The organism is Streptomyces sp. NPDC006314, from assembly GCF_040613075.1.
In the GTDB taxonomy this organism is placed as follows: domain Bacteria; phylum Actinomycetota; class Actinomycetes; order Streptomycetales; family Streptomycetaceae; genus Streptomyces.
This window is the reverse complement of the sequence record NZ_JBEXRL010000009.1, coordinates 284,402-336,687: the sequence shown is the minus strand read 5'-3', so window position 1 is coordinate 336,687 and position 52,286 is coordinate 284,402. Positions and strand designations below refer to the sequence as shown.

Annotated in this window: 51 protein-coding genes, 2 pseudogenes and 2 riboswitches (1 of these 55 cut by a window edge); of the genes and pseudogenes, 36 read left to right on the top strand and 17 right to left on the bottom strand. The window is 71.3% G+C overall.

Annotated elements, in window-relative coordinates; translation table 11 throughout:
- From ABZ079_RS19500 to ABZ079_RS19490, 3 genes are all read left to right on the top strand, one after another.
- The coding region (locus ABZ079_RS19500; RefSeq protein WP_356940661.1) for a cbb3-type cytochrome c oxidase subunit I at window positions 1–445 on the top strand (445 nt) is incomplete at its 5' end.
- A complete protein-coding gene (locus tag ABZ079_RS19495) occupies window positions 442–840 on the top strand; it encodes a cytochrome c oxidase subunit 4 (protein ID WP_356940660.1) in 399 nt (132 codons plus the stop codon). The genes ABZ079_RS19500 and ABZ079_RS19495, both read left to right, overlap by 4 nt.
- 165 nt (window positions 841–1,005) lie before the next feature.
- The gene (locus ABZ079_RS19490) at window positions 1,006–2,268 is read left to right on the top strand and encodes an Ig-like domain-containing protein (protein WP_356940659.1); all 1,263 of its coding nucleotides are present in this window, start codon (window positions 1,006–1,008) and stop codon (window positions 2,266–2,268) included.
- A gap of 80 nt (window positions 2,269–2,348) precedes the next feature.
- Here the strand turns inward: ABZ079_RS19490 and ABZ079_RS19485 are convergent, their stop codons facing one another.
- Entirely contained in the window at window positions 2,349–2,750 is a 402-nt protein-coding gene (locus ABZ079_RS19485) for a hypothetical protein (RefSeq protein ID WP_356940658.1), read from the bottom strand.
- Between the two features lie 154 nt (window positions 2,751–2,904).
- Between ABZ079_RS19485 and ABZ079_RS19480 the strand changes: the two genes are divergently transcribed.
- From ABZ079_RS19480 to ABZ079_RS19455, 6 genes are all read left to right on the top strand, one after another.
- Window positions 2,905–3,525, top strand: a complete 621-nt coding sequence (locus ABZ079_RS19480) for a heme-copper oxidase subunit III (protein ID WP_356940657.1) — start codon at window positions 2,905–2,907, stop codon at window positions 3,523–3,525.
- 62 nt (window positions 3,526–3,587) lie between these two features.
- Window positions 3,588–4,400 carry a c-type cytochrome gene (locus ABZ079_RS19475; RefSeq protein WP_356940656.1) on the top strand — a complete coding sequence of 271 codons (813 nt, stop codon included), beginning with the start codon at window positions 3,588–3,590 and terminating at the stop codon, window positions 4,398–4,400.
- Window positions 4,397–5,455, top strand: coding sequence for a Rieske 2Fe-2S domain-containing protein (locus tag ABZ079_RS19470; protein ID WP_356940655.1), 1,059 nt, complete (start codon window positions 4,397–4,399; stop codon window positions 5,453–5,455). The genes ABZ079_RS19475 and ABZ079_RS19470 overlap by 4 nt, the downstream gene beginning before the upstream one ends.
- Entirely contained in the window at window positions 5,452–7,089 is a 1,638-nt protein-coding gene (locus ABZ079_RS19465; protein ID WP_356940654.1) for a cytochrome bc complex cytochrome b subunit, read from the top strand. Before ABZ079_RS19470 ends, ABZ079_RS19465 begins: the two co-directional genes overlap by 4 nt.
- A gap of 121 nt (window positions 7,090–7,210) precedes the next feature.
- Entirely contained in the window at window positions 7,211–8,275 is a 1,065-nt protein-coding gene (gene trpD, locus ABZ079_RS19460; protein WP_356940653.1) for an anthranilate phosphoribosyltransferase, read from the top strand.
- A gap of 141 nt (window positions 8,276–8,416) precedes the next feature.
- A riboswitch (SAM riboswitch) is annotated at window positions 8,417–8,533 on the top strand.
- A gap of 182 nt (window positions 8,534–8,715) precedes the next feature.
- The gene (locus ABZ079_RS19455; RefSeq protein ID WP_356940652.1) at window positions 8,716–10,089 is read left to right on the top strand and encodes an aminotransferase class V-fold PLP-dependent enzyme; all 1,374 of its coding nucleotides are present in this window, start codon (window positions 8,716–8,718) and stop codon (window positions 10,087–10,089) included.
- Window positions 10,090–10,330: 241 nt separating this feature from the next.
- Here the strand turns inward: ABZ079_RS19455 and ABZ079_RS19450 are convergent, their stop codons facing one another.
- Together ABZ079_RS19450 and ABZ079_RS19445 are read right to left on the bottom strand one after the other, a co-directional pair.
- Entirely contained in the window at window positions 10,331–10,612 is a 282-nt protein-coding gene (locus ABZ079_RS19450; RefSeq protein WP_356940651.1) for an Lrp/AsnC ligand binding domain-containing protein, read from the bottom strand.
- Window positions 10,609–11,400, bottom strand: coding sequence for a rhomboid family intramembrane serine protease (locus tag ABZ079_RS19445; protein ID WP_356940650.1), 792 nt, complete (start codon window positions 11,398–11,400; stop codon window positions 10,609–10,611). The genes ABZ079_RS19450 and ABZ079_RS19445 overlap by 4 nt, the downstream gene beginning before the upstream one ends.
- Window positions 11,401–11,553: 153 nt before the next feature.
- Between ABZ079_RS19445 and ABZ079_RS19440 the strand changes: the two genes are divergently transcribed.
- From ABZ079_RS19440 to ABZ079_RS19420, 5 genes are all read left to right on the top strand, one after another.
- Window positions 11,554–11,793: a hypothetical protein gene (locus ABZ079_RS19440; protein ID WP_356940649.1), complete on the top strand. Its 240-nt coding sequence runs from the start codon at window positions 11,554–11,556 to the stop codon at window positions 11,791–11,793.
- A gap of 45 nt (window positions 11,794–11,838) precedes the next feature.
- Complete coding sequence (locus tag ABZ079_RS19435; protein ID WP_356940648.1) at window positions 11,839–13,182, top strand: NYN domain-containing protein; 1,344 nt, start codon at window positions 11,839–11,841, stop codon at window positions 13,180–13,182.
- 211 nt (window positions 13,183–13,393) lie between these two features.
- Window positions 13,394–14,434, top strand: coding sequence for an NlpC/P60 family protein (locus ABZ079_RS19430; protein ID WP_356940647.1), 1,041 nt, complete (start codon window positions 13,394–13,396; stop codon window positions 14,432–14,434).
- A gap of 235 nt (window positions 14,435–14,669) precedes the next feature.
- On the top strand, window positions 14,670–15,671 hold the full coding sequence (locus ABZ079_RS19425; RefSeq protein WP_356940646.1) for an NlpC/P60 family protein: 1,002 nt from the start codon (window positions 14,670–14,672) through the stop codon (window positions 15,669–15,671).
- 27 nt (window positions 15,672–15,698) lie between these two features.
- Window positions 15,699–16,886, top strand: a complete 1,188-nt coding sequence (locus ABZ079_RS19420; RefSeq protein WP_356940645.1) for a hypothetical protein — start codon at window positions 15,699–15,701, stop codon at window positions 16,884–16,886.
- Here ABZ079_RS19420 and ABZ079_RS19415 read toward each other — a convergent pair.
- Entirely contained in the window at window positions 16,843–17,400 is a 558-nt protein-coding gene (locus ABZ079_RS19415) for a PadR family transcriptional regulator (RefSeq protein WP_356940644.1), read from the bottom strand. The two genes, ABZ079_RS19420 and ABZ079_RS19415, sit on opposite strands and share 44 nt — an antisense overlap.
- Before the next feature lie 88 nt (window positions 17,401–17,488).
- Here ABZ079_RS19415 and ABZ079_RS19410 point away from each other — a divergent pair, with 88 nt between their 5' ends.
- The gene (locus tag ABZ079_RS19410; protein ID WP_356940643.1) at window positions 17,489–18,811 is read left to right on the top strand and encodes an MATE family efflux transporter; all 1,323 of its coding nucleotides are present in this window, start codon (window positions 17,489–17,491) and stop codon (window positions 18,809–18,811) included.
- On the opposite strand, the gene ABZ079_RS19405 is transcribed toward ABZ079_RS19410, so the two are convergent.
- Window positions 18,772–20,007 carry a glycosyltransferase family 87 protein gene (locus ABZ079_RS19405; protein WP_356940642.1) on the bottom strand — a complete coding sequence of 412 codons (1,236 nt, stop codon included), beginning with the start codon at window positions 20,005–20,007 and terminating at the stop codon, window positions 18,772–18,774. The two genes, ABZ079_RS19410 and ABZ079_RS19405, sit on opposite strands and share 40 nt — an antisense overlap.
- Before the next feature lie 141 nt (window positions 20,008–20,148).
- On the opposite strand from ABZ079_RS19405, the gene ABZ079_RS19400 reads away from it, so the two are divergent.
- Window positions 20,149–21,291 carry a glycosyltransferase family 4 protein gene (locus ABZ079_RS19400; RefSeq protein ID WP_356940641.1) on the top strand — a complete coding sequence of 381 codons (1,143 nt, stop codon included), beginning with the start codon at window positions 20,149–20,151 and terminating at the stop codon, window positions 21,289–21,291.
- A gap of 175 nt (window positions 21,292–21,466) precedes the next feature.
- Window positions 21,467–23,053, top strand: coding sequence for a GMC oxidoreductase (locus ABZ079_RS19395; protein WP_356940681.1), 1,587 nt, complete (start codon window positions 21,467–21,469; stop codon window positions 23,051–23,053).
- A gap of 18 nt (window positions 23,054–23,071) precedes the next feature.
- Here the strand turns inward: ABZ079_RS19395 and ABZ079_RS19390 are convergent, their stop codons facing one another.
- Window positions 23,072–24,868 (bottom strand): AMP-dependent synthetase/ligase, encoded by a 1,797-nt coding sequence (locus tag ABZ079_RS19390; protein ID WP_356940640.1) that lies wholly within the window; start codon window positions 24,866–24,868, stop codon window positions 23,072–23,074.
- Between the two features lie 296 nt (window positions 24,869–25,164).
- On the opposite strand from ABZ079_RS19390, the gene ABZ079_RS19385 reads away from it, so the two are divergent.
- The 6 genes from ABZ079_RS19385 (at window position 25,165) to ABZ079_RS19360 (ending at window position 30,253) form a co-directional block, all read left to right on the top strand.
- Window positions 25,165–25,962 carry a metallophosphoesterase gene (locus ABZ079_RS19385; RefSeq protein ID WP_356940639.1) on the top strand — a complete coding sequence of 266 codons (798 nt, stop codon included), beginning with the start codon at window positions 25,165–25,167 and terminating at the stop codon, window positions 25,960–25,962.
- A 121-nt stretch (window positions 25,963–26,083) separates the two neighbouring features.
- Window positions 26,084–26,527 carry an SRPBCC family protein gene (locus tag ABZ079_RS19380; protein ID WP_356940638.1) on the top strand — a complete coding sequence of 148 codons (444 nt, stop codon included), beginning with the start codon at window positions 26,084–26,086 and terminating at the stop codon, window positions 26,525–26,527.
- Window positions 26,528–26,631: 104 nt separating this feature from the next.
- The gene (locus tag ABZ079_RS19375; RefSeq protein ID WP_356940637.1) at window positions 26,632–27,807 is read left to right on the top strand and encodes an ArsA-related P-loop ATPase; all 1,176 of its coding nucleotides are present in this window, start codon (window positions 26,632–26,634) and stop codon (window positions 27,805–27,807) included.
- Between the two features lie 56 nt (window positions 27,808–27,863).
- Window positions 27,864–28,352 carry a DUF5304 domain-containing protein gene (locus ABZ079_RS19370; RefSeq protein ID WP_356940636.1) on the top strand — a complete coding sequence of 163 codons (489 nt, stop codon included), beginning with the start codon at window positions 27,864–27,866 and terminating at the stop codon, window positions 28,350–28,352.
- A 67-nt stretch (window positions 28,353–28,419) separates the two neighbouring features.
- Window positions 28,420–29,373, top strand: a complete 954-nt coding sequence (locus tag ABZ079_RS19365) for an ROK family glucokinase (RefSeq protein WP_356940635.1) — start codon at window positions 28,420–28,422, stop codon at window positions 29,371–29,373.
- Between the two features lie 127 nt (window positions 29,374–29,500).
- Window positions 29,501–30,253: an endonuclease/exonuclease/phosphatase family protein gene (locus tag ABZ079_RS19360; protein WP_356940634.1), complete on the top strand. Its 753-nt coding sequence runs from the start codon at window positions 29,501–29,503 to the stop codon at window positions 30,251–30,253.
- Window positions 30,254–30,846: 593 nt separating this feature from the next.
- Here the strand turns inward: ABZ079_RS19360 and ABZ079_RS19355 are convergent.
- Both ABZ079_RS19355 and ABZ079_RS19350 read right to left on the bottom strand, forming a co-directional pair.
- A complete protein-coding gene (locus tag ABZ079_RS19355) occupies window positions 30,847–31,413 on the bottom strand; it encodes a hypothetical protein (protein WP_356940633.1) in 567 nt (188 codons plus the stop codon).
- On the bottom strand, window positions 31,406–32,185 hold the full coding sequence (locus ABZ079_RS19350; protein WP_356940632.1) for an alpha/beta fold hydrolase: 780 nt from the start codon (window positions 32,183–32,185) through the stop codon (window positions 31,406–31,408). The genes ABZ079_RS19355 and ABZ079_RS19350 overlap by 8 nt, the downstream gene beginning before the upstream one ends.
- A 206-nt stretch (window positions 32,186–32,391) precedes the next feature.
- Here ABZ079_RS19350 and ABZ079_RS19345 point away from each other — a divergent pair, with 206 nt between their 5' ends.
- The 4 genes from ABZ079_RS19345 (at window position 32,392) to ABZ079_RS19330 (ending at window position 36,214) form a co-directional block, all read left to right on the top strand.
- A complete protein-coding gene (locus ABZ079_RS19345; protein WP_356940680.1) occupies window positions 32,392–33,135 on the top strand; it encodes a lysophospholipid acyltransferase family protein in 744 nt (247 codons plus the stop codon).
- A gap of 26 nt (window positions 33,136–33,161) precedes the next feature.
- A complete protein-coding gene (locus tag ABZ079_RS19340) occupies window positions 33,162–34,397 on the top strand; it encodes a DUF5931 domain-containing protein (protein WP_356940631.1) in 1,236 nt (411 codons plus the stop codon).
- A complete protein-coding gene (locus ABZ079_RS19335; protein WP_356940630.1) occupies window positions 34,394–35,074 on the top strand; it encodes a response regulator transcription factor in 681 nt (226 codons plus the stop codon). Before ABZ079_RS19340 ends, ABZ079_RS19335 begins: the two co-directional genes overlap by 4 nt.
- A gap of 111 nt (window positions 35,075–35,185) precedes the next feature.
- The gene (locus tag ABZ079_RS19330) at window positions 35,186–36,214 is read left to right on the top strand and encodes a 6-phosphofructokinase (protein WP_356940679.1); all 1,029 of its coding nucleotides are present in this window, start codon (window positions 35,186–35,188) and stop codon (window positions 36,212–36,214) included.
- Between the two features lie 81 nt (window positions 36,215–36,295).
- Here ABZ079_RS19330 and ABZ079_RS19325 read toward each other — a convergent pair.
- Both ABZ079_RS19325 and ABZ079_RS19320 read right to left on the bottom strand, forming a co-directional pair.
- Window positions 36,296–38,149, bottom strand: a pseudogene (locus ABZ079_RS19325) (anthranilate synthase family protein); the annotation flags it as partial.
- Window positions 38,150–38,245: 96 nt separating this feature from the next.
- The gene (locus ABZ079_RS19320) at window positions 38,246–38,302 is read right to left on the bottom strand and encodes a trp operon leader peptide (protein ID WP_078493144.1); all 57 of its coding nucleotides are present in this window, start codon (window positions 38,300–38,302) and stop codon (window positions 38,246–38,248) included.
- An 84-nt stretch (window positions 38,303–38,386) separates the two neighbouring features.
- Between ABZ079_RS19320 and ABZ079_RS19315 the strand changes: the two genes are divergently transcribed.
- From ABZ079_RS19315 to ABZ079_RS19305, 3 genes are all read left to right on the top strand, one after another.
- Complete coding sequence (locus ABZ079_RS19315) at window positions 38,387–39,865, top strand: hypothetical protein (protein WP_356940629.1); 1,479 nt, start codon at window positions 38,387–38,389, stop codon at window positions 39,863–39,865.
- A 116-nt stretch (window positions 39,866–39,981) separates the two neighbouring features.
- Window positions 39,982–41,331, top strand: coding sequence for a class II 3-deoxy-7-phosphoheptulonate synthase (locus tag ABZ079_RS19310; protein WP_356940628.1), 1,350 nt, complete (start codon window positions 39,982–39,984; stop codon window positions 41,329–41,331).
- A 137-nt stretch (window positions 41,332–41,468) separates the two neighbouring features.
- Window positions 41,469–41,693 carry a (2Fe-2S)-binding protein gene (locus ABZ079_RS19305; RefSeq protein ID WP_356940627.1) on the top strand — a complete coding sequence of 75 codons (225 nt, stop codon included), beginning with the start codon at window positions 41,469–41,471 and terminating at the stop codon, window positions 41,691–41,693.
- Here the strand turns inward: ABZ079_RS19305 and bfr are convergent.
- A complete protein-coding gene (gene bfr / locus ABZ079_RS19300; RefSeq protein ID WP_356940626.1) occupies window positions 41,690–42,169 on the bottom strand; it encodes a bacterioferritin in 480 nt (159 codons plus the stop codon). The two genes, ABZ079_RS19305 and bfr, sit on opposite strands and share 4 nt — an antisense overlap.
- 176 nt (window positions 42,170–42,345) lie before the next feature.
- Here bfr and ABZ079_RS19295 point away from each other — a divergent pair, with 176 nt between their 5' ends.
- Window positions 42,346–42,978 (top strand): sulfite oxidase-like oxidoreductase, encoded by a 633-nt coding sequence (locus ABZ079_RS19295; RefSeq protein ID WP_356940625.1) that lies wholly within the window; start codon window positions 42,346–42,348, stop codon window positions 42,976–42,978.
- Between the two features lie 19 nt (window positions 42,979–42,997).
- Here ABZ079_RS19295 and ABZ079_RS19290 read toward each other — a convergent pair whose 3' ends face one another.
- The 6 genes and pseudogenes from ABZ079_RS19290 to thiO form a co-directional block, all read right to left on the bottom strand.
- Window positions 42,998–43,519 (bottom strand): DUF4396 domain-containing protein, encoded by a 522-nt coding sequence (locus tag ABZ079_RS19290; RefSeq protein ID WP_356940678.1) that lies wholly within the window; start codon window positions 43,517–43,519, stop codon window positions 42,998–43,000.
- Between the two features lie 75 nt (window positions 43,520–43,594).
- Window positions 43,595–44,473 carry a deoxyribonuclease IV gene (locus ABZ079_RS19285; RefSeq protein ID WP_356940624.1) on the bottom strand — a complete coding sequence of 293 codons (879 nt, stop codon included), beginning with the start codon at window positions 44,471–44,473 and terminating at the stop codon, window positions 43,595–43,597.
- Between the two features lie 57 nt (window positions 44,474–44,530).
- Window positions 44,531–46,456, bottom strand: a complete 1,926-nt coding sequence (pknB, locus tag ABZ079_RS19280) for a Stk1 family PASTA domain-containing Ser/Thr kinase (protein ID WP_356940623.1) — start codon at window positions 46,454–46,456, stop codon at window positions 44,531–44,533.
- Window positions 46,457–46,547: 91 nt separating this feature from the next.
- A pseudogene (locus tag ABZ079_RS19275) lies at window positions 46,548–47,339 on the bottom strand (thiazole synthase); the annotation flags it as partial.
- A gap of 3 nt (window positions 47,340–47,342) precedes the next feature.
- A complete protein-coding gene (gene thiS, locus ABZ079_RS19270; protein WP_356940622.1) occupies window positions 47,343–47,555 on the bottom strand; it encodes a sulfur carrier protein ThiS in 213 nt (70 codons plus the stop codon).
- A complete protein-coding gene (gene thiO / locus ABZ079_RS19265) occupies window positions 47,552–48,733 on the bottom strand; it encodes a glycine oxidase ThiO (protein WP_356940621.1) in 1,182 nt (393 codons plus the stop codon). The genes thiS and thiO overlap by 4 nt, the downstream gene beginning before the upstream one ends.
- Window positions 48,731–48,842, bottom strand: a riboswitch (TPP riboswitch). Its footprint overlaps the gene before it by 3 nt.
- Before the next feature lie 53 nt (window positions 48,843–48,895).
- Between thiO and ABZ079_RS19260 the strand changes: the two genes are divergently transcribed.
- The 5 genes from ABZ079_RS19260 to metF all read left to right on the top strand — a co-directional run.
- Window positions 48,896–49,246, top strand: coding sequence for a hypothetical protein (locus tag ABZ079_RS19260; protein WP_356940620.1), 351 nt, complete (start codon window positions 48,896–48,898; stop codon window positions 49,244–49,246).
- A gap of 77 nt (window positions 49,247–49,323) precedes the next feature.
- Complete coding sequence (locus tag ABZ079_RS19255) at window positions 49,324–50,511, top strand: FAD-dependent oxidoreductase (RefSeq protein ID WP_356940677.1); 1,188 nt, start codon at window positions 49,324–49,326, stop codon at window positions 50,509–50,511.
- Window positions 50,512–50,718: 207 nt separating this feature from the next.
- Window positions 50,719–51,084: an Rv2175c family DNA-binding protein gene (locus ABZ079_RS19250; protein ID WP_030742629.1), complete on the top strand. Its 366-nt coding sequence runs from the start codon at window positions 50,719–50,721 to the stop codon at window positions 51,082–51,084.
- An 84-nt stretch (window positions 51,085–51,168) separates the two neighbouring features.
- A complete protein-coding gene (gene thiE / locus ABZ079_RS19245) occupies window positions 51,169–51,819 on the top strand; it encodes a thiamine phosphate synthase (protein ID WP_356940619.1) in 651 nt (216 codons plus the stop codon).
- Between the two features lie 158 nt (window positions 51,820–51,977).
- On the top strand, window positions 51,978–52,286 hold the beginning of the coding sequence (gene metF, locus ABZ079_RS19240; RefSeq protein ID WP_356940618.1) for a methylenetetrahydrofolate reductase [NAD(P)H]. It continues 615 nt past the right edge of the window; 309 of the gene's 924 nt are visible here — the first part of the coding sequence; the start codon lies at window positions 51,978–51,980; the stop codon falls past the right edge of the window.

Genomic DNA, 52,286 nt, shown 5'->3' with positions numbered 1-52,286 from the left:
CGACGAGCGCCTGGGCAAGATCACCTTCTGGACGCTGTTCATCGGCTTCCACGGCACCTTCCTGGTCCAGCACTGGCTGGGTGCCGAGGGCATGCCGCGTCGTTACGCCGACTACCTGGCGGCCGACGGCTTCACCGCCCTGAACACGGTCTCGACCATCAGCTCGTTCCTGCTCGGCCTGTCGATCCTGCCGTTCCTCTACAACGTGTGGAAGACGGCCAAGTACGGCAAGCCGGTCGGCGTGGACGACCCGTGGGGCTACGGCCGCTCGCTCGAGTGGGCGACCACCTGCCCGCCGCCGCGGCACAACTTCCTCACCCTGCCGCGGATCCGCAGCGAATCCCCGGCGTTCGACCTGCACCACCCTGAGATCGCCGCGCTCGAGCAGCTCGAGCACAGCGGTCACGGCACCGCCATCGCGGGCAGCAAGGAGGCCGGCAAGTGAAGATCCAGGGTCGGATGTTCATCTGGCTGAGCGTCTTCATCCTGACCATGGCCATCGTGTATGGCGTGTGGTCGAAGGAGCCGGCCGGTACCACCGCGCTCTTCCTGGCCTTCGGCCTGTCCATCATGATCGGCTTCTACCTGGGCTTCACCGCCCGGCGGGTCGACGCGGGTGCGCAGGACGACAAGGAAGCCGACGTCGCGGACGACGCGGGCGAGCTGGGCTTCTTCAGCCCGCACAGCTGGCAGCCGCTCATGCTGGGCGCCGGCGGTGCGATCGCCTTCCTCAGCATCGCGGTCGGCTGGTGGCTGATCTACTTCGCGGCACCGATCATCATGATCGGCCTGTTCGGCTGGGTGTTCGAGTACTACCACGGTGAGAACCGCACCCAGTAGCACGCGCGTACACGCGCCGGAAGCCCGGACCCTCCGCTCCGTCAGGGGGTCCGGGCTCCCGCCTTTTCCGGGCGCACCCGGCGAGTCCGTCCTCTGGCGTAATGTCGATCACTCGTATGAGTTACCTGCCGCGCCGGTACGCTCAGCACCTCATAGCGTGATCATATGAACCACATTCCGCGGACCCGCACCGTCGTCAGCTGCACCCTGCTGGTGACCGCCCTCGGCGCGGGCGTCACCGCTTGCGGTTCGGACGGCGACCCCCTGTCGGCCAGGCCGTACGACGCAGCGGGCCTGATCTCCTTCAACGGCCCCACCGGTGCAGAGAAGCGGGCCGACCCGGACAAGCCCCTGGAGGTCACCGCCAAGAGCGGTGAGGGCCGTATCACCGACGTCACCGCCCAGGACTCCACCGGGCGTTATGTGGCGGGCGAACTCGCCGCCGACGGCAGCCGGTGGCACAGCACCTCCCCGCTGGCCGCCAACGCCCACTACACGGTCGCGGTGAGCACCGAGGACGAGGACGGCGCGCCCGGCCGCAAAGTCCTCACGTTCGACACCAGCAAGCCCAGGAGCAAGAAACGCCTGGGCGTCACGTTCGGGCCGGACGCGGGCGAGTACGGCGTCGGACAGCCCATCACGGCCCAACTCGATCAGGAGATCAAGGACAAGGCGCAGCGGGCCATCGTGGAGCGGGCCCTCAGAGTGGACTCCGTGCCGGCCGTGCCGGGATCCTGGTACTGGGTGAGCGACAAGGAACTCCACTACCGCCCCAAGGAGTACTGGCCCACCCACGCCACCGTGCAGGTGCACAGCAACCTGGACGGCATCAAGATCAGTGACCGGCTGTGGGGCGGGAAGTCCAAAGCGCTGAAGATCACCACGGGTGACCGGATCGAGGTGGTCACGGACGCCTCCGCGCACCAGCTCACGTTCTACAAGAACGGTGAGCAGATCGAGCAGATCCCCGTCACCACCGGTAAGCCCGGTTACGAGACCCGCAACGGTGTCAAGGTCGTCCTGGAGAAGCAGTACTTCGTCCGGATGCGCGGCACCACGGTCGGCATCGCCGAGGGCAGCTCCGACTCCTACGACCTGCCGGTCTACTACGCGACCCGGGTCACCTGGTCCGGCGAGTACGTCCACGCCGCCCCCTGGTCCGTCGGCTCCCAGGGCTATGCGAACGTCAGCCACGGCTGCACCGGCATGAGCACGTCCAGCGCCGAGTGGTTCTTCGACAACATCCGCGCGGGCGACATCGTCAAGGTCGTCAACTCCAACGGCGACCCCATGGAGCCGTTCGGCAACGGCTTCGGCGACTGGAACGTCGACTGGAAGAAGTGGCGCACGGGCAGCGCGCTGACGAACGGCACCCCGGACGGCCCGGCCCCGGGAGACGCGGTAAGGCTCCAGCCGACAGCGGTGTGAGCACCCGGAAGGGGCGCGAGGAACTGCGCGACGGGCCACCACGGAACGGCAGCCGCGCACCAGTCCCGCGCCCCGGGCCGTCAGGCGCTCAGCAACCGCTTCTGACGGAGCAGAGAAGCCAGCGCCGAGGCGAACTCCACGGGGTCCACCGGCAACGTCACAGCGGCGTCGGCCCGGCTCCACGTGGCCAACCAGGCGTCCTGGGGCCGGCCCATCAGCAACAGGACCGGCGGGCAGTCGAACACCTCGTCCTTGATCTGCCGGCACACGCCCATGCCCCCCATGGGCACGGCCTCGCCGTCGAGCACGCACACATCGATGCCGCCCTTGTCCAGCTCCCGGACGACCGCCTCGGGAGTCGCGCACTCCACGAACTCGATCCGGGGCACGTCGGGAGCGGGCCGGCGCCCGGTGGCCAGCCGTACTTGTTCGCGGGTGTTGGAGTCGTCGCTGTAGACCAGCACCGTGGCGGTCGGCTGCATTGTTCCTCCGAGACGTCAGCGTCGTACGGACAGGACGGCCGGGGCCGTTTGGGCGGATGTTACTCCCATGAACACCACGTCAGCACCGGCCCGGCGGGCAGCAACACTCCGAACGGCACCCCCCGGAGTGAGGGCGGGATAAGCGACCGACATAATGTCGGTCGTGGCGACAGCAACGACAGTAGAAACCGGGCACGCGCACCCGTCGGTCAACCGGCCGAACCTCACCAGCGTCGGAACCATCATCTGGCTGAGTTCCGAGCTGATGTTCTTCGCGGCCCTCTTCGCGATGTACTTCACCCTCCGGTCGGTGACCGGACCGGACCACTGGAAGGAGATGGCGCACGCGCTCAACGTGCCCTTCTCCGCGACGAACACCACGATCCTGGTGCTCTCCTCCCTCACCTGCCAGCTCGGCGTGTTCGCCGCCGAGCGCGGCGACGTGAAGAAGCTCCGTGGCTGGTTCATCCTCACCTTCATCATGGGTGCGATCTTCATCGGCGGTCAGATCTACGAGTACACGGAGCTGGTGAAGAGGGACGGCATCTCGCTGTCCTCCGACCCGTACGGCTCGGTGTTCTACCTGACCACCGGCTTCCACGGCCTGCACGTGACGGGCGGTCTCATCGCCTTCCTGCTGGTCCTCGGCCGCACCTACGCGGCGAAGAGGTTCACGCACGAGCAGGCGACCGCCGCCATTGTCGTGTCCTACTACTGGCACTTCGTCGACGTCGTCTGGATCGGCCTTTTCGCCACGATCTACCTGATCAAGTAGCCGGGACCGTTCCCGCACATCCAGAAGCATCGACGCAGAAGATCCTGACACCGGGGTAATCCGTGAAAAAGCTCTCCGCACGACGACGCCATCCGCTGGCGGCGGTCGTCGTCCTACTCCTCGCGCTGGCGGCCACTGGGGGGCTGTACGCCGCGTTCGCGCCCGCGGGCAAGGCGCAGGCCGATGAAACCTCCCAGTCCCTGACCATCAAGGAGGGCAAGAAGCTCTACGAGGTAGGCTGCGCCAGCTGCCACGGCACCGGTGGCCAGGGCTCCTCCGACGGGCCGAGCCTGGTCGGTGTCGGCGCCGCTGCGGTCGACTTCCAGGTGAGCACCGGCCGTATGCCGGCCTCCACCTCCCAGATGGCCCAGCTCCCGCGCAAGAAGGTCACCTACACCCAGCCCCAGATCGACCAGCTTGCCGCGTACATCGCCTCCCTGGGCGCCGGCCCGAGCGTGCCGACCAAGCAGCAGTACGGTCCGGAAGGAGCGGACATCGCCAAGGGCGGTGACCTCTTCCGCACCAACTGCGCGCAGTGTCACAATTTCACCGGCAAGGGTGGCGCCCTCACCAAGGGCAAGTACGCGCCGAGCCTGGAGGGCGTCGCCCCGAAGCACATCTACGAGGCCATGCAGACCGGCCCGCAGAACATGCCGTCCTTCCCCGACACCATCATGTCGGAGAAGAACAAGAAGGACATCATCGCGTACCTGAACGCGGTCAACGGCGACGAGACGGTCAACCCGGGTGGTCTGGAGCTGGGCGGCCTCGGGCCGGTCAGTGAGGGCCTGTTCGCCTGGATCTTCGGCCTCGGCGCGCTGATCGCGGTCGCCGTCTGGGTCGCCGCTCGGACCGCAAAGGCCAAGAAGTCATGAGTAGCCAAGACATTCCAGAAGAGAACCTGCCCGCTGAGCAGGACCACGCGCACGGCGCAGTGAGCGTCGCGGACGAGGAGAACCCGTTCGCGGACCCGGGGCTGCCGCCTCACGAGCACCGGATCCAGGACATCGACGAGCGGGCCGCCAAGCGGTCCGAGCGCGTCGTCGCCCTGCTGTTCACGGTGTCGATGCTGGCCACCATCGGCTTCATCGCCGCGTACCTCGCGATCCCGACCGACAAGGCGATCTTCGTCTTCCCGATCGGGCACATCAGCGCGCAGAACCTCGCGCTGGGCCTGACGCTGGGCGTGGCGTTGTTCTGCATCGGCGCGGGCGCGGTCCACTGGGCCCGCACCCTGATGTCCGACGTGGAGGTCGCCGACGACCGCCACCCGATCCAGGCTCCGGCCGATGTGCGCGCGAAGGTCCACGCGGACTTCCGCCAGGGTGCCAAGGAGTCGGCGCTCGGCCGCCGCAAGCTGATCCGCAACACCATGTTCGGCGCGCTGGCCCTGCTGCCGCTCTCCGGTGTGATGCTGCTCGGCGGCCTCGGCCCGGCGCCCGGCACCAAGCTCCGCCACACGCTGTGGGCCAAGGGCAAGCGTCTGGTCAACATGAACACGAACCAGCCGCTGCGTCCCGAGGACGTCGCCGTCGGCTCGCTCACCTTCGCCATGCCCGCCGGCCTGGAGGAGAAGTCCGAGGACTTCCAGAACGAGATCGCCAAGGCGGCACTGATGATCGTCCGGCTGCAGCCGGGCAACATCAAGGACAAGCGCGAGCTCGACTGGTCGCACGAGGGCATCGTCGCCTTCTCGAAGATCTGCACCCACGTCGGCTGCCCGATCTCGCTGTACGAGCAGCAGACGCACCACGTGCTGTGCCCGTGCCACCAGTCCACCTTCGACCTCTCCGACGGTGCCCGAGTGATCTTCGGCCCCGCCGGCCACGCCCTGCCGCAGCTGCGCATCGGTGTGGACAGCGAGGGTTACCTCCAGGCGCTCGGCGACTTCGAGGAGCCCGTCGGTCCTGCATTCTGGGAGCGCGGATGAGTACTGCACCGAACGAAGAGTCCCGCTCTCGCGGGAAGGCCCCGGCCGGCGAGCGCATCGCCGACTGGGCCGACGGCCGGCTCGGGATCTACTCCCTGGCCAAGGCCAACATGCGCAAGATCTTCCCCGACCACTGGTCGTTCATGTTGGGTGAGGTCTGCCTCTACAGCTTCATCATCATCATCCTGACGGGTGTCTATCTGACGCTGTTCTTCCACCCGTCGATGAACGAGGTGGAGTACCACGGCAGCTATGTCCCGCTCCAGGGACAGCTGATGTCCGAGGCGTTCAACTCGACCCTGCACATCTCCTTCGACGTGCGCGGTGGTCTGCTCATCCGGCAGATCCACCACTGGGCCGCGCTGATCTTCCTCGCCGGCATGTTCGTGCACATGATGCGTGTGTTCTTCACCGGCGCGTTCCGCAAGCCGCGTGAGATCAACTGGCTGTTCGGCTTCCTGCTGTTCGTCCTCGGCATGTTCACCGGCTTCACCGGTTACTCGCTCCCGGACGACCTGCTCTCCGGTACCGGTGTCCGCTTCACCGAGGGCGCGATCCTGTCGACGCCGATCATCGGCACGTACCTCTCGATGTACCTCTTCGGCGGAGAGTTCCCCGGCCACGACTTCGTGGCCCGGTTCTACTCGATCCACATCCTGCTGCTGCCGGGCATCATGCTCGGACTGGTGGTCGGCCACCTGATCCTGGTCTTCTACCACAAGCACACGCAGTTCGCGGGCCCGGGGAAGTCCGAGAAGAACGTCGTCGGCATGCCGCTGCTGCCGGTCTACATGGCCAAGGCCGGAGGCTTCTTCTTCCTGGTCTTCGGTGTCATCGCGGCCATCGCCGCGCTCACCCAGATCAACCCGATCTGGGCCATGGGTCCCTACCGTCCGGACCAGGTGTCCACCGGTGCCCAGCCCGACTGGTACATGGGCTTCGCCGAGGGTCTGGTCCGCTACATGCCGGGTTGGGAGATCAACTTCTGGGGTCACACGCTCGTGCTGGGCGTGTTCATCCCGCTGATGCTCTTCGGCCTCCTGCTCGCGGTGATCGCGGTCTACCCGTTCATCGAGGCGTGGGTCACCGGCGACAAGGGCGAGCACCACATCCTGGACCGCCCGCGCAACGCCCCGACGCGTACCGCGTTCGGTGTCGCGTGGGTCACGGTGTACATGATCGGCCTGGTGGGCGGTGGCAACGACCTCATCGCCACCCACTTCAACCTGTCGATCAACGCCGTCACCTGGTTCGTCCGGATCTCCTTCTTCGCCGGACCGGTCATCGCGTTCATCGTCACCAAGCGGATCTGCCTGGGTCTGCAGCGCCGCGACCGCGACAAGGTGCTGCACGGTCGTGAGACCGGCATCATCAAGCGGCTGCCGCACGGTGAGTTCATCGAGGTGCACGAGCCGCTCAGCCAGGAGCAGCTGCACACCCTCACCGCGCACGAGCAGTACGAGCCGGCCGAGATCGGCCCGGCGGTCGACGGGAACGGTGTCCAGCGCAAGGTGACGGGCTCGGAGAAGCTGCGGGCGAAGCTCTCCCACGCCTACTACGGCGAGGACAACCAGATCCCGAAGCCGACCGTCGAGGAGTTCAAGGAGATCACGAGCGGCCACGGCCACCACTGATCCCCGCGTCGCCACGCCACGCTGAAGGGCCCCGTCCGGCTTACGGACGGGGCCCTTCACCGTGCGCGGGGCTGGATAGGGTGGTGTACGACTTCGCAGGACTCTGTACTAGGAGCGGCTGATGAGCGCTGTGACCCCCGCTGGAGGCGACACCGCGGCGGGCCGTTCCTGGCCCGCCCTGCTGAACGGCCTGCTGGACGGCCGTGATCTGTCCGCCGACGAGACCGCGTGGGCGATGGACCTGATCATGCGCGGCGAGGCGACCGATGCCCAGATCGCCGGCTTCATGGTGGCGCTGCGGGCCAAGGGCGAGACGGTCGAGGAGATCTCCGGACTCGTCCGGACCATGTACGAGCACGCCAATGTGATCGAGGTGCCCGGCCCGGCGGTCGACATCGTCGGCACCGGCGGCGACGGTGCCAGGACGGTGAACATCTCCACGATGTCCTCGATCGTCGTGGCGGGCACCGGCGCGAAGGTCGTCAAGCACGGCAACCGCGCCGCGTCCTCGGCCTCCGGGTCCTCCGACGTCCTGGAGCAGCTCGGCATCAACCTCACCCTGACCCCGCGGCGGGTCGCCGAGGTCGCCGAGGAGGCCGGCATCACCATCTGCTTCGCGGTGAAGTTCCACCCGTCCCTGCGTCATGTCGCCGCGGCGCGCGGCCAGTTGGGGATCCGGACGACCTTCAACGTGCTCGGTCCGCTGACCAACCCGGCCAAGGTGCGCGCCCAGGCGGTCGGGGTGGCCGATCCGCGCATGGCGCCGATCGTGGCCGGTGTCCTCGCCGAGCGCGGCAACTCCGCGCTGGTCTTCCGGGGTGACGACGGTCTGGACGAGCTGACCGTCACCGCCACCTCCCGGGTGTGGGTGGTCCGCGACGGCAAGGTCGAGGAGGAGACCTTCGACCCGCGGGACGTGGGTATCGACCTCGTCCCCGTCGACGCCCTGCGCGGCGCCGACGCGGCCTACAACGCGGAGGTCGCCCGCCGCCTGCTGGACGGCGAGCGGGGTCCGGTGCGGGACGCGGTACTGCTGAACTCGGCGGCCGCGCTCGTCGCTCTCCGGCCGACGGACGCACCACTTGCCGACCAGCTGCGCGCCGGTATGGCCATGGCGCGGGAGTCGATCGACTCGGGCGCGGCGAAGCGCACGCTGGAGCGGTGGGTGGCGTCGAGCAATCGTTAGCCGACAGAGGTCACCGCGGGTTCGGCACCACCGGATTCCGCCGTCGTGACTGATCGCCGGCGCGGCGGATCCCAGGCCTTGCGTCCCGGGATCCGGACAGGAGTTGCGCGCCGGCGATCAGCTCGGCTAGTTTCCTGATCAGGTCATGAGTGACAGTCATGAGGCCCCGGCCGACTGTCCGGCAACCCTCCGTCCGTGGCGGGGTGCCCCGGGTGAAGACCAGGTCGCAGGCAGCGAGGTCTGCGGCAAGCGCGGACCCCTCGCGCGCTTCTGACCGAGCGCGGGGCCAGGGGTCCTGGTCGTCGAGGGAGCCTTCCGTGAGCAAGCGAATGCGATAGGGCCGCAGAGCCCCGCCTCCGCATCCCCCTTTTCACCTCATCCGCGCTCGAGCCCTGTCCGCTCGTGCGGTGAGTTCCACCTGCTTGCACGGGAGTTCACCCATGTCCGTATCCACCGCTGCCGCCGCCCAGACCGTCTGCCACGACATTCCGGGGGCGCTGCCCGTTCTGGGCCGGGATGTCACCGTCCCGCTCGTGACGGGCGGCGAAGTCAGCTACGCCGCGCTCGACTACGCGGCCAGCGCCCCCGCCCTCCAGCGCGTCTGGGACGACGTCGCCGCCTACGCCCCGTACTACGGCAGCGTCCACCGCGGCGCCGGCTATCTCTCCCAGCTCTCCACCGACCTGTTCGAGAACGCCCGCAAGACGGTCGCCGGCTTCCTCGGCTGCCGGGAGGACGACCAGGTGATCTTCACCCGGTCGACCACGGACTCCCTCAACCTCCTGGCCCGCACCCTCCCGGCCGACTGCCACGTCTTCGTCTTCGAGACCGAGCACCACGCGTCCCTGCTGCCCTGGCAGGACGCGAAGGTCACCTACCTCAACGCTCCGCGCACCCCGCGGCAGGCCGTCGAGACCCTGGAGCTGGCCCTCGCCGGCCGCGACCCCCGCGGCCCGGCCCTGGTCTGCGTCACCGGCGCCTCCAATGTCACCGGCGAGCTGTGGCCGGTGCGGGAGCTGGCCGCCGCGGCCCACGCGCACGGCGCCCGGATCGTCCTCGACGCCGCCCAGCTCGCCCCGCACCACCCGGTGGACATCCGTGACCTGGACGTCGACTGGGTCGCCTTCTCCGGGCACAAGCTGTACGCCCCGTTCGGCTCCGGTGTCCTGGCCGGCCGCGCCGACTGGCTGCGGGCGGCCGAGCCGTACCTCGCGGGCGGCGGCGCCAGCCGCAAGGTCACCCGGCGCGCAGACGGGGGAGTGGACGTGGAGTGGCACGAGAGCGCCGCCCGCCACGAGGCCGGCTCCCCGAACGTCATCGGCGCCTACTCCATCGCGTCGGCCTGCAAGGCCCTCGCCGAGGCCGGCTGGGACACGCTCGTCGCCCGCGAGCAGCACCTCATCCGCACCGTCCGCGAGGGCCTGGCCGAGGTCCCCGAGGTCCGGATCCTCTCCCTCTTCGGCGACGACGCCCCGCGCGTCGGTGTCCTCTCCTTCGTCGTCGAGGGCTGGAACAGCTCCCACTTCGCCGCCGCCCTCTCCGCCGAGTACGGCATCGGCGTCCGCGACGGCCTCTTCTGCGCCCACCCGCTGGTCCGCACGCTGCTGGGCAGCGACCCGCAGACCCAGGGCGAGTGCGGTGCCCCCGAGGCGGCTCCGGGCGAGAAGTCCCTCAACGCCATCCGCGTGAGCTTCGGCGCGGGCACGCCGGACGAGCACGTGGAGCGGTTCGTCACGGCGGTCAGGGAGCTGGTGGCCGAGGGCGCGAAGTGGACCTACCGCACCGAGGACGGCCGCTGCGTCCCGGCGGTGTGACACGGCCGGTCCGAGGCGCAACGCCCTCGGGGGTGCGTGCGGGGCTGTGCCGATGTGCGGCTCCGCCGCGTGGCCGGGGCCGGCAGGCGACGACCCGCGCCCTCGGCGACCAGGGATGCGCCGCGCCGCTACGCCTCCGGCGGCAGCACCGGGTGGACCGCAACGACCCGGCCGGCCCCGGGCACCGGGCAGCCGGCCGGCATCGCCGCGGTGGACGTGAGCGGCCGGGTACGGTGCGTGCCTAGTTGTCGAGGCCGATCGCGAACGCGGCCTCGAGGTCGTGCTGGGAGTAGGTGCGGAACGCGACGTGCGTGTCGGTGCCCTGCACGCCCGGGATCCTGCTGATCCGGCCGGGGATGACCTCGGCCAGGTCCTCGTGCTGCCGTACCCGGACCATGGCGATCAGGTCGTAGGTGCCGGTGACCGAGAAGACCTCGCTGACGCTCTCCAGCGCGGCGATCTGCTCCGCGATCTCGGGGATCCGGTCCACGCTGGTCTTGATGAGGACGATCGCGGTGATCACGGCTGGTTCTCTCCCTCGGACGCCGGGGCCGGTGCGGACTTCACTCTAGCCCTCCCGTCTCCCGCCACCGCCCTTCCAAGGCCGCCCTTCGGGCCCTTCCGTTTGCCGTAGCGCACCCACGCGTAGCCGAAGCCGAGTCCGAAGCCCACCAGGTGCGCGAGGTAGGCGACGCCCGGACCGTCGGAGGCGCGGCCCGCCGCGAGCCACTGCAGGGCCGCCCAGAAGGGCAGTACCACCCAGGCGGGGAAGCGCAGCGGCAGGAAGAAGAGGAACGGCAGAAGACTGGTCACGCGGGCGCGGGGGAACAGGTAGAGGAACGCTCCGAGGACCGCCGAGATCGCCCCGGAGGCGCCCACCAGCGACTGCTCGGAGGCGGCGTTGGCGGCCGCGTAGCCGAGCAGGGCCAGGTAACCGCAGCCGGCGTAGAAGAGGGTGAACTGCACCCGGCCCATCCGCTCCTCTGTCATCGCTCCGAAGACGAAGAGGAAGAGCATGTTGCCGAGCAGATGCACCCAGCTGCCGTGCACGAACAGGGCGCTGGCCGGAGTGAGCAGCTCGCGGGCGGCTCCGTCGAACAGCTCGGCGGGGACCACGCCCCAGTGGCGGAAGTACGCCCGCTGTGCGGCGAGCAGCGCCTCCCCGGAACCGTACGCCGGGGTGAGCCCGGAGGCCGGGCCCAGGACGAAGATCAGGCAGCACAGGGCGATGAGGCCGTATGTCACCGGTGCCGAGGCCCCCCGGACCGTTCTGCGTGTCCTGCCGTCCGGCGTGCTCCAGGTGCTGATCATGACTACAGAGCATGACGTAACGGGACGCAAGCTGGCAGACCGCCTCGCCGTCGTGGACGGACGGGCGGCGGGTAGCCGCCAGGCCGTAGGGTTACGAGCCACACGCGTCGGCCGGCGGCGCGGACCGAGACGAGAAGGAAGCGGACCACCACGATGACGGTTCCCATGCCGACCGCCACGACGCGATGGCGCTGCACCCTGTGCGGCAATCTCACCCGGTTCGATGTGACCCGCTCGTCGAAGGTCGTCGAGTACGTCCACCTCGATCTGGCCGGCGAGCCGACGGTGGAGGAGCGCGAGGTGGTCAGTGAGACCATCGAGTCGGTGCGCTGCCGCTGGTGCAACGCGGTGGACCAGGTGGAGCTCGTGGACAGGCCGGGCGCCGGCTCCTGAGCGGAGCGGCCCTCGAGAAGCAGAAGAAGTAGTGGGGTGTGACGGATGGTGGAGACCGCAGGCGGGGGGCCGGGCGACGGCACCGCTGAGGTGCTTGACCGTCCGCTGCCCGACGGTGTGCGCCGGCGGGTCGTGCAGATCGTCTCGGACGGCTTCGGCGGCCTGACCGTGGCCGAACTGCCCGCCCAGCTGAGGCAGTACGCCCGGTTCGCCCCCAATCGCCGGGCGAAGTTCGCCGGGAACGCGATGGCGGCGGCGCTGGAGACCGACCCGCTGTTCCGGCAGCGGATCGGGGAGAAGTTCAGAGAGGCGCAGCCGGAACTCACCGGCGCTCTCGACTCCGGCTCCCCACCCCCGGCCGCGGACCCGCTCGATGTGGCGGCCGCGGCCTACGTACTGCGCCCGGCGGGCTGGGTGAAGCTGGTCACCGCCGCCGGCGAGGAGGCCCAGCGCGCGGACGCCGAGCGGGCGGACGAGGAGAGCCGGGCGGAGCTGGAGCGGCTGCGCGTCGAGCTGGCCCAGGCCCGTGACCACACCCGTGCCGAGACCGAACGGCTGCGTGCGGAGCTGGAGTCGGCGAAGAAGGAAACGGAATCGCTGCACCGCAAGCTGCGTGCCGCGCTCAGCGATGTCAAGCGGGGCGAGGCCGCCCTCCGCAAGGCGCAGGGCGAGATCGACGCCGTGCGCGCCGAGACGCAGGCGCAGGTGTCGGCCGCCGAGAGCGAGTCCCGCCGGCTCAAGGCCCGCCTGGGCGAGGCCGAGGCCGCACTGGAGGCCACCCGGCGGGCCGCCCGCGAGGGCCGCAGTGTGGAGGACATGAGGGTGCGGCTGCTGCTCGACACCCTGCTGGAAGCGACCCAGGGGCTCCGGCGCGAACTCGCCCTGCCCCCGGTGTCCGTGCGCCCGGCCGAGACCGTGGACGCGGTCGAACCGGGACGGATGACCCCGAAGGACATCGCGGCCCGCGCCCTGTCCGAGAACGATCCGGCGATCCTCGACCAGTTGCTCGCGCTGCCGCAGGCGCATCTGGTGGTCGACGGCTACAACGTCACGAAGACCGGCTATCCGCAGATGCCGCTGGAGAAGCAGCGGCTCAGACTGCTCGGCCAGCTCTCGGCGCTCGCCGCGCAGACCGGCGCCGAGGTGACCTGTGTCTTCGACGGTGCCGAACTGGCCGCGCCGGTGCTGCTCGCGCCGCCGCGCGGGGTGCGGGTGCTGTTCTCCAAGCCGGGCGTCACGGCCGACGAGCTGATCCGCCAACTCGTGCGCGCGGAGCCGCCGGGCCGTCCGGTCATCGTCGCCTCCACCGACCGCGAGGTGGCCGACGGGGTCGCCAGGGCGGGTGCCCGACCGGTGGCCTCTGCGGTACTTCTCAAGCGACTGTCCTGAAGGTCCAACGGACGTGGGCAATGCCCGAATTGGCCGCATCATCACGCAGCGCAGTGTCAATCCACTATCACTGCATGTGAGTTCTGTGCAAAGAATGCATTGCGGGACGGGTTTTTCGGCGCGAGGATTTGAACTGATCACAACCGGGTCACTAGGGTCTGGCCTCGAACCTCCGAACGGGTGAACACTCACAAGAAGGAGTTCGTCCTCCGTGGCGTCCCATCGTCGACCCAAGCAGCCGAGTCGCACTCGTGTGACCGTGCTGACCACCGCAGCCGCCGCTGCCGTCGCGCTGAGCGCGAACGCCGCCAACGCCGCCCCCAGCGAGAAGCTGAGCAAGGACGAGGTGAAGGCGAAGGTCGACAAGCTCTACGAGCAGGCCGAGCAGGCCACCGAGAAGTACAACGGCGCCAAGGAGAAGCAGCAGAAGCTGCAGAAGGAAATCTCCACCATCCAGGACAACGTCGCCCGCGGCCAGCAGGACCTCAACAAGCTGCGCGACGGCCTGGGTTCGCTGGCCACCGCACAGTACCGCTCCGGCGGCATCGACCCCTCGGTCCAGCTGTTCCTGTCCTCCGACCCGGACGACTACCTCGACAAGGCCTCCACGCTCGACCAGTTGAGCAGCCAGCAGGTCGACGCGCTGAAGAAGATCCAGGACAAACAGCGCGAACTCGCCCAGGACCGGGCCGAGGCCACCGAGAAGCTCAAGGACCTCTCCTCCACGCGCACCCAGCTGGAGCAGAAGAAGAAGGAAGTCCAGGGCAAGCTCGCCGAGGCGCAGAGACTCCTCAACACCCTGACCGCCAAGGAGAAGGCGGCACTCGCCGCCGAGCAGCAGCGCGCCAACCGCTCCTCCACCGAGCGCGTGGACCTCGGCGACACCCCGCCCTCGTCCGGCCGGGCCGCGGCGGCCTTCTCCGCCGCCCAGAGCAAGATCGGCTCGCCCTACGTCTACGGCGCCACCGGCCCGTCCTCCTTCGACTGCTCGGGCCTGACCTCCTGGGCCTACGCCCAGGCCGGCGTCTCCATCCCCCGGACCTCGCAGGCGCAGGCGGGCATCGGCACGAGGATCTACTCGCAGAGCGACCTGCAGGTCGGCGACCTGGTCTTCTTCTTCAACGACATCCACCACGTGGGCCTGTACGCGGGCAACGGCCAGGTCCTGCACGCCCCGCGCACCGGCACGGTCGTCCGGTACGAGTCCATGAGCACCATAGGCGGACCGTTCATGTTCGGTGTCCGCGTCTGAACCGTCGACACCCGCACCCGGTGGCGCCCGAACGGGCGAATCCCGTGAACCGGAACTGACTCCCCGCCCCGCCGTTGACCTGCGTCAGCGGCGGGGCGTCAGTCTGTGTTGACTTCGGGGTCTTTGGCCGGGGCCCTCCCGCACGGCTACTGTCTGGCGCGTTTCCACGGCGCTGGGGTCTCCCCGTCCCCAGGCGCCCGGGAAGCGGTCTCTGTCCGCCAGCGGAAGGACTGTCGTGGGGTCCCATCGCCGCCTTGCATCGTCCGGATTCGACCGGGGCGCGGCCACCCTGTGCGTGCTGTCGGCCACGCTCGGCGCCGTGCCGGCGCACGCAGCGCCGCACGGCGACACCCGTGCCGAGGTGGACCGGCTCTACCAGGAGGCCGAGCAGGCGACCCAGGCCTTCGACAAGGCCGCGGAGCGGGCGGGCACCCTGCGCCGTGAGGTGCGCGACGCGCAGGACCACATCGCCCGGCAGCAGCAGCGCATCAACACCCTGCGGGAGCGGCTCGGTTCGCTGGCCGGCGCCCAGTACCGCTCCGGCGGCATCGACCCGGCCGTCGCGCTGCTCTTCTCCGACGACCCCGACGACTACCTCGACAAGGCCGCCACCCTCGACCGCATCGGCGCCCAGCAGGCCGGTCAGCTCCGGGAGTTGCGGTCCGCGATGCGCCAGCTGGCCCAGGAGCGTTCGGAGGCGGCCGGCAAGCTCGCCGCGCTGGAGAAGAGCCGCAAGGCCGTCGCCGCCCACAAGCGGACCGTGGAGAGGAAACTCACCGAGGCCCGGCAGCTGCTCAACTCCCTGTCCGCCGCCGAACGCGCCGCCTTCGACCGCGCCTCCCGGGGCAGCCGCACCGACCTGCCCGGCCTGACCCGCGGCGTCGCCCCCGACGCCCGCGCGGCCGCGGCCGTGGCCGCCGCCCGCGCCGCCCTCGGCCGGCCCTATGTGTGGGGTGCCAACGGCCCCTCCGGGTTCGACTGTTCGGGCCTGATGCAGTGGTCGTACGCGCACGCCGGCATCCATCTGCCGCGCACCTCGCAGGAGCAGCGCTTCGCCGGCCGGCAGGTCCCGCTCTCCCAGGCCCGCCCCGGCGACCTGGTCGTCTACCGCTCCGACGCCAGCCATGTGGGGATGTACGTCGGCAACGGCCAGGTCATCCACGCTCCGTACCCGGGCGCGCCGGTGCGCTACGACCCGGTCGGCATGATGCCCGTCTCCTCGGTCACCCGTCCCTGACCGCGCTCCTCGCCGTACGATCGGGAAGTGGCTGGTCGTGGAGGGGCGTGGCGCATCGGGGCAGTGGGGCTGTGTCTGCTGCTGCCGCTGACCGGCTGCGGTGGGCGGACGGCGGCCGACTCCACCCGGGCCGAGGTGCAGCACGTGCTCGACCGCCGCGCGGCCGCCCTCCTCGGCCACGACGAGGCGGCGTACGGCGCGACGGGCAGCCGCACCGAGTACCCCCGGCTGCGCGCCCTCCCGCTGGCCTCGTGGGCCTACCGGGTCACCGGCGTGCACCGCACCTTCTCCGGCGCGACCGCCGACGCCGATCTGCGCTACCGCGTCGCCGGTTACGACAAGGCACCCGTCGACGCCCGCCGCACCCTCACCCTCGCCCGCACCGCCGACGGAAAGTGGTACGTCAGCGCCGACAGACCCGCCAAGGAGGCCGGGCAGCAGCTGTGGGACCAGGGGACGGTGACCGCCGTCAAGGGTGCGCGCAGCCTGGTCCTCGGCACCGGTCGGCCGACCGCCGAGCTGCGGGTCTTCGCCCGGCTGGCCGACCGCGCGGTCCCGGCCGTCTCGCGGGAGTGGGGCACGGACTGGAGCCGGCGGGCCGTCGTCCTCGTGCCGCGCTCGCTGGCGGGCATGGCGGGCCTGCTCGGCTCACCCGCCGCGAACTACCGGGGCATCGCGGCCGTCACCACCGGCGAGGCGGGAGGTTCGGGCAAGGCGCCCGCGGACCGGGTGGTCGTCAACCCGGAGGCGTACGACGGACTCGGTGACGTCGGCAAGCAGGTCGTGCTCACCCACGAGACCACCCACGTGGCAACCCGCGCCCACACCACCGCCGCCACTCCGCTGTGGCTCTCCGAGGGCTACGCCGACTGGATCGGCTACCTCGATACGGGCCGCGCCCCGACGGAGGTCGCACCGGAACTCGCCCGCGCCGTCCGGGACGGCGAGGTGCCCGACGCGCTGCCCGCCGACAGGGACTTCGGCTTCACCGGCGACCCCACCGAGCTGGCGCAGGCCTACGAGGGCGGCTGGCTGGCCTGCCGGATGATCGCCGACCACTGGGGCACGGCCCGGCTCGGCGCCTTCTACCGGGCCGTCGGCGCCCACGGGAAGCGGACGGGCGCGGTGGAGCAGGCGCTGAAGAAGGTGCTCGGCACGACCCCGAAGGAGTTCACCGCGCGCTGGCGGGAGTACGTCGGGACGCAGCTCGGCTGAGCGTGCCGATCGCCTCGCGCAGCCATTCCCGCTCGGCCTTCCCGGTGGCCCGGGCGACGCGCAGCATGCCCTCCCGGAACAGGTCCCCGGCCTCCTCCGCGCGCACCGGCTCACCCTGCCGGTAGAAGAAGCTCGCCGGGGCCTCGAGGAAGTCCAGCCGACGGCGCAGCACGGCGGCCTGCTCGGCGGGGTCGTCCAGGTGCCGCAGGAAGGCCAGGACCGTGTTGAAGCGGACGTGGTCGGTGATCTCCGCCTGCTTGGGGCCGCGCAGCCGCTCCAGCAGCTCCGCGCGGCCCTGCTCGGTCAGCGACAGCACCCGGCGCGGGGCGGCGCTCGCGCCCTCCTCGGTGCGCTGGTCGAGCAGTCCGGCGGCGACGAGCCGGTTGATGGCCGGGTACAGCGCGCCGTCGCTGACCGGACGGACATGCCCGCTCAGCGCCTTGATGCGCTCCTTCAGCTCGTAGCCGTGCAGCGGTTCCTCGGCGAGGAAGCCCAGGATCGACAACTCCAGCACGCGAACTCCTCCTTGCAGCGGACGTCCACGACATGCTAGCTCTTATCGAGCTATCTCGAATCGAGGTAGCTCGACAAGAGGGAGTCTCGTGAACGCTCACCGCAGGCAACTCGTCTCGCTCGCCCACCCCGTCTACTTCTCGCTCCTCGCCTCGGTCGCCTCCGGGATCATCAACACCGTCTGGGTCTCCCGGCTCGGCGGCGCCGCCGTCGCCGCCGTCGCCGTCGCGACCACCACCGAGAACGTGCTGCTCGGCGTCGCGCTGGTCTTCGCCTCCGGTACGACCGTGCTGACGGCACAAGCCCGGGGCGCCCGCGACCCCGCCGCCGTACGGGCCGCGGTCCGCGGCGGATGGGCCCTGTGCGGGCTGGTGACACCCGTGGTCGTGGCCGGCGGCCTGCTGCTGCGCGAGCCGCTGGCCGGCCTGGTGCTCGGCGGTGACGAGGGCGCGGCCCCGCGCCTGGCCACCGCCTACTTCGCGATCTCCCTGCCCGGCCTGGCCGTCTTCTTCGCCCAGCAGCTCGTCGACGGCATCCTCAAGGGCACCGGCGACACCCGCACCCCCATGCGGCTCGCCCTGCTGGCCAACGGGCTGATCCTCGTCTGCGACCCCGTTCTGGTCCATCTCCACGGCGTCCGGGGCGCCGCCGCCTCCACCGTCCTGTGCCGCTGCGTCGCCCTCGCCGTGGGTCTGCGTGCCCTGCGCCGCAACGCCCTGCTGCGGACGGCGGCCGGGGCCCGTGCGGGCGAGCCGGCGGCGGCCGCCCTGCGCCGCACCCTCACCACCGGCCTGCCCATGTCCGCCGACTTCACCGTGCGTCAGGGCGGGGCGCTGGTCCTGGTGGCGATCGTGGCCCGACTGGGGATGACCGCGGTGGCCGCCTACTCGATCGCCTACAAGGTCCTGTACGTCGCCACCATGGCCTTCTACGCGGTACGGCAGGCCGCCGCGATCCACACGGCGCACACCCGGGGCACCGGGAAGGACGCGCGGCGGGACATCGGCCGGCAGGCGGTGCTGGTCTCCGGCACGCTGGGCCTCGCGGCCGCCGTCCTGTTCGCCGCCACGGCCCCCTGGATCATGGCCGCGTTCGGCGCCGGATCCGACGTCGCCCACCAAGGCGTGCTGTTCCTGCGCTGCATCGGCCCGTACCTGCTGCTGATGGCCTGCTTCATCGCGCTCGGCGGGGTTTTCGAAGGCAGCGGCGGAGCGCCCGTACTGCTCCGGGTCACCCTGTTCGGCACCGCCGTCCAGCTGCCCCTGGCGTACGCCCTGGCCGGCCTCGGCCTGCCCGGTGTCTGCCTGGCGCTGGCGCTCGCGATGGCCGCGCAGTGCGCGACCGTGACGGCGCTGCTGCTGCGGGCCCGGCGTCAGGAGGAGACCGGGGTCTCCTGGGCGCGGGTGGCCTGAGGCGGGAAGGGGGCGGCGGCAACCGGCGGGACGGTCGCGCGCCACAGCCGGCGGGCCGCCGTGAGCGTGGCGGCGACCAGCAGGCCGTTGCGCAGCGCCAGCAGGGTGATGCCGTACCAGTCGCTCACCACCACGTGCGAGAAACCGAGCGGGAACTCCAGGACCGTCACGAAGGACGCGAGTACGACCATCAGCGCGGGTACCCCCATACGGCTCGCCCGGTGAGTCAGGCAGGCGGCGGCCAGCCCGATCAGCCAGACCAGGTACTGCGGGCTGATCACCCGGCTGGTGACGGTGAACAGCAGCACCGCCGTGAAGGCCGCGTCGGCGAGCGTGTGCGGTGCGAAACGGGTCGCGCGCAGCCGCCACAGCAGGAGCCAGCCGAACGCGACCCCGGTCAGTGCCAGCGCCGCCGTGCTGACCTGGGCCACCTGCGGGCCGAGGAACTCGATCGACCCGTAGTTCAGCAGCACCTCGCCGTGCCAGCCGAAGTGCCGGGCCACATGGAAGACCAGGGAGCCCAGCGACTCCACCTCGGTGCCCCGGTCCCGCTGGAAGGTCAGGAAGGCGAAGGAGCCCGGCATGGACAGCGCGAACAGCGCCGCCAGGCCCGCCGCGGTCACCACCGCCGACGCCCACGCCCGCCGCCGCACGCCCCCGACCAGCAGCAGCGCCGGCCACACCTTCAGCAGCGCCCCGAAGGCCGTCAGCGTGCCCATCAGCCGCGGGTACCGGGCCCCGGCGAGCAGGGCCGCCACGGCCACCGCGGTCACCATCACGTCGTAGCGGGCGTACACCGTCGGCCCGAGCAGCGGGACCCCCGCCACCCACACCCAGGCCCCGCGCAGGGACCGGCCGGGCCGTCCGCCCGGATACCGCAGCAGGGCCAGGACGGCGAGGTCGGTGAGGAACGCCAGCACGAAGAAGGCGTGCGCGTAGGACAGGAAGGGCAGGGCGGCGGGGGAGAGGATCGCGAGGGCGGCGGCTGGCGGGTACTGCCAGGTCACGTCGTCCAGGGGAAACGTTCCGTGCCGCAGGACCTCGTACCAGCCGCGGTAGATCACCGACACGTCGGAGGTGACGTCCGGGCCCGGGAAGACGTAGACCCGGAAGACGAACAGCAGCAGCACCACGCGGGTGACGCCCCAGGTCGCGAGCAGCCAGGTCAGGGACGGCCGGGCCGCCTTCGTCTCCACGTGCTCCCCTGTCGTTCGATTGCCGCTTCGAAGGCCGTGCCGTCCGATTCCGTGTCCCCATGATGTCCTGCGCACCTGTGTGCGTGCCACATACTCGGCCGCACCCGGCCGCAGAGGGCGCATTCGGTAGGGTCGGCGGCGATGCACCAGACCCTGATCGTCACCAACGACTTCCCGCCCCGGCCGGGCGGCATCCAGGCCTTCCTGCACAACATGGCCCTCCGCCTGGACCCCGACCGGCTGGTCGTCTACGCCTCCACCTGGAAGCGTGGCAGGGAGGGCGCCGAGGCCACGGCCGCTTTCGACGCCGAGCAGCCCTTCACCGTCGTACGCGACCGCACGACCATGCTGCTGCCCACCCCGCAGGCGACCCGCCGGGCGGTCGGGCTGCTGCGGGAGCACGGGTGCACCTCGGTGTGGTTCGGGGCGGCCGCGCCGCTCGGCCTGATGGCGCCCGCGCTCCGCAAGGCCGGCGCCGAGCGGCTGGTGGCCACCACCCACGGGCACGAGGCCGGCTGGGCCCAGCTGCCCGCCGCCCGGCAGCTGCTGCGCCGGATCGGGGAGTCCACCGACACGATCACCTACCTCGGCGAGTACACCCGCTCCCGGATAGCGACCGCGCTCACCCCGGCGGCGGCCCGGCGGATGGTGCAGCTGCCGCCGGGTGTCGACGAGAAGACCTTCCACCCCGGTTCCGGTGGCGACGAGGTCCGGGCGCGGCTCGGCCTCACCGACCGGCCGGTCGTGGTCTGCGTCTCCCGGCTGGTTCCGCGCAAGGGCCAGGACACCCTCATCCAGGCCATGCCCCGCATCCTCGCCGCCGAGCCGGACACCGTGCTGCTCGTCGTGGGCGGCGGCCCCTACGAGCGGGACCTGCGCCGGCTGGCCCGCGAGACGGGCGTCGAGTCCTCGGTCCGCTTCACCGGTGCCGTGCCCTGGTCCGAGCTGCCCGCGCACTACGGCGCCGGGGACGTCTTCGCGATGCCGTGCCGCACCCGGCGCGGCGGCCTGGACGTCGAGGGCCTCGGCATCGTCTACCTGGAGGCGTCCGCCACGGGCCTGCCGGTCGTCGCCGGTGACTCCGGCGGCGCACCGGACGCGGTGCTGGACGGGGAGACCGGCTGGGTGGTGCGAGGGGGCTCCCCCGGTGAGGCCGCCGACCGGATCGTGGCTCTCCTGGGCGACCCCGGACTGCGCCGCCGCATGGGCGAGCGGGGCAGACAGTGGGTCGAGGAGAAGTGGCGCTGGGACCTACTGGCGGAGAAGCTGAAAACGCTGCTGTAGGACGGCGCCGTCCGGGGCGGATCGCCGGCGGCTGCAGGTTTCGTCATGGCCGGTCGCGCAGTTCCCGCGCCCGTTCGGGCCGCTGCCCCTAGCCGGAACCGGAAAATCCGCCCATGCTCCGCACATGACAGCAAAACTGATGCAGCGTCAGCTGACAAGACGTCACATACTCGGTATGGCCGCGCTCCAGGCCGCGGCCACCCTCGGCTTCACCCGTATCGGACTCGAGTCGGCCCGCGCGGCCGAGCCCGCGGCGGCCGAATCCGCCCCGGCGATCGTGGTCGGTTCGGGCTACGGCGGTGCCGTCGCCGCCCTCCGCCTCGGCCAGGCGGGCATCCGTACCCTCGTGCTGGAGATGGGGCGGCTCTGGAACACCGCCGGCGCCGACGGCAAGGTGTTCTGTTCCACCAGCGCCCCCGACCAGCGGTCCATGTGGTTCCGCACCCGCACCGAGGCCCCGCTCGCCACCTTCCTCTGGCTGGACGTGGTCAACAAGGCCGTCAACCCCTACCCCGGGGTCCTGGACCGCGTGCACTACGACGCCATGTCGGTCTACGTCGGCCGAGGCGTCGGCGGCGGCTCGCTCGTCAACGGCGGAATGGCGGTCACCCCGCTGAAGTCCTACTTCGCCGAGCAGTTCCCGACCGTCGACGCCGACGAGATGTACGGCACGTACTTCCCTCGCGCCCGCGCCATGCTCGGCGTCAACACCATCGATCCGGCGTGGTTCGAGTCCACCGAGTGGTACCGGTTCACCCGGACCTCCCGGAAGGCCGCCGCCAACGCCGGTCTGAGGACCACCTTCGTGCCGAACGTCTACGACTTCGGCTACATGCAGCGCGAGGCCGCCGGCACCGCCACGAGGTCCGCGCTCGCCGGCGAGGTCATCTACGGCAACAACCAGGGCAAGCGCAGCCTCGACAAGACCTACCTCGCCGCCGCCCTCGGCACCGGCAACGTCACCATCCACACCCTGGAGAAGGTGACGTCGATCGGCCGGGTGAGCGACGGGTCGTACGTGCTGACCGCGGACCGGATCGACAGCACCGGCAGAGTCGTGGGAACCAGCAGCTACGGCTGCACGTACCTGTTCCTCGGCGGCGGCAGCCTCGGCACGAGCGAACTCCTCGTCCGCGCCCGGGACACCGGCACCCTGCCGAACCTGAGCGCCGGCGTGGGCGCCGGCTGGGGCCCCAACGGCAACACCATGCTCGGCCGCGCCAACCACATCTGGGACACCGTCGGCGCCGACCAGGCCACCATGCCCGTGATGGGCATCGACGACTGGGCCAACGCCGACAACCCGGTCTTCGCCGAGATCGCCCCGCTGCCCATGGGCTTCGAGCACTGGATCAGCCTCTACCTGGCGATCACCAAGAACCCCGAACGCGCGTCCTTCTCGTACGACTCCGCCGCCGGCGCGGTGAGGCTCGGCTGGACGGCCGCACAGAGCGCGGTGTCGGTGCGCATGGCCAAGAAGCTGTTCGACCGGATCAACGCGGCCAACGCCACCATCTACCGGTACGACCTCTTCGGCTCCGGCAGCAAGGTCTTCGCGGACGACTTCACCTACCACCCGCTGGGCGGCTGCGTGCTGGGGAAGGCCACGGACGGCTACGGCCGGGTGAAGGGCTATTCACGGCTCTACGTCACCGACGGCTCGCTGGTGCCCGGCTCGATCGGCGTCAACCCGTTCGTCACCATCACCGCGCTCGCCGAACGCACGATGGCGCGGGTCCTCGCCGAGGACACCGCGCCATGACAGTGCGACAAAGGGCTGCTACTTCGCGTAGAGCGCCTCGATCTCGGCCGCGTAGTCCTTCGCCACCACGTTGCGCTTCAGCTTCAGCGACGGGGTGAGGTGGCCCGACTCCTCCGTGAACTGGGAGGACAGAATGCGGAACTTCCGCACCGATTCCGCCTTCGACACCGCGGCGTTGCCGTCGTCGACCGCCGCCTGGATCGCAGCGATGAGATCCGGGTCCTCGTGCAGCGACGCCGCGGTGGAGCCCGCCGGCTTGCCGTGCTCCGCGGCCCACCGGCCCAGGAACTCCTCGTCGATGGTGACCAGCGCGCCCACGAACGGCCGCCCGTCGCCCACCACCATGCACTCCCCGACCAGCGCGTGCGCCCGGATCCGGTCCTCGATCACGGCCGGCGCCACGTTCTTGCCGCCCGCCGTGACGATGATCTCCTTCTTGCGGCCGGTGATCCTCAGGTAACCGTCCTCGTCGAGGGTGCCGATGTCACCGGTGTGGAACCAGCCGTCCGCCAGCGCCTCCGCGGTCGCGCCCGGGTTGTTCCAGTACTCCTTGAACAGGTGCTCGCCGTGCAGCAGCACCTCGCCGTCGTCCGCGATCCGCACCACCGAGCCGGGCAGCGGCTGGCCGACCGTGCCGATCTTCTGCCGGTCCCACGGGTTGAAGGCGGTCGCCGCACAGGACTCGGTCAGGCCGTACCCCTCCAGGACGGTGAAGCCGATGCCCCGGAAGAAGTGGCCGAGCCGCTCGCCCAGCGGGGCACCGCCGGAGATGGCGTACTCGCCCCGGCCGCCGAGGACCGCGCGCAGCTTGCTGTAGACCAGCTTGTCGAAGACCCTGTGCTTGATCTTCAGGCCGAACGACGGACCCGAGGGGCTGTCCAGCGCCTTGCTGTAGGCGATCGCCGCGTCCGCCGCCTTGTCGAAGATCGCGCCCTTGCCGTCCGCCTGCGCCTTCGCCCGCGCCGAGTTGTAGACCTTCTCGAAGACGCGCGGGACACCGAGGATCAGCGTCGGCCGGAACGCGGCCAGCTCGTCCGTGAGGTTCTTGATGTCCGGGACACAGCCCAGCTTGATCGGCGCCATCATCGGCGCGACCTGCACCAGCCGCCCGAAGACATGGGCGAGCGGCAGGAAGAGCAGGACCGAGCACTCACCGGTGCGGAACAGCGGGCGCAGCCGCTCCACGACGTTCCCGCACTCGGCGAAGAAGCTGCGGTGGGTGAGGACGCAGCCCTTGGGGCGTCCGGTGGTACCGCTCGTGTACACGATGGTCGCCGGGTCGTCGGCCTTGGCGAGCGAGCTGCGCTCCTCGACCGTCTCGTCCGACACGTCCTGCCCGAGGCGCCCCAGTTCCTCCACACCGCCGGCCTCGATCTGCCAGACGTTCTTCAGCGTGGGCAGCGAGTCCCGCACCGCCTCCACGGCGGCCGTATGGCCCGCCAGCTCCACGATGCACGCGGTCGCGCCCGAGTCGGACAGGATCCACTGCACCTGCTCCGGCGAGCTGGTCTCGTACACCGGCACGGTGACGGCGCCCGCGCTCCAGATCGCGAAGTCCAGCAGCGTCCACTCGTAGCGGGTGCGGGACATCAGGCCCACCCGGTCGCCCGGCTGCACCCCGGCGGCGATGAGCCCCTTGGCGGCGGTGCGCACCTCGGCCAGGAACTCCCGGGCCGTCACGTCCTGCCAGACACCGCCCACCTTGCGGGCGATGACGGCGACGTCGGGATGCTGCGCGGCGTTTCTGCGGACGATGTCGGTCAGATTGCCGTCCGCAGGGACCTCGTACAAAGCCGGAAGGCTGAACTCGCGCAAGACTGCTGCTCCTCATAGGGCGCCGGCGCCACGACACTGTGTGATGCGACGGTGCGGTCCAAGGCTCGGGCAAGTGCTCGGGAATTCACATGTTGAAATCCTGAGCACGACTGGACTGCCCGGACGTTACCCGCCGGTATGGCGTCTACGACAGGGGTTCCAGGCGAGATGTTCGCTGCGTCACACGGGTTGGCGTTCCTTCGCGCACAGTAGTCCACGGCTGAACCGACCGGCGAGTAACCGCAGGCCGGACCGACACTGTTCACGCGGACCGCACACGCCTACGCTTGATCGCCATGGCATCCACACCCTCCGGCAACCGAAGGACGCGCGTCCACGTGGTCAGCGACGTGCACGGCAACGCCCGGGACCTGGCCCGGGCCGCGGAGGGCGCCGACGCCCTGATCTGCCTGGGCGACCTCGTGCTCTTCCTCGACTACGCCGACCACTCGCGCGGGATCTTCCCGGACCTGTTCGGCAAGGAGAACGCCGACCGCATCGTCGAGCTGCGCACCGCCCGCCGCTTCACGGAGGCCCGCGAGTTCGGCGCGCGGCTGTGGGCCGGCATCGGCGCCGACCGGGCCGCGGCCATCGAGAACGCGGTGCGCAAGCAGTACGCCGAGCTGTTCGCCGCGTTCCCCACCCCGACGTACGCCACCTACGGCAACGTTGACATGCCGCCCCTGTGGCAGGAGTACGCCCGGCCCGGCATCACCGTCCTCGACGGCCAGCGGGTGGAGATCGGCGGCCGGACCTTCGGCTTCGTCGGCGGCGGCCTGCGCACCCCGATGCGGACGCCGTACGAGATCGGCGACGAGGAATACGCGGCGAAGATCGAGGCGGTCGGCGAGGTCGACGTGCTCTGCACGCACATCCCGCCGGAGGTGCCCGAACTGGTCTATGACACCGTCGCCCGCCGCTTCGAGCGGGGCAGCCGGGCGTTGCTGGACGCGATCCGCCGCACCAAGCCGCGCTATTCACTGTTCGGGCACGTCCACCAGCCGCTGGTGCGCCGCATGCGGATCGGCGCCACCGAGTGCGTCAACGTGGGCCACTTCGCCGGGACCGGAAAGCCCTGGGCGCTCGAATGGTGACCGCCGGACCTGGGGTGAAGGCGGCAGGTCGGCGGCGCGGTAGCCTTCACGCTGCACACACGTGCGCAGCCCGGCGCACACCTATCTCTCCATACGGCCCGCATCTGGAGGAGCCACGGCGATGGCGGAACACACCAGTTCGAGCATCACGATCGAGGCCGCTCCGGCCGACGTCATGGCGGTGATCGCCGACTTCGCGCGCTACCCCGACTGGACCGGCGAGGTGAAGGAGGCGGAGGTCCTCGCGACCGACGCCCTGGGCCGCGCCGAGCAGGTCCGCCTCGTCATGGACGCCGGCGCCATCAAGGACGACCAGACCCTGGCCTACACGTGGGCCGGCGACCACGAGGTCTCCTGGACCCTGGTCAAGTCCCAGATGCTCCGCGCCCTGGACGGCTCCTACCTGCTGAAGCCGGCCGACGCGGGCGCCACCGAGGTCACCTACCAGCTCACGGTGGACGTCAAGATCCCCATGCTCGGCATGATCAAGCGCAAGGCGGAGAAGGTCATCATCGACCGCGCCCTGGCGGGCCTGAAGAAGAGGGTGGAAGCGAAGGAGCAGTAGGCCCCGTCGCTGCCGCCCACCGCCGGGGAGGAGGGTGGGCACGGCCGGCGGCGCCGGGCGACGGTCCAGCGCCTTGTGCCTCGCAGTCCGTTACGGTCACCCTCATGCGCACCATCCTGATCACGGGCCCCGGCGGCAGCGGTCGTACCACGATCGCCGCCGCGACCGCACTGCGCGCCGCAGCCGACGGCACCCGGACGCTGCTGCTGAGCGCGGACCGCACGGACACCCCGGGCGTGGCGCTGGGCGCCGCGACAGGGCCGGCCCCGATCGAAGCCGCCCCGCTTCTCACGGTGTGGAGGCCCGACGCCGTCGACCGCTTCCGGCAGGACCTCACCGCCTTCCAGACCCGCGCCACGAACCTCCTCGACCTCCTCGGCGCCGCCCGCCTGGACGCCGAGGAGGTCACCCCGCTGCCCGGTGCCGAGGAACTGTCCTTCCTGCGCGCGCTCCGGGACGCGGCCCTCTCCGAGCGCTACGACCTCCTCGTCGTCGACCTCCCGGCCCTCCCGCAGACCCTCGCCCTGCTCGCCCTTCCCGAGGAGCTGCGCCGCTATCTGCGCCGCCTGCTCCCGCCCGAGCGGCAGGCGGCCCGCGCCCTGCGCCCGCTCCTCGGCCGGCTGGCCGGCGTCCCCATGCCCGCCGACTGGCTGTACGAGACGGCAGCCCGCTGGGACGTCGAGCTGGCCGCCGTCGAGGCCGTCCTCACCGACCGGACGACCGCGGTACGGCTGGTCGCCGAACCCGGACCGGCCGGCGCCGACGCCGTCCGCACCGCCACCCTCGGCCTGGCCCTGCGCGGCCTGCGCACCGAGGCCCTGATCGCCAACCGCGTGCTGCCCGACGACGCCGGCGACATCTGGCCGGCCGGACTCCTCGCCCAGCAGGGCAAGGCCCTCGCCGAGTGGCAGGAGCAGCCGTACGCCGTCCACACCGTCCCCCACCTCGGCCGCGACCCGCACGGTGCCGACGACCTCGGCGCCCTCGCCGTGCCGGTCGTCAACCCGGCGCCCGTCCCGGTCGAGTGGCCCGTCGCCGACCGGATCGCCGAGGACGGCGTGCTGGTCTGGCACATCCCGCTGCCCGGAGCGATACGGCACGAGCTGGACCTGATCCGGCGCGGCGACGAACTGCTGATCGCCGCGGGCGCCTTCCGCCGGATCGTTCCCCTTCCGTCCGCCCTGCGCCGCTGCACCGTAGCCGGAGCCGGCCTCCGCGAGGGCGAGCTGCGCATCCGGTTCGCCCCCGATCCCGGTCTGTGGCCCACCGGCGGACGGTGAACGCGCTACCCCGTTCGGGTAACGTCGTAAGGGCGAACCGTAGTCAGGAGTCCGCCATGAGCGAAGAGCGTCCCGCATCCGGCCCTTACGAGGAGGAGCAGGCGCGGGCGACCGACGCCGACGCCTGGGCCACGGCCTGCGCCGAGGACCTCGCCGCCGAGAAGGCCCGCCGCCACGCCGAGTACGGTACGCCGCCGGGCTCGGCCGCCGAGGAACTGAAGAAGCTCGTGGACACGGTGGCCGACAAGCTGTCCGGCCTCCAGTCACCGCTCCTCGGAGCCCTCGCCGGACCCGCCGCCCAGCAGGTGGTGCGGCAGGCCGTCCAGCAGGCGAAGGCCGCCGTGGAGCCCGTCATAGAGCGCAACCCGGAGGTGTTCGACCACCTCGCCGCGGCCGGCACCGAGCTGCTGGCCGCGTACCGCTCCGCCGTCCAGGCCCAGGAGCGCCGCTGGACCACCGGCGCGGCCGACCTGAAGGACGACGTGCCCGACCGTCCCGACCGGGGCGAGGGCACCGGCCCAGGGGAACGCATCGACCTGGACTGAAGCCCTCCCGCGGCAGGGCCTCGGGTACGGTTGGCCGTAGCGGGGCTCGACCGAAACTGAGGGATTCATGGGACTCACCATCGGCGTCGACATCGGCGGCACGAAGATCGCGGCCGGCGTGGTCGACGAGGACGGCAACATCCTCTCGACCTTCAAGGTGCCGACCCCCACCACGCCCGAGGCCATCGTGGACGCCATCGCCTCGGCGGTGGAGGGTGCGCGCGCCGGGCACGAGATCGTCGGCGTGGGTATCGGTGCGGCCGGTTACGTCAACCGGCAGCGCTCCACGGTGTACTTCGCGCCCAACATCGACTGGCGCAACGAGCCGCTCAAGGAGAAGGTCGAGGCGCGCACCGGCCTCCCGGTCGTGGTCGAGAACGACGCCAACGCGGCCGCCTGGGGCGAGTACAAGTTCGGCGCGGGCAAGGGCCATCGCAACGTCATCTGCATCACGCTCGGCACCGGTCTCGGCGGCGGCATCATCATCGGCAACAAGCTGCGCCGCGGCCACTTCGGCGTGGCCGCCGAGTTCGGCCACATCCGGATGGTGCCGGACGGCCTGCTGTGCGGCTGCGGTTCGCAGGGCTGCTGGGAGCAGTACGCCTCCGGCCGCGCCCTGGTCCGGTACGCCAAGCAGAGAGCCAACGCCACCCCGGAGCGCGCCGAGGTTCTGCTGTCGCTCGGTGACGGCACCCCCGACGGCATCGAGGGCAAGCACATCTCCATGGCCGCCCGCCAGGGCTGCCCGGTGGCCGTCGACTCCTACCGCGAGCTCGCCCGCTGGGCCGGCGCGGGCCTCGCCGACCTCGCCTCCCTCTTCGACCCGTCCGCGTTCATCGTCGGCGGCGGCCTCTCCGACGAGGGCGACCTGGTCCTCGACCCGATCCGCAAGTCGTACAAGCGCTGGCTGGTCGGCGGCAACTGGCGCCCGGTCGCCGATGTGATCGCGGCCCAGCTCGGCAACAAGGCGGGCATGGTGGGCGCGGCCGACCTGGCCCGCGAGCCCGATCCGATCATGTAAGAAGGCTCAGCTGTGAAGGGCGCGGGGAACTGCGCGACAGGCCATGACCAACCGGCAGTCGCACACGACACCTCGCGCCCCGAGCCATGGGGCGAGCGCCCACTGCCCCGCGGCGTAGATTGACGGCATGGCAACCCCCCTGCTCCCCAACTCCCGCACGGAAACAGACGGTTCCGCGGTCATCAGGGTCCTGAGCTACAACGTCCGCTCGATGCGCGACGACACCGACGCCCTCGCCAGAGTGATCACCGCCTGCGCCCCCGACCTGGTCCTCGTCCAGGAAGCCCCCCGCTTCTTCCGCTGGCGCAAGAAACTGGCCCGGCTCGCCGCGGCCTCCGGCCAGGTCATCCTCACGGGCGGAGCCACCGCCGCGGGTCCCGCGATCCTCTGCACGCTCCGGGCCACCGTCGAGCGAACGGAGGACGTACTGCTCCCCCTCACCCCCGGACTCCACAGGCGGGGCTTCGCCACGGCAGTGGTCCGCTTCGGCGGGACCAGGGTGGGTGTGCTCAGCTGTCATCTGAGCCTGCAGAAGGACGAGCGCCACGACCAGGGCGGCATGCTCCTCGACCGCCTCGCCGGACTGGGCGTGGAGCACGCGGTCGCGGGCGGCGACCTCAACGAGCGCCCCGACGGCCGCACCTTCCGCCACCTCGCCGCGCACCTCCAGGACTGCCGCGCCGCCGCCCCCTGGGGCGGCGAGTTCACCTCCACCCCCGCCGACCCCCACCAGCGCATCGACGCGATCTTCGCCACCGAGGGCATCGAAGTGCTGGGCTGTGGCGTCCCGCTGGACCAGCCCGGCGTCACCCGGGCCGACCTGACCGCGGCCACGGACCACCTCCCGGTGCTGGCCGCGCTCAGAGTCCCGGCGGCCTGACCGCGTGACTTGACCAGCTCGTGGCGGGTCGCGCAGGGTCCCGCGCCCCTCCGGCGCGCGCGCGGCCGCGGGCAGTCGTGCCGCGGCAGCACCGCTCCTCTGATCGTCCGGTGGTGCCGCGGCCCCGGCCGCCTACGCATTCCCTCCGACCGCTCCTCACTGTCGTCGCCGGCCCGCCGCGCCTCGCGGGTGCGGGAGGCGACGGCGGATGCGCCGAGCGCGTTGCCGAGGACCTGGGGGAACACGGCGCCGGCGGTGTGGTCCGCCCTCTGGCGTGAAGCCGGCGGCTTCGACGGCCCCGAGGTGGTGGTCGCCGTAGCGAGCCACTGCCGGTGCCGTGGAGCCGTGGAGGAGGCGGGAGCCGACGGCCTGCACCAGCCTTGACGTGCCGGCAGACGGCGGTCGGGGCGGGCCGAGCGGCTTGCCCAGGCTGCGCATGTCAGGCCCCGGAGGCCCTCGTCGTCCAGGAATAGCACGGCGGACCGGACGATCTGTCCCGGGGTGAGCGTGTCGCGCGGCAAGGGCTCACGACAGGTCACCCGCCCGGCACTTGTTGCGAAGTCCGGGCGGGAGCCCTCCGGCGCGCCGTCCCCTCAGACCACGGCCCCCCGCCCGGGATCGCCGTCCTCGTCGTCGTCCGTCCGCATCCGCATCACCAGCGTCGCGAAGCCGCCGAGGAAGCCGCCGATGCCGAGGGTCGTCAGCCACCAGGTCATGTCCCAGCCCAGCAGCACCGCGAGGAGCAGCAGGACCGGGCCGCCCACGACACCCAGCCAGGCGAACTTGGCGGTCGTGTCGGCGGCCGGCAGCGGGGGCGGCTCGGGCGGTACGAAATGGCCCTCGTCGTCCTCGCCGAAGTCGTCGTCGGACGGCTCCGGCGCCGTGTGGTCGCGCGGACCGACGCCGGGCGCGAACGAGACCGAGCTGCCCAGCGGGCGGACTGGCTGCGCTTCGGCGGAGTCGTCGCGGTCGCTCTCCGCGTCCTTCTCGATCAGCGCGAGATCCTCCACCGACTTGAAGGGCCTGGAGCCCGGCGGGTCCGGCGGTTCCTCGCCGTACCCGGCGATGATGGCCCGCCAGACGGCGTCCTCGTCGAAGGGCACCCCCTGCTCGTCGTCGCGCTCCTCGCGGTTCTCGCGGTCGGAGTCGTGCTCAGCCAACTGCGGCCGTCCCTTCCCTGCCGACACTGGGTGCGAGCCGGCCGATGAAGGCGAGGCTCTCCTCGAAGATCCGGTCCGCGTCCTCGTCCAACGTCGCCACGTGGTAGCTGTGTTCCAGCACGTGCTCCGTCACGTCCGTGGACGACACCCGGCTCAGCACCCGGGCCGAGTCCGCCGCCGGGACGACATGGTCCTGGGCGCTGCGCAGCAGCAGCAACGGCTGGGTGACCTGGGGCAGCTCGCCGTCCAGCCGGCGCAGGAACACCCGCAGCGAGTGCGCCGCGTGCAGCGGCACCCGGTCGTACCCCAGCTCCGCCGCGCCCTCCTTCGCGATGTCGCTGGCGATGCCCTTCGTCGTCCGTACGAGATGCCGGGCCACCGGAAGGGCGTACGCCGACAGGCCGTGCACCTTGTTCGCCGGGTTGACGACCACCACGCCCGTGACCCGCTCGCCGTGCCGCGCGGCCAGGCGCAGCGCCAGTGCCCCGCCCATCGACAGGCCCGCGACGAACACCCGGGAACAGCGCTCGGAGAGCAGACGCAGCTCGCGGTCCACCTCCGCGTACCAGTCCTGCCAGCCCGTGACCTGCATGTCCTCCCAGCGGGTGCCGTGGCCGGGCAGCAGCGGCAGTGAGACGGTCAGGCCATGGGCCGCGTGGTGCTCCGCCCAGGGGCGCAGCGACTGGGGCGAGCCGGTGAAGCCGTGACAGAGGAGGACGCCCACCTCCCCGCCCTCCTGGCGGTACGGCTCGGCTCCGGGAAGAACCGGCACCTTTCGACTCTCCTGTTCCTGGGAGGCCCCCTCCGGTGACCGGCAGAACTCGTCCGGTGACCGGCAGAGGCGGGAAGTAACGCGCGGATGTGCTTCACCGTACGCGACCGCACTGACACCGACCAGGGTCGTCGGGCCCTTTGACGGTCCTCCGGGTTAAGGTCTGTTCGACGGAAACAGGAGGCACACGGGTGTTGTACGGCACGATGAAGGTCGCCATCGGCGGGCCGCTGAAGGTCGCCTTCAGACCCTGGGTGGAAGGCCTGGAGAACATTCCGCCCGAGGGCCCCGCCATCCTGGCCAGCAACCATCTGTCCTTCTCGGACTCGTTCTTCCTGCCGGCCGTCCTGGACCGCAAGGTCACGTTCATCGCGAAGGCCGAGTACTTCACCACCCCCGGCGTGAAGGGCCGTCTGACCGCCGCCTTCTTCAAGGGCGTCGGCCAGCTCCCGGTGGACCGCTCCGGGGCGCGCGGCGCCGGCGAGGCGGCGATCAAGAGCGGCATAGAGGTGCTGCGACGCGGCGAGCTGTTCGGCATCTACCCCGAGGGCACCCGCTCGCCCGACGGCCGGCTGTATCGGGGCAAGCCCGGCGGCCTCGCGCGCGTGGCGCTCGCCACCGGCGCGCCGGTCATCCCGGTCGCCATGATCGACACGGAGAAGATCCAGCCGCCCGGCAAGGTCGTGCCCAAGCTGATGCGGCCCGGCATCCGTATCGGCAAGCCCATGGACTTCAGCCGTTACCACGGCATGGAGCACGACCGCTTCGTGCTGCGCGCCCTGACCGACGAGGTCATGTACGAGATCATGAAGCTCTCCGGCCAGGAGTACGTCGACATGTACGCGACTGCCGCCAAGCGGCAGATCGCGGAGGCGGCGAAGGCGGCCAAGGAGGCGGAGAAGAAGAAGGCGGAAGGGGAGAAGGCGGAAGGGGAGAAGGCAGAGGCGTAGCGGGGGAACCGGGGGCCGGGGGGGACATGCCCAAGCGCGAGCGCGTCATGAGGATGTCGGTCGAGTTGCCGCTGTGGCGTGCGCTGACCGGCTACCGCGTGCTGACCATGCTGTACGCCATCGGCCTGTGCGCCAGCGCGTACTCCCACTTCGTACGTCCCTGGCTGGCCGTCGCCTACTACGCCGTCCTGGTCCTGTGGACCCTCGCCACCCTGCCCAGGGTGGCCGGCGAGGCCGCCTGCACCAAGGGCTTCCTGGCCGCCGACCTGACCGTCGCCGTCACCGGCATCCTGCTCACCCCGCTCGCCGACAACCACGAGCGGATCGTGGGCGGCGGCCCCACCCTGCCGACGATATGGACCGCCGGTTCGGTGCTGGCCTTCGCCATCAAGGGAGGCTGGCGCTGGGCGGCCGTCGCCTCCACGGCCGTGGCCGCCGCCAATCTGGTCGAGCGCGGTCACCCCGCCCGGGACACCGTGCACAACGTGATCCTCGTCTGGGTGGCCTCCATCGCCATCGGCTACGTCGTGGAGGTGGCCCGCGCCTCCGAGCGCACCCTCGCCCGCGCCCTGGAGATCGAGGCCGCGACCCGGGAGCGGGAGCGGCTGGCCCGCGACATCCACGACAGCGTGCTGCAGGTCCTGGCCATGGTGAAGCGCCGGGGCGCGGCCCTCGGCGGCGAGGCGGCCGAGCTGGGCCGGCTGGCCGGGGAGCAGGAGGTGGCGCTGCGCACCCTGGTCTCCGGCGGCCTGGTGCCGGTGTCCCGGGTGTCGGAGGACGTGGCCGCCGGAGCCGTCGTACGTGCCGTCGAGGAGCCGTACGAGGACGAACCGGCCGGCCCGGTCGATCTGCGCTCCCTGCTCGCCCCCTACGCGTGCGCCCGGGTCAGCCTCGCCGAGCCCGGCGCCCCGGTGCCGTTGCCGCCTGCCGCGGCCCGGGAGGTGGCCGCCGCGGTCGGAGCCGCCCTGGACAACGTCCGTAAGCACGCCGGTGAGGAGGTCCGGGCCTGGATCCTGGTCGAGGACGAGCCGGACGAGATCGTCGTGACCGTCCGGGACGAGGGTCCCGGCATCCCCGAGGGGCGGCTCGCCCAGGCCGAGGGCGAGGGCCGGCTCGGGGTGGCCCAGTCGATCCGCGGGCGGCTGCGGGACCTCGGCGGCAGCGCCGAGCTGATCTCCGTCCCCGGGCAGGGCACGGAAGTCGAACTGAAGGTACCGAAGGGCGCCGAACGGGCGCGGGGGAAGAAGGCGGAGCACCGATGACACAGCAGCAGCAGGACCCGATCAGGGTCATGGTGGTCGACGACCACCCCATGTGGCGCGACGCGGTCGCCCGGGACCTGGCCGAGTCCGGCTTCGAGGTGGTCGCCACCGCCGGCGACGGCGAGCAGGCGGTCCGCCGTGCCAAGGCCGCCGCTCCCGACGTCCTCGTGCTGGACCTCAACCTGCCCGCCAAGCCCGGCGTCCAGGTCTGCAAGGAACTGGTCGCCCACAACCCGGTGTTGCGCGTGCTGGTCCTCTCGGCCAGCGGCGAGCACGCCGACGTCCTGGAGGCGGTCAAGTCGGGCGCGACCGGCTATCTGCTGAAGTCGGCCTCCACCGAGGAACTGCTGGACGCGGTGCGCCGTACCGCCGTCGGCGACCCGGTGTTCACGCCGGGCCTCGCCGGGCTGGTGCTCGGTGAGTACCGCCGTCTGGCCTCCGAGCCCGCGCCCGCCCCCGACACCGACGAACCCGGGGCGCCCCGGCTGACCGACCGGGAGACGGAGGTGCTGCGGCTGGTCGCCAAGGGCCTGAGCTACAAGCAGATCGCCGAGCGCCTCGTCATCTCCCACCGCACCGTCCAGAACCACGTCCAGAACACCCTCGGCAAGCTCCAGTTGCACAACAGGGTCGAGTTGGTCCGGTACGCGATAGAACGCGGACTCGACGACGAATAGAGCGGGCATTCCGGTAACGCACCGGAATCACCCTTCCCGCCTCTCCCGATGTGACGCGAATCACCACTAGCGTGACTGGGCGTCAGGCAAGTGCGGTGAAGGGACACTTCCATGCGGGTCGGAGTACTGACCGGAGGCGGCGACTGCCCCGGGCTCAACGCCGTCATCCGGGGCATCGTGCGCAAAGGCGTGCAGGAGTACGGCTATGACTTCGTCGGCTTCCGGGACGGCTGGCGGGGTCCACTCGAGAACGACACGGTCTCCCTCGACATCCCCGCGGTGCGCGGCATCCTGCCCCGCGGCGGCACCATCCTCGGCTCCTCGCGGACCAACCCCCTCAAGGTGGAGAACGGCATCCGCCGCATCAAGGAGAACCTGGCCAAGCAGGAGGTCGAGGCCCTCATCGCGATCGGCGGCGAGGACACCCTGGGTGTCGCCGCGCGCCTGTCCGACGAGTACGGCGTGCCCTGCGTAGCCGTACCGAAGACCATCGACAACGACCTGTCCGCCACCGACTACACCTTCGGCTTCGACACGGCCGTCAACATCGCCACCGAGGCCATCGACCGCCTGCACACCACGGCCGAGTCCCATATGCGGGTCCTCGTCTGCGAGGTGATGGGCCGCCACGCCGGATGGATCGCCCTCCACTCGGGCCTCGCCGGCGGCGCCAACGTCATCCTCATTCCCGAACAGCGCTTCGACCTCGACCAGGTGTGCGCCTGGATCACCTCCCGCTTCAAGGCGTCGTACGCCCCGATCGTCGTCGTCGCCGAGGGCGCCATGCCGAAGGACGGCGAGATGGTCCTCAAGGACGAGTCGACGGACTCCTTCGGGCACGTCCGCCTCTCCGGGGTCGGCGAGTGGCTGGCCAAGGAGATCGAGAAGCGCACCGGCAAGGAGGCCCGCACCACGGTCCTCGGGCACATCCAGCGCGGCGGCACCCCCAGCGCCTTCGACCGCTGGCTGGCCACCCGCTTCGGCCTGCACGCCATCGAGGCCGTCCGCGAGGGCGACTTCGGCACGATGGTCGCCCTGCGCGGCACCGACATCATCCGCGTCCCGATCGCCGAGGCCACGGCCAGACTGAAGACGGTGGACCCGAAGTTGTACGAGGAGGTGGGGGTGTTCTTCGGCTGACGGCCCGTTCGGGGCGAGGCAGGGGCCTGGCGGCCACAGCCCGCCGGGACCCTCCCTCAGCTCGGCCTGCTCGCCCCGCGCAAGCCGGCCGATCAGCTCCCGCACCACCGAGGCCCCGTTCAGGGTCAGCACCGACTCCGGGTGGAACTGCACCCCGGCGAACCCGGGACCCCGTACCGCGTGCACCTCTCCGTTCTCCGACCGGCTCACCTCCACCCCCTGTGCGGCCAGCTCCCGGGCGGCCACCTCGTCACAGCGGGCCACGAAGCTGTTGTAGAAGCCGACGGTCTCCGGCCTCCCGAACAGGTCGATCGTGGTCTGCGCCCCCTGGTACGGCACCTCCTTCCGCACGATCTCCAGCCCCAGTTCGGCCGCGAGCAGCTCATGACCCAGGCAGACCCCGAGCACGCCGTGCGTGTGCTCCCGGAGCACCTCGGCGGCCAGCTCCCGCAGCACGCGCATCTTCGGGGCGGCGAGGTCCGAGGGGTTCCCCGGGCCGGGTCCGAGCACGACCGGCCCCCCGTGCGCGAGCACGGCCTTCCGCAGCCCCGGCTCGTCGTACCGCCGGACGGTCACCTCGAGCCCCGCGGAGCGCAGCACATGCGCCAGCATCGCCGTGAAGGTGTCCTCGCCGTCGACCACGAGCGCGTGCCCGTCGAGGGCCGCCGACCGCTCCTGCATCCGCAGCCAGAACGGCGCGAGCGACGAGCGGCGCCCGTCCAGTGCGGCCCGCACCCGGGGATCATCGGCCAGCCGGGGCCGTACGGCCTCCGCACGGGGCCTTCCCGGACGTACGCCGAGAGCAGCGAGCACCCCCGCCGCCTTCGCGTGCGTCTCCGCCACCTCGCCCGCCGGGTCCGAGCCGCGCACGAGCGTCGCGCCGACCGGAACCCGCAGTCGGCCGTCGCGGGAGATGTCGGCGGTGCGGATAAGGATGGGGGAGTCCAGGGTCTGGGCGCCGCCGGAGTCCCGGCCGAGCAGCGCCAGCGCGCCCGCGTAGTAGCCGCGCCCCGCACCGTCCCGCCCGAGGGGCTCGTACCGCTCGATCACCCGGCACGCGTTCTGCACCGGCGAGCCGGTGACGGTCGCCGCGAACATGGTCTCCTTCAGCACCTCCCGCACGTCCAGCGAGGACTTCCCGCGCAGCTCGTACTCGGTGTGCGCGAGGTGCGCCATCTCCTTCAGCCGGGGACCGACGACCACCCCGCCCATGTCGCCGACGGTGCACATCATCTTGAGCTCCTCGTCGACGACCATCGACAGCTCCTCGACCTCCTTGCCGTCGGCGAGGAAGTCCAGCAGGTGCTCCGGCGTCGGCCCGCCGGCCGGATAGCGGTACGTCCCGCTGATCGGGTTCATCACGACGGTCCCGCCGGACATCCGCACGTGCACCTCGGGACTGGCCCCGACCAGCGTCCGGTCCCCGGTGTGCACGACGAACGTCCAGTACGCGCCCCGCTCGCCCTCCAGCAGCCGCCGGAACAGGGCGAGGGCGTCGGCGCGGGAGAACCCCGGGATCCCGCCCTCGTACGTCCGCCGGATCACGAAGTTCGCGCCCTCACCGCGGCCGATCTCCTCGCGCAGGACCCGCCCGACGATCTCGCCGTACTCCTCGTCGCCGACGTCGAAGCCGCCGCCCTCGACCCGCACCTCGTGCCCGGGCAGCTGAGCGAGGGCGTCCTGGAGGGGCAGCGTGCGCGACTCCTCGGGGACCAGCACCGCAAGGGGCGTGCCGTCGTCGCGGACGTCGAAGCCGCGCTCACGGATCTGGCGGAACGGGACGAGGGCGAGGCACTCGTCGGGCAGGTCGGCGAGCCGCTCGTACTCCGTGACGGGGCCGATCAGCAGCTCGACCAGGTCAGGGGCGTGGCCGGGGGTGCGGCGGTGCAGCAGGGCGAACGGGCGGGGATCGTCGAGCAGGTCACGCGGATGCATGGGTCCGTTTCCTTCTCAATGGGAGGAACGGACCGGGCCGGAAAACGCCGAAGGCCGCCCCTCGGGCGGCCTTCGCGAAGTCGTGGGTACGCGCAGTCAGTGGGCCGCCGGATGAGCGGTCCACCACCAGGTGCGGGTCGAATGCGCGAACATGTCCGGCACCTTACCCCATGCCGCCGAGGTTACGATCTCCGTCTGGTATTTGACATGTCCCACTCGACTCCACGGAAGGTGTGCATGGGACTCATACGGGGATCCAGGCTGCTGGCCTGGATGGCGGCCACCGCGGCGCTGCTGACCGGCCTCACGGCGCAGCCCGCATCGGCTGCGGACTCGCCGACGATGACGAAACTCTCGCTCGGCGCCGACCAGTTCAAGCTGACCGACACCAGCTACGTCTCGGCCACGGACAACCTGTACAACAACCACCTCACCCACCACGCCGGCCTCTCCGACGTCGTCACCACCGACTACACGAAGAACTCCTCCGGGGCGACCGACGACTGGCTGAACCTGCGCTCGATGCGCTCCTGTACCGGCACCGAGACCAAGGCGCTGCCCCCCGCGGGCACCAAGACCGCCTGGTGCTGGTCGAGCGCCCACACGGACGACACCAGTCCGCACTGGTGGCCCCAGGGCCTGAGCACCACGGGCACCGCCGACGGTGCCGACGGCGCCATCCAGGGCAGGCACGTGGCGGCGGTCTCCTGGCACTACCGGACGCTCAGCCACGAGACCTCCGCGGGCTGCAAGACCAACAACCTGCTCAAGCTGACCTTCCTCGACCGGGACACCCGCAAGTACCGCCACGTCCTGCTCGCCGAGCCCACCGGCTCGGGTAGTGATTTCAAGTACGTGACCGGCCACGGCGGCGGCATCGTCTGGTACGCGAACTACATCTACGTGACGGACACCTCGAACGGCATCCGGGTCTTCGACATCAACAAGCTCGCGAAGGTCGACACCTACGGCTCCGACGTGAGCACCTACGGCATCGACGGTGCCGGCCGGTCCAGCGCCTGCGGCTATCCGTACGTCCTGCCGGAGGTCCACTACTACCGGCAGGCGGGCACGCCGTCCGACTGCTCGGGCCACACCATCGACCCCCAGCAGCTGTGCTTCTCCTGGCTCTCGCTGGACAAGACCGGCGGCGGCCCGTTCAAGCTGGTCGCCGGTGAGTGGCAGGGCTACGTCGACGGCGGCCGCGTGGTGCGGTACCAGCTGAACCCGGCCAGCGCCTCGTCGTACCCGGGCCTGCTCACCATGTCCGGCGGCAGAACCGTGATCCAGGACGCCTACGCAGCCTCTCGCTACCGGGGCCTGCAGGGCGGTATGACCTGGACCGACGGCCAGGGTGTGCTGAACTTCGGCTTCCACAAGGGGTGCGGCACCGTGCCCGGCGTGTACTCGCACACCTGGGTGGGCGACACCCGGGCCGCGACGTCCTGCGCGGCCGGCGGCAACTGGGCGGCGGGCCCGCCCCAGGCTCTCAGCTACTGGCCGAAGCTCGACGCCACCCAGGTCGACGAGGTGTGGGGGCTGACCGAGGGCTTCTGCGCGGGCACCGACCTCAAGGCTGCCCATGACGAGTTCGTCCCCGCCGCCCCGGTGAGCGAGGACGACGTGTGCAAGGACTACAAGGGAGCGGACAACCTCTCCCTGCGCGCCGTCTTCTCCGTCGGTTTCACCGACCCCGCGGTACAGAACCGGCACTGACCCCCGAGTGACCGCCCGGAACGGGTCCGCCGCGCGCAGGCCACGCGGCGGACCCGTCCGTCTCATCTTTTGAGCCGGCGCTTGGACGCCTGCGGTGACCCCGTAATGTTGACGGCGTGACCGTGAACGCAACCAGCCCCAGCGCTGGCAACACCTGGCGAAACCTGCCCGCGGCGCAGCAGCCCGAGTACCCCGACCCCGAGGCTCTGCGCGCAGTGATCGCGGACCTCGAGTCGTATCCGCCGCTCGTCTTCGCGGGCGAGTGCGACCAGCTGCGCGCCCGGATGGCGGCCGTCGCCAAGGGAGAGGCGTTCCTCCTCCAGGGCGGCGACTGCGCCGAGGCCTTCGACGCGGTGTCCGCCGACCAGATCCGCAACAAGCTCAAGACGCTCCTCCAGATGGGTGCCGTCCTGACCTACGCGGCCTCCGTGCCCGTGGTGAAGGTCGGCCGGATCGCGGGGCAGTACTCCAAGCCGCGCTCCAAGCCGACCGAGACCCGCGACGGCGTGACGCTCCCGGTGTACCGGGGCGACTCCGTCAACGGCTTCGACTTCACCGAGGCCAGCCGCATCCCGGACCCGGAGCGGCTGAAGCGCATGTACCACGCCTCGGCGTCCACGCTGAACCTGGTGCGCGCCTTCACCACCGGCGGTTACGCCGACCTGCGCCAGGTGCACGCCTGGAACCAGGACTTCGTGCGGACCTCGCCGTCGGGCCAGCGCTACGAGCAGCTCGCGCGCGAGATCGACAACGCGCTGAACTTCATGCGGGCCTGCGGCACCGACCCGGAGGAGTTCAAGACCGTCGAGTTCTACTCCTCGCACGAGGCGCTGCTGCTGGACTACGAGTCCGCCCTGACCCGGGTCGACTCCCGCACCGGCAAGCTGTACGACGTCTCCGCGCACATGGTGTGGATCGGTGAGCGCACCCGGCAGCTGGACCACGCGCACATCGAGTTCGCCTCGAAGATCCGCAACCCGATCGGCATCAAGCTCGGCCCGACCACGACGGCCGAGGAGGCGCTGCAGTACATCGACCGCCTCGACCCCGAGCGGGAGCCGGGCCGGCTGACCTTCGTCGTCCGCATGGGCGCCGACAAGATCCGCGACCGCCTCCCCGAGCTGGTGGAGAAGGTCACGGCGTCCGGTGCGACCGTGGCCTGGGTGACCGACCCGATGCACGGCAACACCTTCGAGGCGGCCTCCGGGCACAAGACGCGCCGCTTCGACGACGTGCTCGACGAGGTCAAGGGCTTCTTCGAGGTCCACAAGGCGCTCGGCACCCACCCGGGCGGTATCCACGTGGAGCTGACCGGCGACGACGTCACCGAGTGCGTGGGCGGCGGCGACGAGATCTTCGTCGACGACCTGCACCAGCGCTACGAGACGGCCTGTGACCCGCGCCTGAACCGCAGCCAGTCGCTGGACCTGGCGTTCCTCGTCGCCGAGATGTACCGCGACCAGTAGTCACCCTGGGGCGCGGATCACACCCGATCCGCGCCCCACCCACTTTTGCGGGTACCGGGGGGGCGGGTAAGGTTAGGTTTGCCTCACCGGGAAACGGGATGGCAGCAAGACAGCGATCCCGTCGGGAGGTGTGCCGCGTGTACGTCTGCAGTTGCTTCGGCATCACCGAGAAGCAGGTCCAGCAGCATGCGGAGAACGGGGCCTGCACCCCGCGCCAGATTGCCTCCGCGTGCAAGGCCGGCACCGACTGCGGATCGTGCGTACGCCGCATCCAGGCCATCCTCGGCCGTGGCGCCTGCCCGCGCCGGGAGCTCGCCGAGCAGGGCCGGCCCATCCTGACCCCCCTGGACGAGGCGGCCTAGCCCTCCGGCTGCTCGATCAGCTGGGCGATGTAGAGCGCCTCCCCGAGCTTGTCCAGCAGCTCCAGCTGGGTGTCGAGGTAGTCGATGTGGTGTTCCTCGTCGGCGAGGATGTCCTCGAAGATGTTCGCCGACGTGATGTCGCCCTTCTCGCGCATCACCTTGATGCCCCGCCGGAGCCGGTCGATCGCCTCCACCTCGATCTGCCGGTCCGCCTCGAACATCTCCCGGACCGTCTGCCCCACCCGCACGTGGAACAGCCGCTGGTAGTTGGGCAGCCCCTCCAGGAACAGGATCCGGTCGGTGAGCACCTCAGCGTGCTTCATCTCGTCGAACGACTCGTGCCGCGTGTACTTGGCGAGCTTCGTCCAGCCGAAGTTCTCCTGCATCTTCGCGTGCAGGAAGTACTGGTTGATCGCGGTCAGCTCGGCGGTGAGCTGCTCGTTGAGGAACTCGATGACCTCGGGGTCGCCCTGCATCGCAGCGGGCTCCTTCCACACGAAGGGACGGGGAGGTGTGCGGCGGCATGATTGCACCGGCGGAGAAGATCGTCCAGTAAGTGCGTACTTAGTAAGTATGTGCTTGGTTAATGGCTCATGTCCGGTTCGGGGGCGGGTGGTCAAGGGCACTGCCCGAGGTCTGTCAGGATGGATACATGGGTCATCCGGTGGAGCGAGAGTCTGGAGCAGCGGCAGGGTCCGAGCTTCCGCCGGGTCAGCGGCTCCAGCGCGGCTGGCCGGTCACGCACTACGGGCCCGTCCCCAAGTTCCGGCCCGAGCGCTGGGAGTTCCGGGTCTTCGGCGCCACCGCCGACGGCGACAAGCGCACCTGGAACCACGAGGAGTTCACGGCCCTGCCGTACACCACCGTGGTGGCCGATCTGCACTGCGTGACGAAGTTCAGCATGGTCGGCGCGGAGTGGGGCGGCATCCCGGCCCGCGTGATCCTGGACCTGGCCCCGCCGGCGCCGGACGTCACCCATGTGATGGTCTGGGCGGAGTACGGCTTCAGCTCGAACCTGCGCCTGGCGGACTTCGCCTCGGACCGTACGATCTTCGCCACCCACAAGGACGGGGAACTCCTCACCGCCGAGCACGGCTTCCCGGTCCGCCTGATCGTGCCCCACCTGTACGCCTGGAAGGGCCCGAAGTGGGTCCGCGGTGTGGAGTACATGACCGCCGACCGTCGCGGCTTCTGGGAGGAGCGCGGCTACCACAACATCGGCGACCCCTGGAGGGAGCAGCGCTACTCCTACCAGGAGGAGCCCGGGGACGGCCCCGAGCTCTGACTCCTGGTCCCCGGGCGCGTCAGTGGTGGTACCGGTGCACCACGGCGTGCCCCTTGCCCCGCCCGATCATCCACCTGTTGACCGGGGTGGTCACCACGAAGGCGATCACGAGCGAGATCGCCAGCGATATCCAGAACAGGGCATCGCTCAGCATGGCGTCCATCGCGGACGGCCACAGCAGGATCACGCCGTTGTCGATCAGCTCCATCACCGCGATGGACAGCGTGTCAGCGGCCAGCGCCACCCGGAACGCCGTACGGAAGTCGACGCCGGCCAGCAGCACCCCGCGCAGGGTGAGCGAGTAGCCGAAGGCGAAGGCCAGGACGACCGCCAGCACCATGGTCGGCAGGTTGCCCCACCCGAGGGCCGTACCGATGACCATGCCGAGCACCTCGCCGATGGCGCAGCCGGTGAGGCAGTGCAGGGTGGCCTGGGCGGCGGTGGACCAGGTGGCCGCCGGGGTGTGGCCATGGTGGGCGGAGTGGTCGTGAGGGTGGTCGTGCGCCGTGTGCTCCTGGTGCCCGTGGGCCATGTGCTCCATGAGTTCCCCCGATCGCGAGTAGCGGATCCTGCGACTCACAGGAACCATGTACCCCCCAGGGGTATTCCTGACGGCTCAGCAATCCCGGAGTTTCTTCAGCCGCTCCACGTCCGCCGCGTGCCCCTCCTTGCCGCCCGGCGTCTCGATGATCAGCGGGACGCCCGCGGTCGCCGGGTGGGTCATCAGGGCGCGGAAAGGGGCCTCCCCGATGTGACCGGCGCCGATGTTCTCGTGCCGGTCCTTGTGCGCGCCGGCCACGTCCTTGGAGTCGTTGGCGTGGATCAGCTTCAGCCGGCCCTCCCCGACCGTGTCCACCAGCAGGTCCAGGGTCTGGTGCATGCCGCTCGGCCCGGTCAGGTCGTGCCCGGCGGCGAAGATGTGACACGTGTCGAGGCACACACCCAGCTTCGGATGGGCGTCCAGCGCCTCGAAGTACGGCCCGAAGTCCCAGGTCCGCGAGCACAGCGAGGCGCCCTGCCCGGCGGTCGACTCCAGCAGCAGGAACGGGTCGTCGTCGTGGGTCAGCTCGTCCAGCAGAGGCAGCAGATACGCGCGCACCTGCTTCAGCGCCACCTCCCGCGCCCGCCCGCCGGTCGCGCTGCCGGTGTGCACGACCACACCCAGCGCGCCGATCTCCCGCCCGCGCCGCAGCGAGTGCCGCAGGGACTCCACCGACCGCTCCACGGTCGCCTCGGTGTGCGAGCCGAAGTTGATCAGATAGGGCGCGTGGACGTACGCCGGAATCGACTCCTCGGCGCACTCCGCGCGGAACGCCTCGTCCTGCCGCGGGTTCCCGGCGGGCGTGGCCCAGCCGCGCGGGTTGGCGACGAAGACCTGCACGGTCTCGGCCTTCAGGTCGCGGGCGTACGACAGCCCCACGGAATGCAGGCCGCCGGCCACGGGGACATGACCGCCAACGGGGTTTCGGGGGAGAGAGGACTGCTCGGCACTCACCCGTTCAGGGTGTCACGCCCGCCCCGGACCCCGGACCCCGGTCCCCGGTGACCCCCGTCACCGGATGGTGATCGTGATCGTCGACCCCTTGGGCGCCTTGTCGCCGCCCGCCACCGACTGCTTCTTCACGGTGTCGCCGAACAGCCCGAGCAGCCCGCGGTCCTCGTCCACCTCGAAGCCGAGGGCCTCGAGCCGCTCCGTCGCGTCGTCCACGCTGGAACCCACCACGTCCGGGACCTCGATCATCTCCGGGCCCTTGGACAGCGTCAGCGTCACCGTGTCGCCCTCGGCGGCCCGGCTGCCGTCATGCGGGCTCTGCGCGGCGACCTTGCCCTTGTCGTGGTCGGAGTTGACCCGTTCGGTGGCGACCTTCACCCTCAGCCCCGCGTCCGTCAGCTCCTGGCGGGCCTCGTCCAGGTCCTCGCCGGTCACGTCCGGAACGTCGATCGGGCTGCCCTTGCTGACGGTCAGCGCGATCGCCGAACCGGCGTGCCGCCTGGTGCCCGCCTGCGGCGTCGTGGCGATCACCGAGCCCTTGGGGATGTCCTCGCTGAACTCCCGGGTGACCATGCCCGGCTCGAGACCGTCCGCCTTCAGCCGCGCCTGCGCCTCGGCGAGCGGCTGTCCCGCCAGATCCGGCACGTTCACCGTCTCCGGGCCGAGCGAGACGGTCAGCGTCACCGAGTCGTGGTCCCGGATGCGGGCGCCGGGCGCCGGGTCGGTGCTGATGACCGTGCCCCGCTTGACGGTGTCGCTGTACGCCCGCTCGACCTGCCCGACGTCCAGACCGGCCGCCTCCAGCCGCTCCTTCGCCTGCGCCTCCGTCTTCGACAGCAGCGGCGGGACCTTCGTGAACTGGCCGGAGTTGATGTACCAGACCCCGGCGCCCATGCCGAACACCGCCAGCACGGCGGCGACGACCGTCAGCACCAGGCGCCGCGGACGGCGGGACGGCACGGAAGGCACGGGCGGTGCCTGGAGCCGGCTGGTGTGCCGGACGCCACCCCCGGCGGCAGGCTCCTCCTGCACGGGCAGCGGCCGGGGCACGGTCAGCGAGCGGGGTATCACGCTCGTCCGGTCCTCGGCGTTGTCGTGCTCCGCGGTCAGCGCCTGCGGCGGCACCGCGTCCAGCTGCTCGCCGGTCAGCGCCCGGCGCGCCTCGCGCACCTGGCCGAGGAAGGCCACGGCGTCGTGCGGGCGGACATCCGGGTTGCGCGCCGTCGCCGACGCGACCAGCTCGTCCAGCTCGTACGGCAGTCCCGGCACGAGCACCGAGGGTGGCGGCACGTCCTCGTGGATGTGCTTGTAGAGCACCTGGGCGGGGGATTCCCCGGAGTGCGGTTTCCCGCCCGTCAGCATCTCGTAGAGCACGACACCGCACGCGTACACGTCGACGCGCGGGTCGCTGGTGCCCTGCTCTATCTGCTCGGGCGCGAGATACGACACGGTGCCGAGGACGGCACCCGTCGTGCTGGTCACGGTGTCCACCGACCGCACCAGCCCGAAGTCGGCGACCTTGACCCGCCCGTCGTCCCCTATCAGGACGTTCTCGGGCTTCATGTCACGGTGCACGAACCCGGCCCGGTGCGCGGCGCCGAGCGCGGCCAGCACCGGCTCCAGGATGTCCAGCGCGGCCCGCGGCTGCACCGCGCCCCGCCGGCGCAGTACGTCCCGCAGGGTGCACCCGGGGACGTACTCCATCGCCAGGTACACGTACGACCCGTCGGTGCCCTGGTCGAAGACCTGCACCACGTTGGGGTGGTCGAGCCGGGCCACGGACTTCGCCTCCCGGATGAACCGCTCGACGAAGGACCCGTCGACCGCGAGCGTCGGGTGCATCACCTTCAACGCGAGGACGCGGTCCAGGCGGGTGTCCAGGGCCCGGTAGACCGTGGCCATCCCGCCCGCCGCGATCCGCGCTTCGACGCGGTAACGGCCGTCGAGCACCTGCCCGACGAGGGGGTCCTGAAGGGTCGTATCCACGCAGGGGAGTCTACGAGGGGCGGCCGACACTCCCGCCCCCTGCGCCGCCGCGGGGGCGGAATGCAGCAGAGCTGTGACTGTCGCGCGACTGGAAGGCGGGGCGCTCGGGGTCCAGGTGCGCGCGCCCCTCGGTGGGGGAGGAGGCCTCGGCGAAGTGGCGGCGCGGGATCCGCCCCGCCAGCCGGGCCAGCCGGCCCGCCTCCACGGCGTGCTTCATGGCGGCGGCCATCGTCTCCGGCTCCTGTGCCCGGGTCACCGCGGAGGCCAGCATGACCCCCGCGCACCCCAGCTCCATCGCCAGCGCCACGTCGGACGCCGTACCGGCCCCCGCGTCCAGGATCACCGGCACACGCGCGTGCTCCACGATCAGCTGGAAGTTGTGCGGATTGCGGATGCCCAGCCCGGATCCGATCGGCGAGCCCAGCGGCATCACCGCCGCACAGCCCACGTCCTCCAGCTTCCGCGCGACCACGGGATCGTCGTTGGTGTACGGCAACACCGTGAAACCGTCGTCGACCAGCGTCTCCGCCGCCTCCAGCAGCTCCACCGGGTCCGGCAGCAGCGTCCGCTCGTCGGCGATGACCTCCAGCTTGATCAGGTCCGTGCCCAGCGCCTCCCGGGCCAGCCGGGCGGTCAGCACGGCCTCCCCGGCCGTGAAGCAGCCGGCCGTGTTCGGCAGCACCCGGATGCCCAGCTTCTCCAGCACCGACAGCACCGAACCGTGCACGGAGGGGTCCACCCGCCGCATCGCGACCGTGGTCAGCTCCGTACCGGAGGCGGTCAGCGCCCGCTCCAGGACATCCAGGCTGGGCGCACCGCCCGTACCCATGATCAGGCGGGAGCCGAAGGGCACACCGCCGAGGACGAAGGGGTCGTCGGCCATGGGTCAGCCTCCTTGGACGGCGGTGAGGACTTCGACGCGGTCGCCGTCGGCGAGCGCGGTGGCCGCCCACTGCGTGCGCGGGACGACGGTCTCGTTGACGGCGGCCGCCACCCCGGAGGGCGCCGCGGTGAGGGTCCTGACGAGGGAGTCGAGAGCGGTGCCCGGGGCGATCTCCCGGCGCTCCCCGTTGACGGAGATGGTGACGGACATGGTCATGCGGGCTGCTCCAGGAGGCGTGCGGGCCGCTCCGGCGGTACGGCACCGAAGCGCTTCGGCGTGAACGGGCGTGCCACCTCGGGGAGTTCACCGGCGACCAGCGCATGCGCCAGGACGTCCCCGGTGACCGGCGTGAGCAGCACCCCGTTGCGGTAGTGCCCGGTCGCCAGCAGCAGCCCGTCCAGGCCGGTCGGGCCGAGCATCGGCGCGTTGTCGGGGGAGCCTGGGCGCAGCCCCGCCCGGGTCTCGGTGAGGGGCAGCTCGGTGATCCCCGGCACCAGTTCATGCGCGTCGCGCAGCAACTCGTACACGCCGCCCGCCGTGACCGTCGTGTCCCAGCCCAGTTCCTCGCTGGTCGCGCCGACGACCAGTTCGCCGTTCTCACGGGGCACCAGATAGACGTGGCTGCCGCGGACCACGGCCCGCACGGTCCGGTTAAGGAACGGCGCGAACCGGCGGGGCACGGTCAGCCGGAGCACCTGCCCCTTCACCGGCCGTACCGGCGGCAGCAGCGCGTCCGGCACGCCCGCGAGTCGTGCGCTCATGCTCCCGGCGGCGAGCACGACCTGCTCCGCGCGCAGCCCGGTGCCGTCCGCCGTGGTGACGCCGGCGGCCCGGTCCCGTACGACATCGAGGCGTTCGGCCCACACCCGGTGGAACTCCACTCCGGCGCTCTCGCACGCGCTCACCAGGGCCGCCGCCAGTCGCCGCGGGTCGATCTGGTGATCGCCGTCGACCCGCAGTCCGCCGCGCACCCCGGGCGCCAGCATCGGCTCCAGGCGCCGGCACTCCCGCCCCGACAGCCATACCGACTCGAGGCCCGAGCGCTGCTGCAGCGCGTGCAGTTCGCGCAGGTGGGCGCGGTCGTCGGCGTCGAGCGCGACCGCGAGGGTGCCGCAGCGGCGGTAGCCGAGGTCGCGGCCGGTCAGTTCGGCCAGCTCGGCCGCGAAGTCCGGATACCGGCGGGCCGATTCCAGGTTCAGGGCGAGCAGCGTCTCCTCGCCGTAGTGCAGTTCGGTGACCGCGGCCAGCATCCCGGCCGCGACCCGCGCGGCCCCGCCGCCGGGCTCGGGGTCCACCACGGCTGTGGCGAGCCCGCGCTGCGCCGCGCGCCAGGCCGTGACCAGGCCGATGACTCCGCCCCCGATGACGAGGACGTCGGACGTACGTGGCGACATGGGCGTCCAGCCCCTCCCTTCGCCGGCATGACCCGGATCAGGTTCGTACGGTCGGAGGCCGCCAGCCTCCCTCTCAGCCCGGTGCGTCCGGGCTCCCGCGAGTGCTTGTACGGTGGCCACCCTAGCCCGCAGCGCCCATCACCCGTAAGGGAGCCCCCGCCCATGGCCCGCTCGCTCGACGGACTGACCTTCGCCCCCGTCGCCGACCAAGCCCCAGGTCAGGTGGGCACCCGCACCCGGTTCGCCTACCACGAGCAGGACGGCGGGATCTGGGCCGAGTACGCGGGCGGTGACGTCGTGCGCGGCCATCTGGTCGGCACCCGCGAGGGCGACCGGCTGGACTTCCGGTACGTGCAGCTCAGGACCGACGGGACGACCGCCTCCGGGCACTGTGTGTCGGCGGTCGTGGAGCTGCCCGACGGACGGGTGCGGCTGGAGGAGACCTGGGAGTGGGAGTCACGGCCGGGATCCGGCACGAGCATGGTGGACCAGGTCACCGAGCACACCCACTGACTGACGATCGATCAGTTGTCTATGGTGATCGGGTGAGCGAGCAGAGAACGGGAGCGAGCCCGTCACCGGAACGGCGCGTGGTCGTCGTGGGCGCGGGCATGGCCGGGGTGCAGACCGCGGTCGCGCTGCGGGAACAGGGCTTCAAGGGTGCCGTGACCGTCATCGGCGCCGAGCCGCACCAGCCCTACGACCGGCCGCCGCTGTCGAAGGCCGTGCTGCTCGGCAAGGCCGAGGACTCCGCCTTCGACGTGGACTTCGAGGCGCTCGGCGTCGAGCTGCGGCTCGGCTGCGAGGTGCTGGGCCTGCGCACCGCCGAGCACGAGCTGGACACCGAGGCGGGTCCGGTGGCGTACGACGTCCTGGTCCTCGCCACCGGCGCGGAACCGATCACCCTGCCCGGTACCGAGGGAGTGCCCGGCGTGCACCTGCTGCGCACCCTGGACGACGCCGCACGGCTGCGGCCCGTGCTCGCCCGGCAGCACGACATCGTGGTCGTCGGCGCCGGCTGGATCGGCGCCGAGTTCGCCACGGCGGCCCGGGAGGCGGGCTGCGCCGTGACCGTCGTCGAGGCCGCCGGGCGGCCGCTCCCGGGTGCCCTGCCCGCCGAGGTGGCCGCGCCCATGGCCGCCTGGTACGCCGACAGCGGCACCGAACTGCGCACCCACGCGCGCGTGGAGCACGTCGAGCCCGGCGCGGTAGTGCTCGCCGACGGCACGCGGCTGCCCGCGGGCGCCGTCGTCGTCGGCATCGGTGCCCGCCCCGCCACCGGCTGGCTGGCCGGCTCCGGCATCGAGCTGGGCCCGCACGGCGAGGTCCTCGCCGACGCCCACCTGCGCACCTGTGCCGAGGACGTGTACGCCGTCGGCGACTGCGCCTCCTTCCCCTCGGCCCGCTACGGCGAACGGCTCCTCGTCCACCACTGGGACAACGCCCTGCAGGGCCCCCGCACGGTCGCCGCGAACATCCTCGGCGAGACCCCGGCGGTCTACGATCCCGTGCCGTACTTCTGGTCGGAGCAGTTCGGCCGTTTCGTCCAGTACGCCGGCCACCACGCCGCGGCCGACCGCCTGGTGTGGCGCGGTGACCCGGCGGGCCCGGCCTGGACGGTGTGCTGGCTGCGCGAGGACCGGCTGGTGGCCCTGCTGGCCGTGGGCCGCCCGCGCGACCTGGCCCAGGGGCGCCGGCTGATCGAGGCCGGCCGCCACATGGACGCGGCCGCACTGGCCGACCCGGGCCGCCCCCTGAAGGACGCCACGGCCGACTGACCGGCGCCCTGGGACAGCGTCCGGCAGGGGGCGCGGGGCTGTGCTGATAGGCGGCTCCGCCACACGGGCGTGACCAGCCACAACGGCGCCGCACCCGGCCGACGGCCCCTCACGGCGCCGGGCGGAGCCCGTCACGGCACCCGGCGGGGCGCCCACGTGGACCTGCCTGGCTTCCGACTGTCAGTGAGGGATGGCAGGCTAGATCCCGTGACCGAGATTGACGCAAAGATCGATGCTCTCGTCCCTGCCTGGCTCACCCTCCCCGACATCGCCGAACAGCTCGGCGTCGAGGTGACGCGTGTGCGGCAGCTGGTCAAGGAGGGCCAGCTCATCGCCGTACGCCGAGGTGAGAACCGGGCGCTGCACGTCCCCGCCGCCTTCATCGACGGGGACAAGGTCGTCAAGGGCCTGTCCGGGACCCTGACGCTCCTGCGGGACGACGGCTTCACGGACGAAGAGATGATCGAGTGGCTCTTCACCCCCGACCCGACCCTGCCCGGCACCCCCGCGCAGGCCCTGAGCGAGAATCGCGGCACGGAGGTGAAGCGCCGCGCCCAGGCGCTCGCCGTCTGAGCCGAACCGCGACAGGGGGTGGCGTGCGGACCCGAGCCCGCACGCCACCCGTAGAACCAGACACCGACCACGGGGGACCCGCGCATGTCCGACACCGCCCGCGCCGCGCTCGCCGACGCCCGCCTGTACCTGTGCACGGACGCCCGCAAGCGCCAGGGTGACCTCGCCGATTTCCTGGACGCGGTCCTGGCCGGCGGTGTCGACATCGTGCAACTGCGCGACAAGGGCATGGAGGCCGCCGAGGAGCTGGAGCACCTGCGGGTGTTCGCCGACGCCTGCGCCCGGCACGGCAAGCTGCTCGCGGTCAACGACCGGGCGGACGTCGCGCACGCCGCCCGCGCCGGGGTGCTGCACCTCGGCCAGGGCGACCTGCCGGTCCCCGCGGCCCGCGCGATACTCGGTGACGGCGTGCTGATCGGCCGCTCCACGCACGCCGAAACGGAGGCCGCCGCGGCCGCCGTCCAGGAGGGCGTGGACTACTTCTGCACCGGACCGTGCTGGCCCACCCCCACCAAACCCGGCCGGCACGCGCCCGGCCTCGATCTGGTCCGTTACACGGCCGGCCTCGGCACCGACCGCCCCTGGTTCGCCATCGGCGGCATCGACCTGGGCAACCTGGACGAGGTGCTGGACGCCGGCGCCCGCCGGGTGGTCGTGGTCCGCGCGCTCACCGAGGCGGACGACCCGGGCGCCGCGGCGGCGCAGTTCGCCAAGCGGCTGCGGGACGCCCGGTAGCGGTCGTCCGCCTCCGGCGGTGGTCGTCGCGCTCGGTAGCGGGTCCGGTGGGTCCCGGGGCGAGGCCTCCTGTCCACCCACTGGACAGGAACTCGACAAATCGGGCAAATTTCCGGTGTCCGGTTGGGGGACCGCCCACCCCTGGCTAACCTGCGGGTATGGCCCTCGGAACCGCATCCACCAGGACTGATCGCGCACGCACTGTGCGCGACATCCTCGCCACCGGCAAGACGACGTACTCGTTCGAGTTCTCGGCGCCGAAGACCCCCAAGGGTGAGCGGAACCTGTGGACCGCGCTCCGGCGGGTCGAGGCGGTCGCCCCCGACTTCGTCTCCGTGACCTACGGCGCCGGCGGCTCGACCCGCGCGGGCACCGTCAAGGAGACCCAGCAGATCGTCGCCGACACCACGCTCACCCCGGTCGCCCACCTCACCGCGGTCGACCACTCCATCGCCGAACTGCGCAAC

Bases quoted from the DNA above. Each gene is read 5' to 3' on its own strand.
- ABZ079_RS19490 (WP_356940659.1), top strand. From the start codon at position 1,006: ATGAACCACATTCCGCGGACCCGCACCGTCGTCAGCTGCACCCTGCTG.
- ABZ079_RS19485 (WP_356940658.1), bottom strand. From the start codon at position 2,750: ATGCAGCCGACCGCCACGGTGCTGGTCTACAGCGACGACTCCAACACC.
- ABZ079_RS19480 (WP_356940657.1), top strand. From the start codon at position 2,905: ATGTCGGTCGTGGCGACAGCAACGACAGTAGAAACCGGGCACGCGCAC.
- ABZ079_RS19470 (WP_356940655.1), top strand. From the start codon at position 4,397: ATGAGTAGCCAAGACATTCCAGAAGAGAACCTGCCCGCTGAGCAGGAC.
- ABZ079_RS19465 (WP_356940654.1), top strand. From the start codon at position 5,452: ATGAGTACTGCACCGAACGAAGAGTCCCGCTCTCGCGGGAAGGCCCCG.
- trpD (WP_356940653.1), top strand. From the start codon at position 7,211: ATGAGCGCTGTGACCCCCGCTGGAGGCGACACCGCGGCGGGCCGTTCC.
- ABZ079_RS19455 (WP_356940652.1), top strand. From the start codon at position 8,716: ATGTCCGTATCCACCGCTGCCGCCGCCCAGACCGTCTGCCACGACATT.
- ABZ079_RS19445 (WP_356940650.1), bottom strand. From the start codon at position 11,400: ATGATCAGCACCTGGAGCACGCCGGACGGCAGGACACGCAGAACGGTC.
- ABZ079_RS19440 (WP_356940649.1), top strand. From the start codon at position 11,554: ATGACGGTTCCCATGCCGACCGCCACGACGCGATGGCGCTGCACCCTG.
- ABZ079_RS19435 (WP_356940648.1), top strand. From the start codon at position 11,839: ATGGTGGAGACCGCAGGCGGGGGGCCGGGCGACGGCACCGCTGAGGTG.
- ABZ079_RS19400 (WP_356940641.1), top strand. From the start codon at position 20,149: ATGCACCAGACCCTGATCGTCACCAACGACTTCCCGCCCCGGCCGGGC.
- ABZ079_RS19395 (WP_356940681.1), top strand. From the start codon at position 21,467: ATGGCCGCGCTCCAGGCCGCGGCCACCCTCGGCTTCACCCGTATCGGA.
- ABZ079_RS19385 (WP_356940639.1), top strand. From the start codon at position 25,165: ATGGCATCCACACCCTCCGGCAACCGAAGGACGCGCGTCCACGTGGTC.
- ABZ079_RS19380 (WP_356940638.1), top strand. From the start codon at position 26,084: ATGGCGGAACACACCAGTTCGAGCATCACGATCGAGGCCGCTCCGGCC.
- ABZ079_RS19375 (WP_356940637.1), top strand. From the start codon at position 26,632: ATGCGCACCATCCTGATCACGGGCCCCGGCGGCAGCGGTCGTACCACG.
- ABZ079_RS19370 (WP_356940636.1), top strand. From the start codon at position 27,864: ATGAGCGAAGAGCGTCCCGCATCCGGCCCTTACGAGGAGGAGCAGGCG.
- ABZ079_RS19365 (WP_356940635.1), top strand. From the start codon at position 28,420: ATGGGACTCACCATCGGCGTCGACATCGGCGGCACGAAGATCGCGGCC.
- ABZ079_RS19360 (WP_356940634.1), top strand. From the start codon at position 29,501: ATGGCAACCCCCCTGCTCCCCAACTCCCGCACGGAAACAGACGGTTCC.
- ABZ079_RS19345 (WP_356940680.1), top strand. From the start codon at position 32,392: ATGAAGGTCGCCATCGGCGGGCCGCTGAAGGTCGCCTTCAGACCCTGG.
- ABZ079_RS19340 (WP_356940631.1), top strand. From the start codon at position 33,162: ATGCCCAAGCGCGAGCGCGTCATGAGGATGTCGGTCGAGTTGCCGCTG.
- ABZ079_RS19335 (WP_356940630.1), top strand. From the start codon at position 34,394: ATGACACAGCAGCAGCAGGACCCGATCAGGGTCATGGTGGTCGACGAC.
- ABZ079_RS19330 (WP_356940679.1), top strand. From the start codon at position 35,186: ATGCGGGTCGGAGTACTGACCGGAGGCGGCGACTGCCCCGGGCTCAAC.
- ABZ079_RS19315 (WP_356940629.1), top strand. From the start codon at position 38,387: ATGGGACTCATACGGGGATCCAGGCTGCTGGCCTGGATGGCGGCCACC.
- bfr (WP_356940626.1), bottom strand. From the start codon at position 42,169: ATGCAGGGCGACCCCGAGGTCATCGAGTTCCTCAACGAGCAGCTCACC.
- ABZ079_RS19295 (WP_356940625.1), top strand. From the start codon at position 42,346: ATGGGTCATCCGGTGGAGCGAGAGTCTGGAGCAGCGGCAGGGTCCGAG.
- ABZ079_RS19290 (WP_356940678.1), bottom strand. From the start codon at position 43,519: ATGGAGCACATGGCCCACGGGCACCAGGAGCACACGGCGCACGACCAC.
- thiS (WP_356940622.1), bottom strand. From the start codon at position 47,555: ATGACCATGTCCGTCACCATCTCCGTCAACGGGGAGCGCCGGGAGATC.
- thiO (WP_356940621.1), bottom strand. From the start codon at position 48,733: ATGTCGCCACGTACGTCCGACGTCCTCGTCATCGGGGGCGGAGTCATC.
- ABZ079_RS19260 (WP_356940620.1), top strand. From the start codon at position 48,896: ATGGCCCGCTCGCTCGACGGACTGACCTTCGCCCCCGTCGCCGACCAA.
- thiE (WP_356940619.1), top strand. From the start codon at position 51,169: ATGTCCGACACCGCCCGCGCCGCGCTCGCCGACGCCCGCCTGTACCTG.